This is a genomic window from Streptomyces sp. NPDC058001, assembly GCF_042886315.1.
Classification (GTDB): domain Bacteria; phylum Actinomycetota; class Actinomycetes; order Streptomycetales; family Streptomycetaceae; genus Streptomyces.
In genome coordinates this window covers 652,586-710,256 of the sequence record NZ_JBHVQT010000001.1, presented here as the reverse complement: position 1 = coordinate 710,256, position 57,671 = coordinate 652,586, and the positions used below count along the sequence as shown (strand labels likewise).

Annotated in this window: 47 protein-coding genes and 3 pseudogenes (2 of these 50 running past the window's edge); 25 read left to right on the top strand and 25 right to left on the bottom strand. The window is 70.6% G+C overall.

The genetic code is table 11. From position 1 onward, the window contains the following. The 7 genes from ACFVT5_RS03330 to ACFVT5_RS03300 form a co-directional block, all read right to left on the bottom strand. Positions 1-2,145 carry the 5' portion of a SpoIIE family protein phosphatase gene (locus ACFVT5_RS03330; RefSeq protein ID WP_389880847.1) on the bottom strand. Its footprint begins 453 nt before the window's first position, so the window shows 2,145 of its 2,598 coding nt (coding positions 1-2,145); its start codon is at positions 2,143-2,145; its stop codon lies off the left edge, out of view. A gap of 155 nt (positions 2,146-2,300) precedes the next feature. Then, the gene (locus tag ACFVT5_RS03325; RefSeq protein WP_389881019.1) at positions 2,301-2,708 is read right to left on the bottom strand and encodes an ATP-binding protein; all 408 of its coding nucleotides are present in this window, start codon (positions 2,706-2,708) and stop codon (positions 2,301-2,303) included. A 132-nt stretch (positions 2,709-2,840) separates the two neighbouring features. Then, the gene (locus tag ACFVT5_RS03320) at positions 2,841-3,236 is read right to left on the bottom strand and encodes a (deoxy)nucleoside triphosphate pyrophosphohydrolase (protein ID WP_389880846.1); all 396 of its coding nucleotides are present in this window, start codon (positions 3,234-3,236) and stop codon (positions 2,841-2,843) included. Between the two features lie 29 nt (positions 3,237-3,265). Beyond that, positions 3,266-3,448 (bottom strand): SPOR domain-containing protein, encoded by a 183-nt coding sequence (locus ACFVT5_RS03315; RefSeq protein ID WP_389880844.1) that lies wholly within the window; start codon positions 3,446-3,448, stop codon positions 3,266-3,268. Between the two features lie 339 nt (positions 3,449-3,787). Continuing rightward, entirely contained in the window at positions 3,788-4,540 is a 753-nt protein-coding gene (locus ACFVT5_RS03310) for a GntR family transcriptional regulator (RefSeq protein ID WP_389880842.1), read from the bottom strand. 181 nt (positions 4,541-4,721) lie between these two features. After that, entirely contained in the window at positions 4,722-5,846 is a 1,125-nt protein-coding gene (locus ACFVT5_RS03305; protein ID WP_389880840.1) for a DUF4190 domain-containing protein, read from the bottom strand. A gap of 453 nt (positions 5,847-6,299) precedes the next feature. Next, on the bottom strand, positions 6,300-7,904 hold the full coding sequence (locus ACFVT5_RS03300) for a S8 family serine peptidase (protein WP_389880837.1): 1,605 nt from the start codon (positions 7,902-7,904) through the stop codon (positions 6,300-6,302). Between the two features lie 282 nt (positions 7,905-8,186). Here ACFVT5_RS03300 and ACFVT5_RS03295 point away from each other — a divergent pair, with 282 nt between their 5' ends. After that, entirely contained in the window at positions 8,187-9,359 is a 1,173-nt protein-coding gene (locus ACFVT5_RS03295; RefSeq protein ID WP_389881017.1) for a threonine synthase, read from the top strand. A 114-nt stretch (positions 9,360-9,473) separates the two neighbouring features. After that, positions 9,474-12,107, top strand: coding sequence for a discoidin domain-containing protein (locus ACFVT5_RS03290; protein WP_389881015.1), 2,634 nt, complete (start codon positions 9,474-9,476; stop codon positions 12,105-12,107). Positions 12,108-12,119: 12 nt separating this feature from the next. Here the strand turns inward: ACFVT5_RS03290 and ACFVT5_RS03285 are convergent. Further along, positions 12,120-14,373, bottom strand: a pseudogene (locus ACFVT5_RS03285) (DEAD/DEAH box helicase). 89 nt (positions 14,374-14,462) lie between these two features. On the opposite strand from ACFVT5_RS03285, the gene ACFVT5_RS03280 reads away from it, so the two are divergent. The 3 genes from ACFVT5_RS03280 to ACFVT5_RS03270 are packed head-to-tail and all read left to right on the top strand — an operon-like array spanning position 14,463 to position 15,969. Then, the gene (locus tag ACFVT5_RS03280) at positions 14,463-14,783 is read left to right on the top strand and encodes a DUF4326 domain-containing protein (RefSeq protein WP_389880835.1); all 321 of its coding nucleotides are present in this window, start codon (positions 14,463-14,465) and stop codon (positions 14,781-14,783) included. 20 nt (positions 14,784-14,803) lie between these two features. After that, positions 14,804-15,403, top strand: coding sequence for a hypothetical protein (locus tag ACFVT5_RS03275; protein WP_389880834.1), 600 nt, complete (start codon positions 14,804-14,806; stop codon positions 15,401-15,403). Then, a complete protein-coding gene (locus ACFVT5_RS03270; RefSeq protein WP_389880832.1) occupies positions 15,400-15,969 on the top strand; it encodes a Uma2 family endonuclease in 570 nt (189 codons plus the stop codon). Before ACFVT5_RS03275 ends, ACFVT5_RS03270 begins: the two co-directional genes overlap by 4 nt. 18 nt (positions 15,970-15,987) lie before the next feature. On the opposite strand, the gene ACFVT5_RS03265 is transcribed toward ACFVT5_RS03270, so the two are convergent. The 4 genes from ACFVT5_RS03265 to ACFVT5_RS03250 all read right to left on the bottom strand — a co-directional run bounded on the left by ACFVT5_RS03265 (position 15,988) and on the right by ACFVT5_RS03250 (position 21,732). Further along, positions 15,988-18,303: a glycoside hydrolase family 3 N-terminal domain-containing protein gene (locus ACFVT5_RS03265; RefSeq protein ID WP_389880830.1), complete on the bottom strand. Its 2,316-nt coding sequence runs from the start codon at positions 18,301-18,303 to the stop codon at positions 15,988-15,990. A 93-nt stretch (positions 18,304-18,396) separates the two neighbouring features. Then, entirely contained in the window at positions 18,397-19,299 is a 903-nt protein-coding gene (locus ACFVT5_RS03260; RefSeq protein ID WP_389880828.1) for a carbohydrate ABC transporter permease, read from the bottom strand. Positions 19,300-19,303: 4 nt separating this feature from the next. Continuing rightward, entirely contained in the window at positions 19,304-20,077 is a 774-nt protein-coding gene (locus ACFVT5_RS03255) for a carbohydrate ABC transporter permease (protein ID WP_389880827.1), read from the bottom strand. 236 nt (positions 20,078-20,313) lie between these two features. Then, on the bottom strand, positions 20,314-21,732 hold the full coding sequence (locus ACFVT5_RS03250) for an ABC transporter substrate-binding protein (RefSeq protein ID WP_389880825.1): 1,419 nt from the start codon (positions 21,730-21,732) through the stop codon (positions 20,314-20,316). Between the two features lie 119 nt (positions 21,733-21,851). On the opposite strand from ACFVT5_RS03250, the gene ACFVT5_RS03245 reads away from it, so the two are divergent. Continuing rightward, positions 21,852-22,907 carry a LacI family DNA-binding transcriptional regulator gene (locus tag ACFVT5_RS03245; RefSeq protein WP_389880823.1) on the top strand — a complete coding sequence of 352 codons (1,056 nt, stop codon included), beginning with the start codon at positions 21,852-21,854 and terminating at the stop codon, positions 22,905-22,907. A gap of 3 nt (positions 22,908-22,910) precedes the next feature. On the opposite strand, the gene ACFVT5_RS03240 is transcribed toward ACFVT5_RS03245, so the two are convergent. Next, a complete protein-coding gene (locus ACFVT5_RS03240; RefSeq protein WP_389880821.1) occupies positions 22,911-23,882 on the bottom strand; it encodes a helix-turn-helix transcriptional regulator in 972 nt (323 codons plus the stop codon). Between the two features lie 176 nt (positions 23,883-24,058). Between ACFVT5_RS03240 and ACFVT5_RS03235 the strand changes: the two genes are divergently transcribed. Continuing rightward, the gene (locus ACFVT5_RS03235; protein WP_389880819.1) at positions 24,059-25,036 is read left to right on the top strand and encodes an aldo/keto reductase; all 978 of its coding nucleotides are present in this window, start codon (positions 24,059-24,061) and stop codon (positions 25,034-25,036) included. Positions 25,037-25,118: 82 nt separating this feature from the next. Continuing rightward, on the top strand, positions 25,119-26,150 hold the full coding sequence (locus ACFVT5_RS03230; RefSeq protein WP_389880817.1) for an alcohol dehydrogenase catalytic domain-containing protein: 1,032 nt from the start codon (positions 25,119-25,121) through the stop codon (positions 26,148-26,150). A gap of 34 nt (positions 26,151-26,184) precedes the next feature. On the opposite strand, the gene ACFVT5_RS03225 is transcribed toward ACFVT5_RS03230, so the two are convergent. The 3 genes from ACFVT5_RS03225 to ACFVT5_RS03215 form a co-directional block, all read right to left on the bottom strand. Beyond that, positions 26,185-26,976: an ABC transporter ATP-binding protein gene (locus tag ACFVT5_RS03225; protein WP_389880815.1), complete on the bottom strand. Its 792-nt coding sequence runs from the start codon at positions 26,974-26,976 to the stop codon at positions 26,185-26,187. An 8-nt stretch (positions 26,977-26,984) separates the two neighbouring features. Further along, the gene (locus ACFVT5_RS03220) at positions 26,985-28,385 is read right to left on the bottom strand and encodes an ABC transporter permease (protein WP_389880813.1); all 1,401 of its coding nucleotides are present in this window, start codon (positions 28,383-28,385) and stop codon (positions 26,985-26,987) included. Positions 28,386-28,468: 83 nt separating this feature from the next. After that, positions 28,469-29,761 carry an ABC transporter permease gene (locus tag ACFVT5_RS03215; protein ID WP_389880811.1) on the bottom strand — a complete coding sequence of 431 codons (1,293 nt, stop codon included), beginning with the start codon at positions 29,759-29,761 and terminating at the stop codon, positions 28,469-28,471. A 206-nt stretch (positions 29,762-29,967) separates the two neighbouring features. On the opposite strand from ACFVT5_RS03215, the gene ACFVT5_RS03210 reads away from it, so the two are divergent. From ACFVT5_RS03210 to ACFVT5_RS03195, 4 genes and pseudogenes are all read left to right on the top strand, one after another. Then, entirely contained in the window at positions 29,968-30,630 is a 663-nt protein-coding gene (locus ACFVT5_RS03210; RefSeq protein WP_389880809.1) for a response regulator transcription factor, read from the top strand. Continuing rightward, complete coding sequence (locus ACFVT5_RS03205; protein ID WP_389880808.1) at positions 30,621-31,832, top strand: sensor histidine kinase; 1,212 nt, start codon at positions 30,621-30,623, stop codon at positions 31,830-31,832. Before ACFVT5_RS03210 ends, ACFVT5_RS03205 begins: the two co-directional genes overlap by 10 nt. Positions 31,833-31,930: 98 nt before the next feature. Further along, a pseudogene (locus ACFVT5_RS03200) lies at positions 31,931-33,058 on the top strand (NAD(P)H-binding protein); the annotation flags it as partial. Positions 33,059-33,125: 67 nt separating this feature from the next. Further along, the gene (locus ACFVT5_RS03195) at positions 33,126-34,268 is read left to right on the top strand and encodes a Fic family protein (RefSeq protein WP_389880806.1); all 1,143 of its coding nucleotides are present in this window, start codon (positions 33,126-33,128) and stop codon (positions 34,266-34,268) included. Positions 34,269-34,494: 226 nt separating this feature from the next. On the opposite strand, the gene ychF is transcribed toward ACFVT5_RS03195, so the two are convergent. Continuing rightward, a complete protein-coding gene (gene ychF, locus ACFVT5_RS03190; RefSeq protein WP_389880804.1) occupies positions 34,495-35,583 on the bottom strand; it encodes a redox-regulated ATPase YchF in 1,089 nt (362 codons plus the stop codon). A 246-nt stretch (positions 35,584-35,829) separates the two neighbouring features. On the opposite strand from ychF, the gene ACFVT5_RS03185 reads away from it, so the two are divergent. Beyond that, entirely contained in the window at positions 35,830-36,441 is a 612-nt protein-coding gene (locus ACFVT5_RS03185) for a DUF6542 domain-containing protein (RefSeq protein ID WP_389880802.1), read from the top strand. 98 nt (positions 36,442-36,539) lie between these two features. Here ACFVT5_RS03185 and ppgK read toward each other — a convergent pair whose 3' ends face one another. Then, positions 36,540-37,289 (bottom strand): polyphosphate--glucose phosphotransferase, encoded by a 750-nt coding sequence (gene ppgK, locus ACFVT5_RS03180; protein ID WP_389880800.1) that lies wholly within the window; start codon positions 37,287-37,289, stop codon positions 36,540-36,542. Between the two features lie 29 nt (positions 37,290-37,318). Then, on the bottom strand, positions 37,319-38,404 hold the full coding sequence (locus ACFVT5_RS03175; protein ID WP_389880798.1) for a 4-hydroxy-3-methylbut-2-enyl diphosphate reductase: 1,086 nt from the start codon (positions 38,402-38,404) through the stop codon (positions 37,319-37,321). Between the two features lie 116 nt (positions 38,405-38,520). Between ACFVT5_RS03175 and ACFVT5_RS03170 the strand changes: the two genes are divergently transcribed. Then, the gene (locus ACFVT5_RS03170) at positions 38,521-39,951 is read left to right on the top strand and encodes an APC family permease (protein WP_389880796.1); all 1,431 of its coding nucleotides are present in this window, start codon (positions 38,521-38,523) and stop codon (positions 39,949-39,951) included. A gap of 352 nt (positions 39,952-40,303) precedes the next feature. Here ACFVT5_RS03170 and ACFVT5_RS03165 read toward each other — a convergent pair whose 3' ends face one another. Further along, positions 40,304-40,441: a hypothetical protein gene (locus tag ACFVT5_RS03165; protein ID WP_389880794.1), complete on the bottom strand. Its 138-nt coding sequence runs from the start codon at positions 40,439-40,441 to the stop codon at positions 40,304-40,306. Positions 40,442-40,532: 91 nt separating this feature from the next. On the opposite strand from ACFVT5_RS03165, the gene ACFVT5_RS03160 reads away from it, so the two are divergent. From ACFVT5_RS03160 to ACFVT5_RS03145, 4 genes and pseudogenes are all read left to right on the top strand, one after another. Next, positions 40,533-41,300, top strand: a complete 768-nt coding sequence (locus ACFVT5_RS03160) for an SDR family NAD(P)-dependent oxidoreductase (RefSeq protein WP_389880792.1) — start codon at positions 40,533-40,535, stop codon at positions 41,298-41,300. Between the two features lie 60 nt (positions 41,301-41,360). Further along, positions 41,361-42,284, top strand: a pseudogene (locus tag ACFVT5_RS03155) (RNA polymerase sigma-70 factor). A gap of 35 nt (positions 42,285-42,319) precedes the next feature. Next, on the top strand, positions 42,320-43,552 hold the full coding sequence (gene xseA / locus ACFVT5_RS03150; protein WP_389880790.1) for an exodeoxyribonuclease VII large subunit: 1,233 nt from the start codon (positions 42,320-42,322) through the stop codon (positions 43,550-43,552). Next, positions 43,549-43,788 (top strand): exodeoxyribonuclease VII small subunit, encoded by a 240-nt coding sequence (locus tag ACFVT5_RS03145; protein WP_389880789.1) that lies wholly within the window; start codon positions 43,549-43,551, stop codon positions 43,786-43,788. Before xseA ends, ACFVT5_RS03145 begins: the two co-directional genes overlap by 4 nt. Before the next feature lie 59 nt (positions 43,789-43,847). Here ACFVT5_RS03145 and ACFVT5_RS03140 read toward each other — a convergent pair whose 3' ends face one another. Both ACFVT5_RS03140 and ACFVT5_RS03135 read right to left on the bottom strand, forming a co-directional pair. Then, positions 43,848-44,438 carry a malonic semialdehyde reductase gene (locus tag ACFVT5_RS03140; RefSeq protein WP_389880787.1) on the bottom strand — a complete coding sequence of 197 codons (591 nt, stop codon included), beginning with the start codon at positions 44,436-44,438 and terminating at the stop codon, positions 43,848-43,850. 160 nt (positions 44,439-44,598) lie between these two features. Then, a complete protein-coding gene (locus tag ACFVT5_RS03135) occupies positions 44,599-45,120 on the bottom strand; it encodes a DUF4245 domain-containing protein (RefSeq protein WP_389880785.1) in 522 nt (173 codons plus the stop codon). A gap of 232 nt (positions 45,121-45,352) precedes the next feature. Here ACFVT5_RS03135 and glpX point away from each other — a divergent pair, with 232 nt between their 5' ends. Then, a complete protein-coding gene (gene glpX / locus ACFVT5_RS03130; protein ID WP_389880783.1) occupies positions 45,353-46,387 on the top strand; it encodes a class II fructose-bisphosphatase in 1,035 nt (344 codons plus the stop codon). Between the two features lie 192 nt (positions 46,388-46,579). On the opposite strand, the gene ACFVT5_RS03125 is transcribed toward glpX, so the two are convergent. Together ACFVT5_RS03125 and ACFVT5_RS03120 are read right to left on the bottom strand one after the other, a co-directional pair. Continuing rightward, the gene (locus ACFVT5_RS03125; RefSeq protein ID WP_389880781.1) at positions 46,580-46,954 is read right to left on the bottom strand and encodes a WhiB family transcriptional regulator; all 375 of its coding nucleotides are present in this window, start codon (positions 46,952-46,954) and stop codon (positions 46,580-46,582) included. 186 nt (positions 46,955-47,140) lie between these two features. Next, entirely contained in the window at positions 47,141-47,839 is a 699-nt protein-coding gene (locus ACFVT5_RS03120; RefSeq protein WP_389880780.1) for a DUF1707 domain-containing protein, read from the bottom strand. 209 nt (positions 47,840-48,048) lie between these two features. Between ACFVT5_RS03120 and ACFVT5_RS03115 the strand changes: the two genes are divergently transcribed. From ACFVT5_RS03115 to ACFVT5_RS03090, 6 genes are all read left to right on the top strand, one after another. Further along, on the top strand, positions 48,049-49,791 hold the full coding sequence (locus tag ACFVT5_RS03115; RefSeq protein ID WP_389880779.1) for a fumarate hydratase: 1,743 nt from the start codon (positions 48,049-48,051) through the stop codon (positions 49,789-49,791). A gap of 127 nt (positions 49,792-49,918) precedes the next feature. Next, positions 49,919-51,313 (top strand): class II fumarate hydratase, encoded by a 1,395-nt coding sequence (locus ACFVT5_RS03110; RefSeq protein ID WP_389880777.1) that lies wholly within the window; start codon positions 49,919-49,921, stop codon positions 51,311-51,313. A 72-nt stretch (positions 51,314-51,385) separates the two neighbouring features. Next, positions 51,386-52,045: a DUF402 domain-containing protein gene (locus ACFVT5_RS03105; protein ID WP_389880775.1), complete on the top strand. Its 660-nt coding sequence runs from the start codon at positions 51,386-51,388 to the stop codon at positions 52,043-52,045. Positions 52,046-52,200: 155 nt separating this feature from the next. Then, positions 52,201-52,881 carry a class I SAM-dependent DNA methyltransferase gene (locus tag ACFVT5_RS03100; protein WP_389881013.1) on the top strand — a complete coding sequence of 227 codons (681 nt, stop codon included), beginning with the start codon at positions 52,201-52,203 and terminating at the stop codon, positions 52,879-52,881. A 75-nt stretch (positions 52,882-52,956) separates the two neighbouring features. Further along, positions 52,957-55,065 (top strand): SpoIIE family protein phosphatase, encoded by a 2,109-nt coding sequence (locus ACFVT5_RS03095; protein ID WP_389880773.1) that lies wholly within the window; start codon positions 52,957-52,959, stop codon positions 55,063-55,065. Positions 55,066-55,196: 131 nt separating this feature from the next. Continuing rightward, complete coding sequence (locus tag ACFVT5_RS03090; RefSeq protein ID WP_389880772.1) at positions 55,197-56,660, top strand: catalase; 1,464 nt, start codon at positions 55,197-55,199, stop codon at positions 56,658-56,660. A gap of 14 nt (positions 56,661-56,674) precedes the next feature. Here ACFVT5_RS03090 and ACFVT5_RS03085 read toward each other — a convergent pair whose 3' ends face one another. Beyond that, positions 56,675-57,671, bottom strand: partial view of a transglycosylase domain-containing protein gene (locus ACFVT5_RS03085; protein ID WP_389880770.1) — the 3' portion only. It continues 1,280 nt past the right edge of the window; the window shows 997 of its 2,277 coding nt (coding positions 1,281-2,277); its start codon lies off the right edge, out of view; its stop codon occupies positions 56,675-56,677.

Below are 57,671 nucleotides of genomic sequence, written 5' to 3'. Positions count from 1 at the left end.
GGCGATGTCGTCCTCGCCGTGGTGGGTGTCGAGGGTGCCCAGGACATGGTCGCAGACGTCTTCGAGGGGCCGTTCCGGGTCGGTGAGGGCTCCGACGAGTGCGTGCAGGCCCTCGTCCAGGGGTTGGTCGCGGGATTCGACAAGGCCGTCGGTGTAGAGGGCGAGGAGGGCGCCTTCCGGGAGGTCGACCGCGACCTCTTCGAAGGGTTCGCCGCCGACGCCGAGCGGCATACCGGGGGGCACGTCGAGCATGAGGGCGGATTCGCCGGGTTCGAGGATGACGGGAAGGAGGTGGCCGGCGTTGGCGAAGGTGCAGCGGCGGGTGACGGCGTCGTAGACCGCGTAGACGCAGGTGGCGAGGTAGACCTCGGAGAGGTCGGCGTCCTGGGCGGGGCGGGCGGCGACGCGGGTGGCCTGCTGGACGCCGCCGGGGGTGCCGAGGCCGCGGGCGATCTCGTCGAGCGCGGAGAGGACTTCGGCGGGTTCGAGGTCGAGGAGTGCCAGGGTCCGGACCGCGGTGCGCAGTTCGCCCATGGCGACGGCGGCGCGCAGACCGCGGCCCATGACGTCGCCGACGACGAGCGCGGTGCGGTGGCCCGGGAGTTCGATGACGTCGAACCAGTCGCCGCCGACCTCCGTGGCGGCGTTCCCGGGGAGGTAGCGGCAGGCGATGTCGAGGCCGGCGGCGACCGGGGCGCCGGGGGGCAGCAGGGAGCGCTGGAGGATCAGGGCGCGTTGGTGTTCGCGGCGGTAGAGGCGGGCGTTGTCCATGGAGACGGCGGCGCGTGAGGCGAGTTCGACGGCGAGGGCGCGGTCCCGATCGCCGAAGGGTTCGCTGCCCTTGGTCCGGGAGAACTGCGCGAGGCCGACGACGGTGTCGTGGGCCACCATCGGCACGGCGAGCGTGGACTGGATGAGCTGGCCGCCCTCGCCGGGCACGTACTTGAGGCGGCCGGTCCGCAGGGCCTCGGCGCACGGCGAGCTGAAGGCGTACTGGTGCATCGCGCCGACGGCGACGGGTGCGGGTCCGCCGGTGAACGGCGCGTCGGCGACGGCGCTGGCGAAGGCGACGCGGCGCAGGGCGGCGCTTCCGGAGCCGGAGTCGGCGCGGGTGGCGCCTCCGATGCCGGTGGGGGTGTCGTCGTCTTCGAGGAGCCCTTGGTAGAGGTCGACGGAGGCGAGGTCGCAGAAGCCGGGGACGGTGACGTCGAGGAGTTCGCGGGCGGTGGTCTCCAGATCGAGGGAGTTGCCGATCCGGGATCCGGCCTCGTTGAGGAGGGCGAGGTTGCGGCGGGCGAGGGCGGCCTCGCGGGCGGCGGCGTTGCGGCGGGTGACGTCGGTGCCGATTCCGGCGACGCCGATGGGCCGGCCCGAACCGCTGTGCACGCGGTAGAGGTTGACGGACCAGTGGCGGCGTTCGGAGGAGTGCGGGGACGGTCCGACGATCTGCATCTCGTTGACGGCCTCGCCGGTGTCGAGGACGCGGCGCAGCGCGGCGGTCAGCCGGTCGGCCTCATGGCGCGGGAGGTAGTCGTGGACGGTCCGGCCGCGGTGGTCGTCGGCATGGCCGCCGAAGACGGACGCGAACCGCTTGTTGGCGCGCTGGACCTTGAGGTCGGTACCGAACAGCAGGAAGCCGAACGGGGATTGACCGAAAATCGCCTGTGAGGCGGCGAGGTCGGTCTCGATACGGCGCAGGGCGCGGACGTCCACGACGATGCAGAGGGCGGCGCGTTCGCCGGTCTCGTTCTCGGTGGGCATGACGTAGACCTCGGCGATCCCGATGGCCCCGGCGCCACCTCCGTCGTCGCCCCCTTCCCCGGCGGGCAGCCGGAAGGGCACCGACCCGGTCCATTCGCGCCCGTCGAGAATCTCGGCCATCTTGCGCTGGCCGCGTTCGCGCAGATGGGGCGGGACGAATGCCTCGATGGGGTCCTTACCGACGGCGTCCTCGGCGGATATGCCGAACAACTGCTCGGCACGGGTGCTCCACTGGTCGATGAGCCCGTCGGGGCCGAGCGAGAACGAGGCCACCTTGATGTAGTCATAGATCGAACCCGGTGGGCTGTTCTGCCACATCGCGTCATCCATCGCGCCCTCCGACGGTCTTCCCGACGCCATGGCCTTCGCTGGTATCTCGCTCACGCGAACCGTCCCCTCCAGCTCACCGCGCCCGGTACCGGTCACCAGTGGCGGCTGCCCGCAGTATCCAGCACTACGGCCCCGCACGACACGGTGTTCACGATCACAGCTCGGTCCCGACAGTTTTTGGACCGGTCAGGACCGGCACCTCCCGTCTTCTAACCCGGTAGAGCCAGCTCGAACCACACGGTTTTGCCGGATCCGCCGGGACGGGTCCCCCAGCGGCGCGACGAGAAGGCGACCAGTTGAAGACCGCGGCCTCCTTCGTCGTCGAGATCGGCGCTGCGCTCGTGCGGCGGATCGGCGAGTTCGTCCGAAACCTCCACCAGCAGGGCGCCCGGGGTGCCCGTGGGACGTACGAGGCATACGCCGATCGGGCCCGCGGCATAGAGCAGGGAATTGGTCACCAGCTCACTGACAAGCAGGACCGTGATGTCGCCGAGTACGTCCAGCTCCCAGTCGCCGAGTTGCCTGCGCACCGCTACGCGCGCGGTCCGTACGGCACCGGGGTCGGCCGGGAAGATCCACTCGGCGCGGGCACCTTCGGTGTCGATCACACGGATCACTTCCCGGGCCGACCACACGACCATGTCTGATTTTCATGGGGTTAATGGCCCCATACCCGGAATTGAGTGGGTATTACCCCATCGAGGGGGCGTACCGAGGTAAGAAAGAGCGCCCGCCCTCTTACCGTGCCCTCATTTTTCCGAGGTCTTCACCCAGGACTTCACCGCGGGGATGTCCTGATCCAGCCAGTCGACGTCCCAGATCTCGTCCGGGCCGAGCCAGCGGAGGTCGTCGTGGTCCTCAAGGGGCGCGGGGGTCCCGGAGATCAACCGCGCGGTCCACACCTGAAGGACAAGACCGGGCCGGACGGGCCATTCGCCGGGAACACGGGCGATGACCTCCGCCTCGACCCCCAGCTCTTCCCGCAGTTCGCGTACGAGGGCGTCGGCCGGCAGTTCGCCGGACTCGACTTTGCCACCGGGGAGTTCCCAGCGGCCGGCGACTTCGGGGGGCGCACTTCGGCGCGCCGCGAGGAGGCGTCCGGCGTCGTACAGGGCAGCCGCGACGACCACGATCGGTTCGGTCATGCGGGGAGCCTACGGGGACCGGGCGCCGGTCAGCGTGTGCCGTTCTGCCCGATCCGCTCGACCCAGTAGAGCTGTTTGTGCCCCCGGTCATCGAGGCTGTCGGCTATTTTCTGGGCTTCCGCCCTGGTCGCGTACCGCCCCACGCGATACGTGTTGCCGTTGTCGTCCTGCCGTATGACGAGCCAGGGAAGCGTGGACGTGCCGTCGGTCATCGCACCTCTTCCCATGCCACCCACACCCCGCCCAGCGCCCCGCTCACTAAGGAAACCGCACTCCGCATATGCCCGAGCCTACGCCCGACCTTCACTCAGCGGATGCGGGTTTGCACAAAGAGGTACGCAACCAGCCAGACCACGGGGGCGCAAACATCGCGTGCGCCCCCGGGACGCCACGCGAAGCACCCCGCTCCCCGGGTAGGCGGGGCGAGTGAAGGGAGTCGGACCGGTCGGGGAACACCCTCAAGAAACGGCCAGATTCATTCGACCACGCACAACGATTCGACTACGCACAACGGCAGTTGAGCCCCGGGAGAGTGCGTTGAGGGAGTCGGCCTACTTCACCGGCAAGTGATACGCGATCCGGTACCGATCCGCCGGTACCACGATGTCCGCCGTCTCGACCGCTCGGTCCGACGCGTAGAACGTCCGGCTGATCACGATCACCACATGCCCCGGCACCCCCCCTAGCGCCATCAACTCCTCGGCCAGACCGGGCCTCGCGCCGACCTCCTCCGTGACGTTGTCCACGACCACGTCGATCGCGGCCATCCGCTCCGCCACCCCCATCCCACCGAGCGGACCCTCCTCGGGGAGCATCACCGGGGTGCGTCCCGTGACGGCGAGCGGCTCCCATGAGGTGGAGAGCATCATCACCTCACCGGCGTCGCGGTACACATACCGCGTACACATCACCCGCTCCCCCGCCTTGATCCCGAGCCGGTCGGCGACGGCCCGGTCCGCCTCGGCCTGCTCGCTCCGGGACTCCCAGGTCCCGCGCGCACCGGCCTCCGCCTGCTCCTGCTTGAAGGGCGTCGCCCCGATCGACGGCCGATACCCGGACCGCGAGATCGGCCGCGGCTCGGGCTGCTCCCGTACATAGGTGCCGGATCCCGACCTGCCCTCGACCAGCCCCTCGGCCATCAGCACCTTGCGGGCCTCCAGCGCGACGGTGTCCGATACGCCGTACTCCTCGCGGATGCGGGCCTGCGACGGGAGCCGGGTAAGGGGCGGCAGCGAACCGTCGACGATCTTCTTGCGCAGATCCCCCGCGACGCGCAGATACGCCGGCTGTTCACCGAATGTCACTGGCCACTCCCATCAGATTGACAGACAGCAACAGCCTGGCAACCGTGGGTTGTTGACCGCAAGCGGAGGCCAAAGAATCACTCGAAGTGATGACGGGCCTTTACCCAGCGGGTTTCCGCAGGTATACCCGCGTCACACACCGAGCCGCGTCACACGCCGACCCGCATCACACGGGTCCGCGTCACACATCGGCCCCCGCGCCCGGGTCCACCGCGTCACCGGAACCGCCACCGGAGCCACCGGAGCCACTCCCGCCCCCGGAGCCACCCCCCGTATCCCCGTTCGCGCCATCGCTCGGCGGTGTCGTCTCCAGCGACAGGGCCTCGCGCACCGGCACCGTCTTCTTGTTGTCGATCAGCGCGGCGCCCTTGTCGTAGTGGACATAGAACGTGTCCGCGTCGGACGCCTTCGCCGCCCGCTCCCACTCCTTGCGGGCCGCGTCCAGGTCACGGATCAGCGCGGCGACCGGCCCGGCGCTGTCCGAGGGCCAGTCGTGGTCCCGGAGCATCCCGGCCTGCTTGTCGAGCGCGTCCGCGACCCGCGTCGCCCACTTCTTGTGGCCGGGCAGATCCTTCTCGACGTACACCTCCTCGGGCGCGGAGTCGAGCGCCGTGTTCAGCACTCGCGCGGCCTTCAGATAGGCGGCCTGGTCGGGGTCGAGCGTCGTCTCGTCGTTGCGCAGCGACCCGGTGAGCTGGGCACCCGCGTCGGTGTTGCCGAACAGGCAGGTGATCTCACGGTCGCCGAAGGACCAGCTGTCACGGGTGGGCGTGAAGTAGTAGACCTCCGCGTACTCCGGAACGGCCCAGGCGTCCATCGCGTACGTGGGCATCAGCGCATAGCACTTCTCGTCGGCGGTGTCCGTGATCCGCTCGTCGCCGGGGTAACTCCCCTTGGGCATGGAGAAGTTCGCGAACACCTCACCGTCGTGCTTCCCCTCGCAGGACACCGTCTCGACGTCGTAGGTGACGCCTTCCAGGCTGCCGTCCGGGGTGTTGAAGCACTCGCCCTTGGCGACGGAGAACGTGACGCTGTCCCGCGCGGCGTCCTCGAAACCTTCACGGAACCCGTCCACGAAGGCGCCCACCCCGCCCGTGGCCAGCATGAGCACCATGAGCAGCGAGCCGGCGCCGGAGAGCACCATGCCGGTGATGGCCATGGGCTTCCCCCGCTCCCCCGTCTTCTTGATCCGGGCGAGCGCGACGATCCCGAGGATCAGCCCGACCAGCGGGAGGCAGCACAGGATGCCGAAGACCAGCGAGGTGATGGCGAAGCCGTTGAGCGGGGGCGGCGGCTGCTGCGGCACATACCCGTAACCCCACGGCGGATACGGACCCGGCGGCTGCCCGGGATACCCGTACCCGGGCGGACCCTGCGGACCAGGACCAGGACCCTGCGGACCGGCACCGTAAGGACCCGCGCCGTACGGACCAGGACCCTGCGGAGCGGCACCCCCCGGACCAGGACCGTACGGACCAGGCCCCTGCGGACCGCCATCCGTCGGCGGCGGCGCGTACGGATTCGGCTGCCCCTCGGGCTGCTGCGGCGCGCCCGAGCCGGGCGGCGGGGGTATGTCCACGGGTACCGTGCTCCTGGTGGTGGTTCCTACGACCGGCGACCTCCGCTCCTGCGGACGGCTGCGCGCATCGTATGCGGGGCACGGGCGGCGACGGAACGCGGGCTGACCTCGCACTCCCGGTCCCGCCGCCGCGATAGGAGAACAGAACCGGTCAGAACAGAACCGGTCAGAATGCGGCGGTCAGAACTGAAGCGCCCAGGAGTCGATCCGCCCGGTGTCCTGCGCCGCGTTGTCGCTGACCCTCAGCTTCCACGTCCCGTTGGCCACCTCGGACGAGGCGTTCACGGTGTACGTGGTGTTGATGTTGTCCGTGCTGCCGCCGGTCCCGTACGCCTTGAGCGTGTACGCCGAGCCGTCCGGGGCGATCAACTGGACCTGGAGGTCACCGATGTACGTGTGCACGATGTTCACCGGGACGCTCAGCGCGGCCGGGGCGTTGCCCGGGACGCCGGTCACGGTGATCGGGGACTCGACCGTGGCGTTGTCGGCGATCGCGTAGTCCGTGGTGTTCTCGAACCGCGGTCCCGGCGGGTTCGTGGTGCCACCGCCCACGTTCAGGAGGCGGTTGGGCGAGCCGGTGCCGGCGTTGGTGACGACGCCTGTACTGGACGCGGCGACCAGACCGGCGCTGACCTGGGCGGGCGTCGACGCCGGATTGGCGCCGAGGTAGATCGCCGCCGCGCCGGCCACATGCGGCGACGCCATCGACGTACCGGAGATCGTATTGCTCGCCGTGTCACTGGTGTTCCACGCCGAGGTGATCGACGAACCCGGCGCGAAGAGGTCCAGCGAGGTGCCGGTGTTGGAGAAGCTGGAGCGGGCGTCGGTGCTGGTGGTCGAGCCGACCGTGATGGCCTCGGCCACGCGCGCGGGCGAGTAGTTGGACGCGTTGAGGCCGTCGTTGCCCGCCGCGACCGCGTAGGTGACACCGGAGGCGATGGAGTTGCGGACGGCCGTGTCGAGGGCCGTGTCCGCGCCGCCGCCGAGGCTCATGTTGGCGACCGCGGGCTTGACCGCGTTACGGGTCACCCAGTCGATACCGGCGACGACCTGCGCGGTGGTGCCGGAGCCCGCGTTGTTCAGGACGCGGACCGCGACGATCTTGGCCTTCTTGGCGACGCCGTAGGAGTTTCCGGCGACCGTGCCCGCGACATGTGTGCCGTGGCCGTTGCCGTCCTGGGCGACGTTGTCGTTGTCGATCGCGTCGTACCCGTTGGAGGCGCGGCCCCCGAAGTCGCTGTGGCTGATCCGGACACCGGTGTCGATGACATAGGCGGTGACGCCCTCGCCCGCCGCGTCCGGGTACGTGTACTTGCTGTCCAGCGGCAGCGACTTCTGGTCGATACGGTCCAGGCCCCACGACGGCGGGTTGGTCTGGGTCGCGTCGATGTGGAAGGTCCGGTTCTGGACGACCGACGCGACCGCCGGGTCGGCCGCGAACTTCTTGGCCTGCCCCTCCGAGAGGCGTACGGCATAGCCGTTGAGGGCCTTGGTGTACGTGCGCTCGATCGTCGCGCCGTACTCCTTCGCGAGCGCCTTGCCCTCGCTCGAACCCGAACGGGCCGCGCTGTCGCGGAGGGTGACGATATAGCTGTCGGCTATCGCGCCGGGCGCGCCCGCGTACTGGATGCGCCCTTCCTGCTGCTGGGGGGCCGCGCTCGCGGGGAGTGCGGAGACGGCGCCGAGTACGAGGGCGGCGGCCGTGGCGCCGAGTACGCCGACGGTGGGGAGTCTTCGTCGTGAACGGGCGCCCGACTGGGCGCGGGCATGACGCATCACTGCCATCTGAGGGGTCCTCCTCGTCGATGGTGCGCTGGTGGGGGGAGGTGCGTGTGCTGTGCGCGGAACATGCGGGTGCGCTGGGCGCGGAACATGGGTGTGCCGAGCGCGGAACAGCGGAGCGATCGACGTCAGGGTCATGCCAACACCGGCCGCTTTGCGAAAGATTGACGGTCACACAGGAAATCCACAAGAGGCCCTGGGAGACGTAACACACGTGCCACATACACGCCATGACACACAGTCACCACGCACCTCCCCCGCCTCTACGCTGCGCTCATGACACCGATGTCCGACCCACCGTCCACCCCCGGCACCCCCTCCCCACCCGACGGCACCGGCAGCAGACCCCCGCACACCGCCCTCCCCGACCGCTTCTGCCCCGCCGACGGCACCCGCGTCCCCGGCGCCTCGCCCGCCTGGTGCTGCCCGGTCTGCCGAGGCCCCCTCGACCTGGACTTCTCGCCGAACCCGGCACCGCTCAGCTCCCTCGCCGGACGCGTCAACTCCCTGTGGCGCTACACCGAGGTACTGCCCCTGGCATCGCCCTCGGTCTCCCTGGGCGAGGGCCGCACCCCGCTCGTAACGCTGACGGACCGGATCTCGGCGAAGCTCGACTACCTGATGCCGACACTGTCGTTCAAGGACCGTGGCGCGGTTCTCCTCGCCGAGCTGGCGACCCGGCTGCGGCCCGACCGGGTGATCACGGACAGCAGCGGCAACGCGGGCACATCGGTCGCCGCGTACTGCGCCCGCGCCGCGCTGCCCTGCACGGTGTACGTCCCGGAGGGCACGTCGCCGAAGAAGCTGGAGCAGATCGGCGCGCACGGCGCCCGCCTGGAGATCGTCCCCGGTGACCGCGAGGCGGCGGCCACCGCGGCCCGTACGGCGGCCGACGAGCCCGGCACCTTCTACGCCTCGCACATCTACAACCCGTACTTCCTGCACGGCACGAAGACCTACGTCCACGAGCTGTGGGAAGACCTCGGCGGACGGCTGCCCGAGGTGCTGGTCGTCCCGGTCGGCAACGGCACGCTGCTCCTCGGCGCGGCCCTCGCCGTCGCCGAACTGCACGGCGCCGGACTGATCGACCGGCGGCCCGCGCTGTACGCGGTCCAGGCCGGGGCGGTCGCGCCGCTGGCCGAGGCGTTCCACGCGGGCGCGGACGACCTGGTGGGCGTCACCCCGGCGGCGCCGACCTTCGCGGAGGGCATCGCGATCACCCGTCCCCCGCGCGCCCGGCAGATCCTGCGCGCGGTCCGCGCGTCGGGCGGCACCTTCCTCACCGTCACCGAGGACCAGCTCCGGCACGCCCAACTCGACCTGGCCTCAAGGGGGTTGTACGTGGAGTCGACGGGCGTCGCGTGCTGGGCGGCGGTACGCGACGGGGTACTCGGCACCCGTACCGCCGTGGTTCCGCTGTGCGGGGCGGGAGTGAAGACCGGCCTCGCCCAGGGGTGACCCGGGACGGACTCCGGAACGTTCGCGAGGGTGAAGGCGGCGCCCGTCCGTGGGACAGCCCCGGCGCGCGTGCGGCGACGCGCGCCGCCCCCGGCCCAGGGTCGGACGGTGACCCTGCCGCGTATCCACCGTCCACTCGCCCCGGCCGTCGCCGCCGCCCTCGCCCTGTTCCTGCCGGCGCCCGCCGCGTCCGCCGGCACACCGGAACCCGACGCGGGCGCCTGCGCCCCGGGCTCCCCCGGCTGGTCCCCTTCGACCACCCGCGTCGACGCGGCGGACACCTACCACGCGTACGTCGGCAACGGCTATCTCGGCGTGAGGGTGCCGCCCGCGGGGACGGGCTACGCCGCGTCGGGCGGGAAGACGGGCTGGCCGCTGTACACACCGCGCTACGACGGCGCGTTCGTGTCGGGCCTGTACGGGCGCGGCCCCAAGAACACCGCCGGGCGGGACGCGATCGCCGCGCTGCCGAACTGGACCGGGCTCGACGTCACCGCGGGCGACGACACGTACGGGCCGAGGAGCCGCGTGTCGCACTACCGGCAGACGCTGTTCCTGCGCTGCGGATTCGTCCGTACGTCGATGACCTGGACGGCGGCGGACGGCCGCAGGACGGACCTGGAGTACGACGTCCTCACCGACCGCACCTCGCCGCACACCGGCGCCGTACGGCTGCGGATGACACCGCACTGGGACGGCGAGGCCACCGTCACGGACCGTATCGACGGGCGCGGCGCGCGGCGGATCACCCAGACCGGGGGCGGCGCGGCCGGCAAGCGGTCGATGGCGGTCACGTTCCGTACCGAAGGCGTGGGGGAGACGGACGGCGCCGTCGTCTCCACGCTGCGGGCCCCCGGGCGCACCCGAGCAGCCCGCCCCGCAGAGCAATTGAGTGTCAGTCAGTCCGCCGTCTTCCCGGTACGCGCGGGCAAGACGTACGAGGTGACGAAGTACGTCGGCGTCGACACGGCGCTCACCTCGCGGTCACCGGGCGACGACGCACGGGCAGCGTCGCAGCGGGCCGCGGCCCGGGGCTGGGGCGAGTTGTTCGCCGCGCACACCGCCGCCTGGCGCGACCTGTGGTCATCGGACATCGAAGTGCCGGCCCGCCCCGACCTCCAACTCTGGCTGCGCGCCGCCCAGTACGGCCTTCTGGCGTCGCTGCGCGAGGGCAACCGGAACAGTGTCGCGCCCGCCGGACTGACCAGTGACAACTACGCGGGGCAGATCTTCTGGGACGCCGAGACCTGGATGTTCCCCGCCCTCCTCGCGACCCACCCCCCACTCGCCCGGCCCATCCTGGACTACCGGGACCGCACCCGCCCGGCCGCCGCCGACAACGCGGCGAAGACCTGGGTCAAGGGCCTGTTCTACCCGTGGACCAGCGCCCGCGACGGCGACCTGTGGAAGGAGTGCCAGAGCTGGTACCCGCCGCACTGCGTGACACAGAACCACCTCCAGGGCGATATCGCGCTCGCCGCCTGGCAGTACTACCTCGCCACCGGCGACCGCACCTGGCTGCGCGAGCACGGCGAGCCGCTGCTGCGCGGGATCGCCGAGTACTGGGCGTCCAGGGTGACCGCGAACACCGACGGCAGCTACTCGATCAAGGACATCGCCGGACCCGACGAGTACAGCAACGGCGTCAACGACGGCGTCTACACGAACGCGGTCGCCGCCACCGCGCTGCGCGCCGCCGTCCGCGCGGCCCGCACCACCGGCACCACGGCCCCCGCCGCCTGGACGACGATCGCGGACCGGCTGCGCATCCCGTACGACCCGGCACGCAAGGTGTTCCTCCAGTACGACGGCTACAAGGGCACGCAGATCAAGCAGGCGGACACCGTGCTGCTGATCTACCCGCTGGAGTGGCCGATGCCGGAAGGCGCGGCGGCGGCGACCCTCGACTACTACACCGCCCGCACCGACCCGGACGGTCCCGCGATGACGGACTCGGTGCACGCGATCGACGCCGCCGCGATCGGCGAACCGGGCTGCGTCACCTGGACGTTCCTCCAGCGCGCTTCGCGGCCGTTCTACCGGGGCCCGTTCGCGCTGTTCTCGGAGGCGCGCGGCACGAAGGCGGGCGCGAATGACCCGCTCGCCGGCACACCGGCGCAGGACTTCCTCACCGGCAAGGGCGGCTTCCTCCAGGTCTTCACCCACGGTCTGACGGGCCTACGGCTGCGCGAGGACGCCGTTCTGCGTCTCGACCCGACGCTGCCGCCCCAACTCGCCCATGGGGAAGAGGGGGTGACGCTGCGTGGGATGCGGTGGCGGGGTCGGACGTACGAGATCGAGATCGGGCCGCACGAGACGACGGTCCGGCTGGTGTCCGGCGCGCCCTTCGAGGTCGACAGCCCACAGGGCCGCTTCACCGTCGCGCCGGGCGAGCCCGCCGTACTGAAGACCCGCCGGCCCGACCTCACACCGACGCCCGACCTGGCGCGCTGCCGCCCGGCGACGGCGACATCGGAGGAGCCGGGCCTGTACGCGGCGGCAGCCGTGGACGGCAATCCGACGACGGCCTGGCGCCCGGGGACCGCACACGCGTCCCTGACCGTGGACCTCGGCCGCACGGCCCCGGTCACGACGATCGGAGTGACGGGCACACACGCGTACCGGCTGGAGACATCGACGGACGGCAAACACTGGACGGCGTACGCGCCGGGGAACACGGCACGGTGGGTACGGGTGACGGAGACGGGCGTAAAGCCGGAGGAGGTAACGGAGTTGACGGTTCGTTAGTTATCAGCTCACTCAGTCCCGCACGCCCGCCAGCCGAAGCTGCTCCTCCTCCACAATGCGGCGAGCCAAGGCCCCGTCCGAGATATCCACCGCTTCCGGCGCCGCATCCGCGACGTCACTGCGGCGCGCATACGTGTCGAAGAGACGGGACTTGTTCTCCAGGATGTCGAGCATGCGCTGGTCCACGGAGTCCGCCGCCAGCAACCGGTGCACCTGGACCGGCCGGACCTGCCCCATCCGGTGCGCGCGGGCCACCGCCTGATGCTCCAGGGTCGGTTTGACCTGCGGCTCGCACAGGATGACGACGGACGCGGCCTGGAGATTGAGCCCGACGCCCCCCGCCTCGACCTGGCAGAGCAGCACCGCGTGCCCGTCGGCGGCGGTGAAGTCGTCCACGATCCGCTGCCGCCGCGCGGCGGCCACGTCACCGGAGATCGGCCCGAACACCGGCCCGAACTTCTCGTCCACCAGGGCCTGTTCGACGGTACGGAGGACATCGCGGAAGTAGGAGAAGACGACGACCTTCAGACCGTTCGCGGCGGCCTCGTCCACGAGTTCGCGCAGCCGCGCCAGCTTCGCGGAGGTCTCCGCGCGGGCGTACCCGGCCCGGCGCATCGCCATGAAGTTCCCCTCGGCCACCGCCGTCCGGTACGCGTCCTGGTCGGCCGCGCTGAACTCCTCCCACTCGTCGACCCGTAGCAGCGCGGGCAGTTCGGTGAGGACGTCCTGCTGGTTGCGGCGCAGATAGGCGGGCGCGACCGCCTTGCGGAACGCCTGCGAACCGGCGGCGGCGTCACTGCCCTGCACCGACTTCAGCAGCTCGGGTCTGAGTTGACGGACCAGGCTGCGGAACTCCTCGACGCGGTTCTCCATCGGCGTACCCGTGAGGAACAGCACGCGGTCGCAGCGGCCTGCCCAGGCGGCGACGGCTCGGGAGCGGCGGGCGTCCGGGTTCTTGACGTAGTGTGCCTCGTCCACGACGAGCAGCGCGGGCACCGGCCACCGGGACGCGGCACCGTCCGACCGGACCGTGTCACCGTCACCGTCACCGTCACCGGTCGGCAGCCCGTGCAGTACGTCGAAGGTCGTGATCGCGACCCCGCCCCGTGCGCCACTCCGCGTACGCGTCAAGGCGGTCCGGGCCGTGCACCGGCACCGCCTTCAGCGCGCTGCGGGCCCGTACCTCACGCGTCCAGTTGATGAGGACGCTCGCCGGGCAGACGACGAGGAAGTGCCGGTGTCCCTCGGTCACGAGATGGGCGAGCGCGGCGATGGCCTGCACGGTCTTGCCGAGACCCATCTCGTCGCCGAGTACGACACGGCGCTGCGCGAGCGCGAAGCGCGCACCGAAGGACTGGTACCCGCGCAGGGAGACCCGGCGGTGGGTGTCGTCCAGTGGCTGTGCCCGTACCCGCTCGGCGACCTCGGCGGGCAGGAATCCCTCGGCGGCCTCCGGGTCGGGCCCGCCGCCGGAGACCTCGGCGAGCAGGCTGTAGTACTCGGCCGACCGCAGCTCGAAGTCGACCCACGCCGCTACGTCGGACGCGGGCTCGCGCAGCAGGTCGACGGTCGACTGCCCGATCAGCAGGGGCAGTTCGCGGGCGGCGGACTCGGCGGCGAGCTGCCGCAGTTCGGCGACGGCGGCGAGCGCGCGCTCGCGGGTGGCGCGGCGCGCGAACAGCATCCGCAGCCGCCGGGTCGCGGGCCGGGCCTGCGGTACGAGCGCGGCGAGACGCGTGTCGAGCCGCTCGGCCGCGTCCACGGCGCGCCGCAGCCCCGGGCCCGCCTCGACAAGTCGGTGCAGGGCGGTGACCAGGGCGGTCGTCCGCTCGTCGGGGGCGTCGACGTCGACCCGTACGGATACGGTCTCCTCGACCGCGCGGGCGATCCGCCGGGCGGCGGCGAGCGCCTGGTCGGCGGTCTGCGGGCCGACGCCGGGGATCTGCCGCAGCTCGTGCCGGCTCGTCTCGTACACCGCGCGGACCGTGGCGAAGCCGGCGGCCTCGACGGCGGTCAGCCGCAGCCGGCCCTCGGTGACGTCCTTGAGCCGGCCGACCGGTATGCCGCCCAGCTCCTCGGCGACGAGTCCGTCCCGGATCGGGGTGAGCGCCGCGCGGACACGGGCGCGGGCGTGCTCGTGGTCGGCGAGGAGGGTCCGGGCGGAGCCGTGCAGCCGCTCCGCCCCGGCGATGAGGGCCTTGCTCTGCCGCCGCGTGAGCGGCACACCACCACCGGTCACCGTCGTCTCCACCCCCCTGCCCGTCACGTCGCCCCATGCTTCCACGCCGCACCGACAACGTGCCGCCGGCCGTCGGCAGGAGGACGATGGCGAGGAGGAGGGAGGCCACGAGAACCATGAGCACCCGGCGCACGACGGTCGTGAATCTGAAGGGGCACCGCGACGACCCCGCGTACGAGGATGTCGTCTACGTCGGCCGCCCCATGCACCGGGGCGGCTGGCACCTGGCGGGCTCCCCGCTGTACTGCCCGTACCGGCCGGGCCGCGACGGCACCCGCGAGGAGATCGTCACCCGCTACCGCGCCTACCTGCTGGCCCACCCGGAACTCCTCGCCCTGCTCCCCGATCTGCGCGGCCACCGCCTGGGCTGCTGGTGCGTGCCGCTGCGCTGCCACGCGGAGGTGATCGCGGAACTGGCGGACAAGGGGATGTCGTAGCCGCCTGTTACGTTCGCCCCATGACCGCACCCCAGGGGCCAGACTCAGCACCGGACACGGCACTTGACGCTTCCGGCGCCCTCCTGGCCCGTATCGCGAGCGACCGGGCCCTGGCGGACTTCCTGGCCTGGCCGGGCGACTTCGACATCGAACGCCGCGACCCCGTCGAGGACTTGCGGCTGCCGACGGGCAGACCGCTGTACCCGATCGCGGGCTGCGGCGCGGGCGGCACCTACTTCCTCTGCGGCCCGCCGCACACCGCGCACCGCCCGGTCCTGTACGCGGACTCGGAGGGCCAGGCGACGCTGATCGGCGAGGACCTGACGGAAGCGGTACGCCTGATCGCGAGCTTCCCGTACTGGCGTGACCTGGGCCGGGGCTTCCCGCCGGCGGAACTGGAGGCGGAACTCCAGGAGGACCACCCGGATCTCGACGCCCGGCGCACCGCCGTCCTCACCACCCTGAACCTCACCCCCCTCACCGTCCCCGAGACCCTGACCCACCTCCACACCTGCGCGACCCACACGGCCCCGGACCACATCCCGACGTCAACAGAACACAACGAGCCGTACGACCTACTTCTAACCCCACCCCGAACACCCGCTACGGATGCGCCATGACCGAACTGCCCGACTGGATGCATCCGCCGCGCGCGGAAGGCTGGTTGGCGGAGGACCTGGACCACCTCCCGGACGCACCCCGTCACACCGAGCTGATCCACGGAGCGCTCGTCTTCTTGGTGGCGCCCCTGCCCTGCCGGCACGGAGAGGTCGTCACCCTGCTCGCCGCCGCCCTCAGGGAACAGGTGCCCTCCCATGTCAGGGTCGGCCGTGAGATGACCGTAAAGCTCGACGAACGAAACCGACTCGCACCGGATCTGCTGGTGACGACCGCCGACCACGACGGAGACCGGACCTGGTTCACACCGGACGAGGTGCGACTCGTCATCGAGGTCGTGTCACCCGAGTCCGCCCACCGCGACCGCACCGTCAAGCTCCGCAAGTACGCCGAGGCAGGCATCCGGCATTACTGGTGCGTCGAGGACGAGAGCGGCGCCCCCGTCGTCCACGTCTACGAGTTGGACGAAGCGACCAGCGCCTATGCGCCCGCCGGCATCTTCCGGGGCGTCCTGAAGCGCCCCGTGCCCTTCGAGATCAGCCTCGATCTGGACAAGCTGGGACCGTGACGCTGTTCGGGCCCCGGCTCAGAGGACCGGCGTCACCTCTGTCTCGCAGATGAGGTGTCGGTGCGGGCCCGGTTCGCGGGGTGGGCCTGTCAGGGTCAGTCGGGCCGTGTGGCGGATGTCGGTGCTGGAGGCCGCCAGGCGTAGTTCCAGGGTGCCGGGCTCGACCGTCCGGTGGCCGGTTCTGTCGGTGAAGGCGGACAGGTCGGTGTGGAAGCGGAAGGTGACGCGGGCCGCCGCGCCGGGGGCCAGCCGCACCCGCCGGTAGCCGATGAGGCGCATGTCGGGGCGGGTGACGGACGCCACCGGGTCGTGCAGGTAGAGCTGGACGACCTCCGCGGCCTCGCGGTCGCCGGTGTTGGTCACGGTGACTCCGACATCGAAGGAGCCATCCGTGGGGATCTCCGTCGTGCGGTCCGGGTCGCCGGTGCCGTCCGTCCACGCGAACGTCGTGTACGAGCGGCCGTGTCCGAAGGGGTACAGCGGGGTCGGGTCCAGGCTGCTGACCTCGCCCGCGAGGCCGAGCGGGGGCTGAAGGTAGGTCCAGGGCTGGCCGCCGGGGTCGCGTGGCACGCTGACCGGGAGGCGGCCGGAGGGGCAGACGCGGCCCGACAGCACCCCCGCCACCGCCGGACCGCCCTCCTCCCCCGGAAAAAACCCCTGCACGGCGGCGGCGAGCCGGCCGTCCCAGCGGCCGAGTGCGTAGGGGCGCCCGGTCAGCAGCACGAGGACCACCGGCACACCGGTCGCGACCAGCGCGTCGAGCAGGTCGCCCTGGACGCCGGGCAGCCGCAGGTCCGCCGCGTCGCAGCCCTCGCCGGAGGTGCCCTGGCCGAAGAGGCCCGCCCGGTCGCCGAGCACCGCCACGCACACATCGGCATCGGCCGCCCGCGCCACCGCCTCCTCGATGCCGGAGGTGTCCGTACCGGAGACGTCGCAGCCCTCGGCGAACGTCACCTTGGCGTCCGGCAGTTCGGCCCGCAGCGCCTGGAACACCGTCTCGATGTCGATGCCCATCGGCTTGTCGGGGTGGTGGGTGCCGACGTGGGACGGGAAGGAGTAGCAGCCGAGCATCGCCAGCGGGTCCGCCGCGCGCGGCCCGACGACCGCGATCCGGGCGTCCGGCGGCAGCGGCAGCAGCCCGTCGGGGTTGTCGAGGAGCACCAGCGACTCCTCGGCGATGCGGCGGGCCAGGTCGCGGTTGGCCGCCGAGTCCAGGTCGACGCGACCGTCCGGTTCAGGCCGCCAGTCCGGGTCGAGGAGGCCCAGCTCGCACTTCTGCGTCAGGACGCGCCGCGCCGCCCGGTCGACCAGTCGCTCCGGGACCGTGCCCGCGCGGACGGCCTCGGTCAGCGGGTCGCCGTAGCACGTCGGGTTCGGCAGCTCCACGTCGATGCCCGCCGCGAGGGCAGCGTGCGCCGCGTCGGCCGGGGTGCTCGCCACGCGGTGCAGGGTTTCGAGGAACCCGACGCCGAAGTAGTCCGAGACGACCGTGCCGTTGAAGCCCCACTCCTCGCGCAGGAGTCCGGTGAGCAGCCGCGCGTCGGCCGACGCCGGTACGCCGTCCGTCTCGTTGTACGCCGCCATCACCGAGCGGGCGCCGCCCTCACGCAGGGCCAGTTCGAACGGCGGCAGGGTGACGTCCGCGAACTCCCGCACCCCGGCCCGCACCGGCGCCAGATTGCGGGCGCCGGCGGAGGACGCGTACCCGGCGAAGTGCTTCAGCGTCGCCACGATCCCCGCCGACTCCAGCCCCCGCACATAGGCGGCGCCGACCGTGCCGACCAGGTACGGGTCCTCGCCGATGGTCTCCTCCACGCGGCCCCAGCGCAGATCCCGTACGACGTCCAGGACCGGGGCGAGGCCCTGGTGGACGCCGACCGAGCGCAGGTCGCGGCCGATACGCCGGGCCATTTCCGTGACGAGGTCCGGGTCGAAGGTGGCGCCCCAGGCGAGCGGCACCGGGTAGGCCGTGGCCTGCCAGGCGGTGAAGCCGGCCAGGCACTCCTCGTGCGCGAGCGCCGGGATGCCGAAGCGGCCGGCGCCGGTGATCCGCCGCTGGGCCAGGGCCAGGGCGCGAGCCCCGGTTTCCGGGTCCACGGGGGCGGTACCGAAGGGACGGGTGAGCTGGCCGATGCCCCGGGTGATCAGGTCGTCCCAGCCGATGTCGGTGCTCATGTCGTGCTGGTGCGGGGCGACCCCGTCGCCGTCCGTGGCGGCGCCCACCCATACCCCGTACAGCTGGGCGGTCTTCTCCTCCAGGGTCATCCGGCCGATGAGGTCGTCGACGCGGGTGGCGGCGGGCAGGGCGGGGTCGCGCCATGGGGCGGTGGTCATGGAACTCCAGTCGGTCGGGGTGCGGTGTGGGGGTACGGGGGCTACTTGCCTTCTGGCCTTCTGGCCTTCTGGCCGACCTACTTGCCTGCTGGCCTACTTGCCGCCCACGCCCATCAGGCCGCTCACCAGCGCTCGGCGTGCCACCAGGTAGACGGCGAAGATCGGGATGCCGGACAGGACGACCGAGGCGAGCAGCGCGGGGATGTCCACGCCGAACTGGCTGACGTAGTTGAAGACGCCGAGGGTGAGCACGCGCGGACCGTCGGACTGGGTGAAGATCAGCGGGAAGAGGAAGCCGTTCCACGCCTGGAGCGCCGCGTAGATGACGACGGTGCTGATGCCGCCCTTGGCCAGCGGGATCGTGAGCTGGAACAGCGTCCGCAGCGGTGACGCGCCGTCCAGTGCCATCGCCTCGTACAGCTCCTCCGACACGTCCCGCAGGGTGCCGACGAGGATCAGTACCGACACCGGCATGGCGAAGGCCGCGGTCGGCAGGATGACGGCGGGCAGGGTGTCGTAGAGGTTGAGCTTCGCGATCAGCAGGTACAGCGGTACGACGACGGCCTGCGCCGGGATGGCGACGCCCAGCAGGAACAGCCGGAAGGCGGTGCCGGACCAGCGGGTACGGGTGCGGACCGTGACGTAGGCCAGTGGCACGGACAGGACGAGGACGATGGCCACGACGGCGACCGCGACGAGGGCGGTGTTGGCGAGGAGGTGGCCGAATCCGCTGTCGAGAACGGTCCGGTAGTTGTCGAGGGTCGGGTCGCCGGGCGGCCTGAGGGGGTTGCCGGTGAGTGCCTGGTCGCGGCGGGTCAGGGAGGCCGACAGCATGGCGTAGACCGGGACCAGGACGACGACCAGCCAGACCAGCGAGCCCATACCGGCCAGCGGGTTGGCGCGCCGGGTCCAGTGCCGCCGGCGGACCGCGGGACGCTTCCGCCCCGGGGCGGGGTCGCCGGTCCTGGCGGGACGCGGCAGTGTGTCGTGTGACATCCCGTCACATCCCTTCGCGCGTACTGCGCATGGCGCCGAAACCGGTCAACCGCACCAGCAGCAGGGACAGTCCGGTGGCGACCAGGACCAGGAAGGACGCGATGGCGCTGGCGTAGCCGAAGTCGTAACTCCTGAAGCCCGCCTCGTACATGAGGTACGGCAGGATCGCGGTGTCCGTGCCGGGGCCGCCCTTGGTGAGGATCAGCACCGTCTCGAAGTAGGTCAGCGAGCCGACGACGATCAGTACGGAGGACGTGGTGACGGTGTGCTTGAGCTGCGGCAGGGTGATCGAGAGGAACTGGCGCAGCCGACCGGCGCCGTCGATGGCCGCCGCCTGGTAGAGGACGGCCGGTATCTGGCGGGCGCCGCCCTGGTAGATCAGCGTGTGCAGGGGCATGAACTGCCAGCCGCCGACGAACACGATCGCGAGGAAGGCGCCGCTGGACGAGCCGAGGGTGTCCTTCTGGAGGATGCCGAAGTTCGGGTCGAGCAGGGCGTAGAACAGGATGGCGATGGCGGTCGAGGACAGCAGCAGGGGCAGGAAGTAGATCGCCGTCAGGACCGCCCGGTTGCGCTGTGGGCCCGCCGCCCAGACGCCGAGCAGCAGGGACACGACGGTCTGGAAGAGCCAGCTCGCGACGGTCAGCAGCACGGTCAGGGTCAGGGACTGGGTGATGCGCGGGTCGTCAAGCAGCCGCCGCCAGTTGTCGAGGCCGACGGGTCGCGGGGCGCCGAGGCCGTCCCAGCGGGTGAAGGAGAGGTAGAACGCGAGGGCCATCGGGACGACGGCGAAGAAGGCGAAGAAGAGGACGGCGGGGAGGGCCCAGGCGACGTGCGGACGCCCTGACCGGGCTCTGGCGGTTTTACGGGACCCTCCGGTCTTACGGGTCCTGTCGGTTGGGCGGGTTCTGTCGGACCTGCCTTTCGTGGCTGTCCTGCCTGGGGCGCCGGCTCCGTCGGCCCCGCCTGTCGCGCCGGGAGCACTCGAACTGCCGGTCCGGTGGACCGTCGCGCTCACTTCAGCCCCTTGCAGGCGTCCACGAACTCCCGCGGCGAGGACTTTCCCGCGAACAGCTTGCCGATCTCGGTCAGCATCCTCGTGCCCAACTCGTCGCCGACCGCCTGGTCCCAGGAGAGAGTGAAGGCGCCGGCCCGCTCGACCATCTCGTACTGGAACCGGGCGAACTCGGGGTTGGGCGCCCCGCCGAGGAGCTGCGCCGCGTTGGACGTGGTCGGCACGTCACCGTTGGCGACAAGAGCCTTGGCGTACTGCTGCGACGCGCATTCCTTGAGGAAGGCGATGGCCGCGTCCTTGTTGCGGGTACGGCTGTTGACCGACCAGTAGTTGGTGGGGTTGCCGACGACATTGCTGAGGTCACCGGTGCCGCCGTCGACACTGGGGAAGGCGGTCCAGCCCAGGTTCTTCTCGGCGAAGTCGGGGAACTTGCCGAGTTGCGTGGAGTACTCCCAGGATCCCATCAGGTGCATCGCCGCCCGGCCCTTGGCGAAGACCGCGGGGGCGCCGCCGTTGACGTAGGACACCGAGGTGAACTTGGCACCGAAGGCGCCGTCGTCGACGAGTTGCTTCACCAGTTCGGCCGCCTTGAGCATCGCGGGGTCGCCCCAGCCAGCCGCGTCGCCGTTCTGGACGCGCCGGAAGACCTCGGCGCCGCCGATGCGGTCGACCAGGTACTCCAGCCACATCAGTTCCGGCCAGACGTCGGAGCCGCCGAGCGCGAACGGGGTGATCTTCGCCTTCTTCAACTTGGCGTTGTTGTCGAGGAGTTGATCCCAGGTGGTGGGCGGCTCGATCCCCTGCTCGGCGAAGACGGTCTTGTTGTAGAAGAGGATCACCGGCTGCATGCCGCGCATCGGGATGCCGTAGTGGCGTCCGCCCAGGTCGCCGGCGGCGAGCACGGAGGGCAGGAAGCCGTCCTTGAGGACCGGGTCGTCCTGGATGATGCCGGTCAGGTCGATGATCTTGTCGGCCTCCTGGTACGACTTGATGGAGCCGCCGCCCCAGTTGAAGAAGACGTCAGGGGCACTGGGCGAGCCCATGGCGGTGCGCAGCTTCGGGGCGTAGTCGGAGCCGGGGATCCGCTCCAGCTTGACCTTGCCGCCCGCCTTCTTCGCGGCTGCCGACTCGTTGAACCGGTTCACGGCCGCCTGCTGGACCTTGGCCGCGTCGTCTCCGTACACGAAGGCGGTGAGGGTGGAGCCGTCACCGCCGCCCGAGCCGCTGCCGGAGCCGCAGGCGGTCAGGCCGGTGGTGAGCAACGTGGTGGCGCCGGCCCCCAGGACCCAGCGCCGGCTGAATGTCCGGCCGCCCGTGCTCCCGCTCCCGACTCCGGGCCACCCACCGTCGGACTGCCCACCGTCGTGCTGCCCGCCGTTGGACTGCCTGCCGCTGGACTGTCCTGTCTTGGACTCCATGACCGCACCTCTCGCGAATGTGTGTTACGAATCTTTCGAACGGCGCTCCGAATGTTTTGGGGAACCTATGGCCGCACCTAGGACCCGTCAAGAGGGTGCGCGGAGATACGATCGCCCGTATGACAGTCCCGGAACGCGCTCAAGCCCAGACGGCAGGACGGTCCGCGCAGACCGCCACACTCGCGGAGATCGCCCGCGAGGCCGGAGTCTCCGCCCCGACTGTTTCGAAGGTGCTCAACGGCCGTGCCGATGTCGCCCCCACCACCCGGACCCGGGTCGAGGAACTGCTGCGCACCCACGGCTACCGGCGGCGCCGGGCCGAGGCGACCCGCTCACCCCTGCTCGACCTGGTCTTCCACGAGATGGAGAGCGCCTGGGCGCTGGAGGTCATCCGGGGCGTGGAGAACGTCGCCCGTGACGCGGGGCTGAGCGTCGTCCTGTCCGAGAGCGCGGGACGGCTCACCCCCGGCCGCACCTGGGCCGACCAGGTCGCGGCCCGCCGCCCGCACGGCGTGATCCTGGTCCTGTCCGAACTGGACGACGCCCAGCGGGCGCTGCTGACCAGCCGGTCCATCCCGTTCGCGGTGCTGGACCCGGCGGGCGACCCCGGCACCGACGTGCCCTCGATCGGCGCCACCAACTGGCAGGGCGGCCTCGCCGCCGCCCGGCACCTGGTCGAGCTGGGACACACCCGGATCGGCGCGATCACCGGGCCGTCGCGGATGATGTGCAGCCGCGCACGGATCGACGGCTACCGGGCGGCGCTGGAGACCGCCGGGCTCCCGGTCGACCCCGACCTGATCGAGCCGGGCGACTTCCACCACGAGTCCGGCTACCGGCTGGGGCTGCGCCTGCTGCGCCGCGAGAACCGGCCGACCGCGATCTTCGCCGGGAACGACCTCCAGGCACTCGGCCTGTACGAGGCGGCGCGCGAGCTGGGGCTGCGCATCCCGGAGGACCTGAGCGTGGTCGGGTTCGACGACCTGCCGGTGGCCCGCTGGGTCGGACCACCGCTGACGACCGTACGACAGCCACTCACGGAGATGGCCGAGGCGGCGGCACGGCTGGTCCTGGACCTGGGCCGCACCGAGGGCCCGGAACCGACCACCACCCGCGTGGAGTTGGCGACGAGTCTGGTGGTCCGCAGCAGTACGGCGGCTCCGCCTGTCGCGTGACGCCTATCGCGTGACGCCTCGCGTGACGGAGTGTGCCGTCATGTCGAGCAGCAGCAGGGCGTCGTGGTCGGGGGTGCCGGGTTCGGCGGTGTAGACGGCGATCCGCTGCCCCGGAGTGCCTTCGAGCTGCATGGACTGGGAGGTGAGGGTGACGGTGCCGACGTGCGGGTGGTGGAAGGTTTTCCGCGCGCTCTTGCGGCCGGCCACCTCGTACCGCTCCCAGAGAGAGGCGAAGTCGGGGCTTTTGAGGAGGAGTTCAACGACCAGATTGGTCAGGTCCGGGGCGTCGGGGATGGTGCCGGCGGTGGCGCGCAGACGGGCGACGCAGCCGCGGACCACGCTGTCCCAGCTCGGGAAGAGGTCCCGGGCGGCGGGGTGGAGAAAGAGGTAGCGCGCGAGATTGCGCTGCCCCGCGGGCCAGTCCTCCAGACCTGCGTACAGGGCGAGACCGCCGGAGTTCCAGGCGAGCAGGTCCATGCTGCGGCTGATGACGTAGGCCGGGTTGGGCCGCATCGACTCCAGCAGCAGCTTGAGGTGCGGGCGCACGGTACGGCTGGGGGCAGGTGGCGGCTCGGGAGCGTAGCGGGCGGCACGGGCGGCCAGCTCGCGCAGGTGCTGGTGTTCCTGGTCGTCCAGGTGCAGGGCGCGGGCGAGCGATTCGAGCACGGAGGGGCTGGGCCGGGTCTCCTTGCCGCGTTCCAGGCGTACGTAGTAGTCGATGCTGATGCCGGCGAGGGTGGCCAGCTCCTCGCGGCGCAGCCCAGGGGTGCGGCGCACTCCGGGACCGACGGTGAGGCCGACCGACTCGGGACCGGTCTGGGTGCGGCGTGCGCGCAGGAAACGGCCCAGCTCCGCGCCATCGCCGCCGCTCGTACCGTTGCTCACGCCGCCGCTCGTACCGCTGGTGACGCCGCCACTCACGCCGCCGCCGCCGCGTACGCCGCCGCCGTGGGAAACCGTGCCGTCGGATGCCATGCCCTCACTCTCACACCACTCCGACCTGCGGCGTGGGTGCGAAGGGGGCCCTGTCGTTACCCCCGAAGAGCCCGCCCTGCCACATCGGCCGAAACCGGGCGAAGGTGGGGACGACGAGACAACGGCCGTACCTCTCCGCGGGCAGGGCCGGTACGCGACGAACCGGAGACATCGAAATGCGTTACATCAGACTGCGTGACCTGGAGGTTTCCCGGATCGGTCTCGGCGCGATGGGCATGTCCCACGGCTACACCGACTCCGGAACCGACGAGGCCGAGTCGATCAGGACCCTGCACCGGGCCCTGGAACTGGGCGTCACCTTCATCGACACCGCCGAGATCTACGGTCCCTACACCAACGAGGAGTTGCTGGGCCGGGCGCTGAAGGGGCGCCGCGACCAGGTGATCCTTGCGACGAAGTTCGGCCTCGTCTCGCACGCCGGGCAGGGTCCCTGGAACCTGGACTCCGGCCCGGCCAACATCCGTACCGCCGTCGAGGGCTCACTCAAGCGCCTGGGCACCGACCACATCGACCTGTACTACCAGCACCGCGTCGACCCGAACACACCGATCGAGGAGACCGCCGACGCCGTCGCCGAGCTGGTCGCCGAGGGCAAGGTCCGTGCCTTCGGCCTGTCGGAAGCCGGTCCGGACACCATCCGCCGCGCCCACGCCGTGCACCCGGTCACCGCCGTGCAGTCGGAGTACTCGCTGTGGACCCGTGGCCTGGAGGAGCGGGTGCTGCCGGTGCTGCGCGAGCTGACCATCGGCCTGGTGCCCTTCTCCCCGCTCGGCCACGGCTTCCTCACCGGCACGATCCGCTCCACGGACGGCTTCGACGAAGGCGACTTCCGCCATGGAAACCCCCGCTTCACCGGCGAGAACTTCCAGCGCAACCTGCGTATCGCCGACGAGGTCCAGGCCGTCGCCGAGCAGGCCGGTGCCACGCCCGCGCAGGTCGCGCTCGCGTGGCTGCTCGCCCAGGGCGACGACATCGCCCCGATCCCCGGCACCAAGCGGGTGCGCCGCGTCGAGGAGAACACCGCAGCCGACGGCATCGAGCTGACCGCCGAGCAGCTCGCCCGGCTGAGCGACCTGCCTCCGGCGGCGGGCGAGACCCACACGCGGGCCGGACGGCAGATGCTCGAACGCTGACCGCGTGCGGTCCGTGACCCGACCGTCGCGCCGGGCGCCCCACCCCCCTTTTCACAAGCACCCCTTCAGGAGCACCCCTCTCATGCGAGCAGCAGTGATGTACCGAGCCGGAGACGTCCGCGTCGAGGACCGTCCCGATCCGAAGATCGTCCAGCCCGGTGACGCCGTCGTACGCACCGTCGCGTCCTGTGTGTGCGGCAGCGACCTGTGGCCGTACGCGTCGATGCCCGCCACCGAAACCGGCCGGCCGATGGGCCACGAGTTCCTCGGCGTCGTCGAGGAGACCGGCGCCGACGTGACCGGACTGAAGGCGGGTGACCTGGTCGTCGCCCCCTTCAAGTACTGCGACAACACCTGCGACTACTGCGCCAAGGGCCTGCACAACTCCTGCCGCCACGGAGGCCGCTACGGCTTCGACGGAGTCGACGGCGGCCAGGGCGAGGCGGTACGCGTCCCGTACGCCGATGGCACCCTGGTCAAACTCCCCGTCGCCGCGGACTCGGCCCTGCTGCCCTCGCTGCTGACCCTGTCGGACGTGATGACGACCGGCCACCACGGCGCTGTCACCGCCGGCGTCGGCCCCGGAGACACGGTGCTGGTCATCGGGGACGGCGCGGTCGGACTGTGCGCGGTGATCGCCGCCGTACGACGGGGAGCGGAACGCGTCCTTCTCATGGGCCACCACCCCACCCGCACCGATCTGGGCCGGGACTTCGGTGCCACCGATGTGATCGCCGAGCGCGGCGAGGAGGGCGTCGCCCGTGTCCGCGAGGCGACCGGCGACGGTGTGGAGAAGGTCATCGAGGCGGTCGGCACCCGCGAGAGCCTGGACACCGCGTTCGGCGCGGTCCTCGACGGCGGCACGATCAGCCGGCTCGGTGTCCCGCAGTACGAGGAAGGGCCCATCGGCCCGTCCACCTTCCTGCGGAACATCACCCTCACCGGCGGCGCGAGCCCTGCCCGCGCCTACATCGAGCAGCTTCTGCCCGACATCCTCGACGGCACCATCACCCCGGGCCGTGTCCTCGACCGCGGCTTCACGCTCGACCAGACCCCTGACGCGTACCGGGCCATGGCCGACCGCCAGGTACTCAAGGCCCACATCTCCCTCTGAGCCCGCACCCGACAGCACAGCAGGGTAGTTGCCTTCACCGTGTGTTCACCTGCTCCGTGAGCTTGCCCTTGCGGAGGGTGAGGACTCGGTCGGACTGGGCGGCGAGTTGGGCGGAGTGCGTGACGACGACCACGCAGGTGCCCTGGTCGTGGGCGAGTGCGCGGAAGGTTTCGATGATGCCCTGGGCGGTGTCCTCGTCGAGGTTTCCGGTGGGTTCGTCGGCGAAGAGTATGTCGACGTCGCAGGCCAGGGCACGGGCGATGGCGACGCGCTGCTGCTGACCGCCGGAGAGCCGCAGGACGTTGCGCCGGGCCATGTCCTTGTCCAGGCCGATGCTTTCGAGGAGGTGCAGGGCACGGGACTTGCGGCTTCCCGTTTCGGGTTTCACGCCGGTGATCTCCATGGCGGTGGTGACGTTCTGGAGGGCGCTCATATAGGTGAGGAGGTTGTACTGCTGGAAGATCGTGGCGGCGTGCCGGTTGCGGTAGCGGCCGAGCCCGAGCTTCGTGAGGTCCTGGCCGTCGAAGCTGATGGTGCCCTTGGTGGGTGCGTCGAGGCCGCTGGCCAGGCTGAGCAGGGTGGTCTTGCCGCTGCCCGAGGGGCCGAGGACGGTGGTGAAGGTGCCGCGCTCGAAGACGCAGTCGATGTTCTTGAGGATGGTGGTCCTGCGTCGCTGGTCGGCGTAGGTGTGGCTGACGCCGTCTAGGCGCAGGACGGGCGGGGCCGCTGCGGCTGAGCTGGCGTTGGCTGAAGTGGCGTTGCCTGTACGGGTGTTGGCCGTGGTGGCATGCGATGAGGTGGCGTTGGCGGCGGTGGCGTCGGTCATGGCGGGTGTCACTTGCCCTTCGTGAGGATGGAGCGGGGGCTCAGGCGCAGGACGGATGCGGCCGGGACGGCGGTGGCGAGCAGAGCGATGCCGAGGCCGACGCCGCCCACCATGGCGAGATCCGACGGGTCGAGCCGTACGGTGATCCGGTCGATGGGGTCGGCGTTCTCCACGGGCTTGTCGTTCGGGTCGCTGCCCTGGTCGATTCCGGTGCTGCCGGGGGGCGGGGCCTGCCAGGAGTCGAGCTTCTTCCGGGCCGAGGCGGCCTCCTGACCGAGCAGCGACTGACCGGCGCTCTGCGTCAGACTCTCGGTGAACAGGGAACTCAGGCCGATGGCGAGGGCCGCGACCACGACGATCTCCAGGGCCTGTTGGACGACGAGCTTGCCCTTCCCCTCACCCATGGCCAGGAGTACGCCGTATTCCCTGCGGCGCTGCTTGACGGCGAGGTTGACGAGCAGGGCGAGGACGGCGGCGCCCGCGAGGCCGATCAGCCACATCGCTACGGTGGCGGTGGTACGGATGCTGTGCAGCGGGCCTGTCATCTGCTGGACGGCTTTGTCGTTGACGCCCAGCTCGAACCCGTCGAGCGCGGAGCCCGCCACCTGCTCGGCCTGCTTCTTGAACGCGCCCAGGTCATCGGGGTCGTCGAGGAGGAACGTCGCCTTGCCGACCCGCAAAGGCCCGTCAGCGGCGGAGCCGAGAGCGGCGAAGGCGCCCACGGACGCGTACAGCATGTTGGCCGGGTTGACGCCGTACTCGGGCTCGGGTTCGGAGCTGGGGCGGGGGTCCCGGTAGACGCCGGCCACGGTGAAGTCCGCCGTGGCCTTGCCGTCGTTGCCGCTCAGCGTGATCTTGTCGCCGACCTTGAGGCCGTTCTTCTCGGCCAGCCGCTCCTCGATCAGCAGCCGCTTCTTGCCCTTGTCGGTGTCCGTGTCGGTGTCCGTGGCGGTGAGGTGCTTGCCGGACAGCAGCGTGAACTTGCCGCTGCGGAAGTCGGGCAGCAGTGCGGAATCGAGGACGCCGACGGTCGCGGTGCCGCCGGGCCCCATGGTGCCCGGCACACCCTCGGTGACCAGCTCGGTACCGCCCTTGAGGATGCCTCGGTCCCACATCGAGTACGTGTACTTCTGGACCTGCGGCAGTTCGCCCAGCTTGTCCACGGTCGCGGCGTCGATCTGCGGGGCCTGCAAGCCGCCGCCCGCGCCGCCCAGTTGGTCCAGGTCCATCTCCAAGGTGACCTCGGCGCCCACGGAGCGCTTGGCCTCCCGCTCGGCCCGCGCTGTCGCGCCGTTGATCAGGGCGCCGGCGAGGACCATCACGGAGATGACGAGGAAGGTGCACAGGGTGATCAGGGTCTTGCCCTTGCGGGCCCACAGACTGAGCCCCGCGCGTTTGACGAAATTCATGAAGGTCGACTCTTTCGGTCCGGTCCGGTTCGAGGGGGTTCGGTTCCGTGCGGTGCGGTGGCTGTTCGCTGTCGCCGCGGCGGCTATTCGCTGTCGGTGAGGATGGAACGGGGGTGGAGGCGGAGGATTCCGATCCCGGGGACGACGGTGGCGACCAGGGAGATGCCGAGGCCGATCCCGGCGACCTTGCCGAGGTCGGAGGGCTGTACGTGGATCTCGGGCGGGCGGGTCGACGTCGACGCGCGCGGTGCACCGGCTGCCGCGCCGCGCCCGTTCGCCTCGCGGCCAAGGAGCGCGTCCCCCGTCGGCCGGGCCGCGACCTGACCGATCAGGGCGGCGACGGCCACGGCGGGCAGCGCCACGGCCGCCACCTCCACGGTGTGCTGGCCGATGAGCTTCCACCTCTTCTCGCCCATCGCCAGCAGCACCCCCAACTCGGCCCGGCGCTCACGGATCTGGAGCATCACGACGAGGGAGAGGATCAGCGCACCGGCCAGAGCGATGAGCCGCACGATCACCCCGGCGAACGTACCGACACGCTGAATCGGACGAACCTGGTCCCTGTACGCCTTGTCATTGACACGGAAGTCGAACGACCCCGCACCCAGCAGCCGTTCGGCCTCGGCGTGCAGCCGCTCGGCCTGCTCCGGCGAACCGATCCGGAACACCGCGTCGGTGAGGTCCGCCGCGCCAGGGCTCAACTGCCGCACGGTGTCGACGGGTACGTAGACCGCGTTGCCTGGCAGTTCGTGCGGCGGCGTCCACCGCGCCGGGTCCGGCACCGGGTCCGGCGTAGGGTCCCGGAACACGCCGACGATCGTCAGCGGCAGGGTGCGCTCACCGTCGGCGGACCGTACGCGGATCGTGTCGCCGACCTTCAGGCCGTTCTTCTCGGCCAGGCGCCTTTCGACCACGGCGACATGGCGGTCCGCGTCCTCCGGGGTGATCCCGCGCCCCGATGTGATCTTGGTCGAGCCGTACGAGAACGGCAGCAGCAGGGCGGAATCGCGCACGCCGTTCAGCGCCAGGGGACCCTGTTCCCCGTTCCCGTCACGGGTGCCGCTTGGCTTCGGCGGATCGGATACGAGCGGCTTGAACCCCCGCGCCCCGGCCGTCAGCGGAAGCAGCGGGTTGTACCGGTGCACCAGCGGCGAGGCACCGAGCCGATCCGCCAGCGCCGCGCTGAAACCGTCGCCCCGTACCGTCACATCGACGCCGATGTCGCGCTGCGCGTCCGCCTCCTGCCGGGCGGTGGCCGCCTGGAGCAGAAACCCGCCCAACAACAGGGTGCAGATGACGACGAAGATCCCCAGCAGGACGGCGGTCCTGGATTTCCTGGCACGCAGGCTCTTCCCGGCGCGCTTGACGAAGTTCATGCCGAAGAGAAGAACAGGCGGTGGTGTGCAGCGGGATAAGTGCGTTACGGCGACATAAGGAGAGGGTCCGGCCGACGCGGGGAGCCGGCGGCTGCGCCTTTATCCGGCCGCAATCGTGAACTTGGTTTCATGGGCCGTAGGAAGAACGTGGCCGCATGAAAGATCCGATCGCATGAAAGATCTGGTCGTATGAGAGTTCCGATCGCATGAGAGTTCTGGTTGCCGAGGACCACCGGGTCCTCGCCCGTACGATCGCCACCGGCCTGCGCAGGCAGGCGATGGCCGTCGATCTCGCCGCCGCGGGGGACGAGGCCGAGCGGATGTGTCTGCTCACCGCATACGACGTGCTGATCCTCGACCGCGATCTGCCGGTGCTGACCGGCGACGAGGTGTGCAGGCGGCTGCGCGAACTCGACGACCCGCCGCGGATCCTGATGCTGACCGCGGCCGGGGAGATCACGGACAGGGTCTACGGACTGACCGCGCTCGGCGCCGACGACTATCTGACCAAACCGTTCGACTTCGCGGAACTGGTCGCCCGGGTAAGGGCGTTGAGCCGCCGCGTACAAAAGCCGCCGCCGGTCCTCCTGCGCCATCACGGAATCACCCTGAACCGGGCACGGCGCGAGGTTTACGTGGACGGCCGGCCGCTGGAACTGACCCCCAAGGAGTTCGCGGTCCTGCAACTGCTGATGGAAGCGCGGGGAACGGCGGTGCCGCACGACGAACTCGTCCGCACCCTGTGGGACGAGAACCTCGACCCGCGTACCAGCGCGGTACGGGCCACCGTCAGCAGGCTGCGCGGCAAACTCGGCGATCCGGGCCTGATCGCGGCCGACAAGGGACAGGGTTACCGGCTGTGCGACTGAACCCGCGCAAGCTCCTGCGGAGGCTGCCGTTCCGCGTCCGTCTCGCCGCGACCATCTCCGCCCTCTTCCTGCTCGCGGGCGTGGCTCTGCTGGCCTTCGTCGTACTGCTCGCACGCTACGGAACTGCCCAGCAGGTGAAGGGAATCGAGGTCACGTACGGCACCACGTCGACGAGCCCCGAGTCCTACGCGCCCGCCCACCCCACTCGACCGGACGCATCACCTCGGCCCCCGGCCAGGGGCGACGTGGACGTCGCCATGATCCGGAAGATCGACCGGACCGTCCAGGCCGTCCAGGACACCGCGCTGCGTCAGATGGTGCTCTGGTCGGCCGTGGGACTGCTCGTCCTGGCCGTCCTCGCCGGGCTGCTCGGCCGGTGGCTGGCCGGCCGGGCGCTGCGACCGGTCGCCTCGATGACGGAGGCCGCCCGCCGCATCAGCGAACAGAACCTGCACCAGCGCCTCGCGCTCAGCGGCCCCGATGACGAACTGCACCGCCTGGCCGACACCTTCGACTCGATGCTGGACCGGCTGGAGAAGTCGTTCGACAGCCAGCGGCGCTTCGTCGCCAACGCGTCCCACGAACTCAGGACGCCCCTCGCCGTTCAGCGCGCCAGCCTTGAGGTCGGCCTCGTCGACCCGCTCCCGGCGGGCCTCGCCGAGGTCCGCGAGGACCTCCTCACCGCCAACCGCGAGGCCGAGGCGCTGATCAACGCGCTCCTGCTGCTCGCCCGAGGCGACCGCGGCCCGGAAGAGACCACGAGCGTGGACCTGGAGGCGACGGCCCGCTTGGTGATCACGGATCTGCCCCGGCGGTCGGCACGGAAACGGGTGGACATCGAGATCACGGCGGACGACCCCCTGACCGGCCCTCTGACCGTCCTCGGCGATCCCGTCCTCCTACGCCACCTGCTGGCGAACCTGATCGGCAACGCCGTCCAGTACAACCATCCCGGCGGCCGGGTCGGCGTACGCCTCGAAGCCCGCACCCTGACCGTGACCAACACCGGCCCGAAGATCCCCGCCGAACGGATACCGGACCTGTTCGAACCCTTCCGCCGCCTCACCCAGGACCGCACCGCCACCACGGGCCACGGCCTGGGCCTCTCGATCGTCAGCGCCATCGCCAAGTCCCACGAAGCCGAACTCAGGGCCGAACCGGGCAAGGAGGGCGGCCTCACGGTCACCCTGCGTTTCCCCTGACCGGTCGATCTCGCGCCGTCGGCGGGCGCGCTCACGTTGTCGCGGCGATGATCTGGTACCAGGGGCCGCACCGGAACGGGCGCTGAGAGGAACCGATCATGGTCACGGACGGAGAACCGGCCCCGGAGCGGCTGCACTGCCTGGTGACCGGGGCGTCCGGGTACATCGGCGGGCGTCTGGTGCCGGACCTGCTGGCGGCCGGTCACCAGGTCCGGTGTCTGGCCCGCTCCCCCGGCAAACTCCGCGACCACCCCTGGGCGGCGGACGTGGAGGCGGTCCGGGGGGATGTCACGGACGCCGACTCGGTCGGCGCCGCCCTGCGCGGCATCGAGGTCGCGTACTACCTGGTCCACGCCCTGGGCGCCGGCTCCGGTTTCGAGGACACCGACAGCCGGGCGGCGCGCGTCTTCGCCGAACAGGCGCACGCGGCCGGAGTGCGGCGGATCATCTACCTGGGCGGACTCACCCCGCGGGATGTTCCCGAAGCCTCACTCTCGCCGCATCTGCGGTCCCGTGCCGAGGTGGGGCGCATCTTCCTCGACTGGCCCGTGCCCGCCACGGTGCTGCGGGCGGCCGTCGTGATCGGCTCGGGCTCGGCGTCCTTCGAGATGCTGCGCTATCTCACCGAGCGGCTGCCGGTCATGGTCACACCCCGTTGGGTGCACACGCGGACGCAGCCCATCGCGGTACGTGACGTGCTGCGGTATCTGGTCGGCTCGGCCACCATGCCGGCGGACATCGACCGGGCGTTCGACATCGGTGGGCCGGACGTCCTGACCTATCGCGAGATGATGTGCCGCTACGCCGCGATCGCCGGCCTGCGGCACCGGATCATCGTGCCGGTGCCGGTGCTCACCCCGCGGTTGTCCAGCCACTGGGTCGGCCTCGTGACCCCGGTGCCCGCCGCCCTGGCCCGGCCCCTGACCGAGTCGCTCCGTCATGAGGTGGTGTGCCACGAGCACGACATCGCCCGGTACGTGCCCGATCCGCCGGGCCACCCGCTGCCGTTCGACGAGGCGCTTGCGCTGGCCCTGCGCCGGGTGCGGGACGCGGAGGTCGCGACGCGCTGGTCGTCCGCCGCCGTTCCGGGGGCCCCGAGCGATCCGCTGCCCACGGACCCGGACTGGGCCGGCGGCAGTCTCTACGAGGACGAACGGCGGCTGACGGTCGACGCGTCACGGCAGTCGCTGTGGAAGGTGATCGAGGGCATCGGCGGCGACAACGGCTGTCCACGGTGATCTGATTCAGGCATGCACGCTTGACTTAATGACACAATTATCATGTCATGGAGCCATGCTGTACGCGACTCCCTCCCTGGACGCCGACGACCAGCGGGCCCTCGACGAGATCGAGAGCATGCGCCGATCGCTGCGCCACATGCTCCGGGCCACCCCGCGCTGGACCCGCCAGCTGCGCCGCAACCTCACCGCCCGCGCGATCGCCGGATCGAACACCATCGAGGGATACGCCGCAACGGTCGATGACGTGGAAGCCCTCATGTCCGGCGAGGAACCGCTGGAGACCGGGGAGAAGACGCGTGCCGAGCTGGAGGGCTATCAGCGCGGTATGACCTACATCCAGGCCCTCGCCGACGCCGGTGACGACTTCCGCTACGACGCCGGCCTGCTCAACGGCCTGCACTTCATGCTGCAAGGCCACCACCTCGACAAGCGCCCCGGCCGCTGGCGCGACGGGCCCGTCTACGTCACCAGCCCCGACGACCCTATGGTCCCGGCCTACACCGCCCCGGACCAGGCGGACGTTCCCACGCTGATGTCTGAGTTCATCAACTGGCTCAACGAGGGCGACCTCGACGCCCCCGTCCACGTCCGCGCTTCCATGGCCCACCTCAACCTCGTCAAGATCCACCCGTGGAAGGACGGCAACGGGCGCATGTCCCGTGCCCTGTCCACCCTGGTGTTCTCCCGCGAGGCCCTGATGCCGCCCGAGTTCTCGTCCATCGAGGAGTGGCTCGGCCGGGGGCAGAACACGTACGCCTACTACCAGATCCTGGAGGACGTGGGCGGCCCGCGCTGGAGCCCGGAGCGGGACACCCGGCCCTGGATCCGGTTCTGCCTGACCGCCCACCACCGCCAAGCCCAGCAGGCCCAGCGCCGCTTCGACGTGATGTCGCGGGCCTGGACCCGCCTGGTCGAAGGCGTCGAGGCAGCCGGCCTGGACGAGCGGGTCGTCTATGCCCTACTGCCAGCGTTCTCGGACGCGAAGGTCCGCCGCACCGTGTACCAGCAGGACGCCGACCTCAGCGACCAGCAAGCGATCCGCGACATCCGGGAACTCGTCGCCCGCGGCTGGCTCGTCCCCCACGGCAAGGCCCGAGCCCGCTACTACGCCCCAGGCCCCCTCATGGACCCGGTCCGGGAAGAGGTCCGCCAGTCCATGGAGCCGTACGTGGATCCCTACCGGCGGGAGCGCTGACCCGCCCGCACTTCCTACCGCCGCCCGGCTCTGGACAGTGCACGCCCCAGCATGTGCGCTCTCATCCAGCACGGTACGGATAAGAGGGGTGATGACAGGTGACGGGAGGTCAGAATATCCAGCACCTATCCAGCACCGCAAAAAATCAAGGGGCCTGACCCCGAAGCGTCAGACCCCATCTCACCTGCATGTTCGCCAGATCAGCGACGTGGCGGTAAGTCACCCGCTACACATTGAAGCGGAACTCCACCACATCCCCGTCCTGCATCACATAGTCCTTGCCCTCCATGCGGGCCTTGCCCTTGGCTCGGGCCTCGGGGACCGAACCCGTTTCGACCAGGTCCGCGAAGGAGATGACCTCGGCCTTGATGAAGCCCTTCTGGAAGTCCGTGTGGATGACTCCGGCCGCCTCGGGGGCCGTCGCGCCGCGCTTGATGGTCCAGGCGCGGGACTCCTTGGGGCCTGCCGTGAGGTAGGTCTGGAGGCCGAGGGTGGCGAAGCCGACGTGGGCCAGGGTGGCGAGGCCCGGTTCGTCCTGGCCGACGGACTGGAGGAGTTCGAGGGCCTCGTCGTCGTCCAGTTCGGCGAGATCGCACTCCAGCTTGGCGTTCAAGAAAATCGCCTCGGCCGGGGCGACCAAGGCGCGCTGCTCGTCCTTGAACGTGTCGTCCGTCAGCTCCTCCTCGTCCACGTTGAACACGTAGAGGAAGGGCTTCGTCGTCAAGAGGTGCAGGTCGTGCAAGGGGGTCGCCGCCTCCGTGCCCTGGCGGATCCCGGCCGCGAACAGGGTCTCGCCGGACTCCAGGATCTCCTTCGCCGCCTCGACGGCCGCCACCTTCGGCTGAATGTCCTTCTTGATCCGCGATTCCTTCTGGAGGCGCGGCAGGACCTTCTCGATGGTCTGCAGGTCGGCGAGGATCAGCTCGGTGTTGATGGTCTCGATGTCGTCCTTCGGCGAGACCTTGCCGTCGACATGGACGACGTTCTCGTCCTTGAAGGCCCGGATGACCTGGCAGATCGCGTCGGACTCGCGGATGTTCGCGAGGAACTTGTTGCCCAGGCCCTCACCCTCGCTCGCGCCGCGCACGATGCCGGCGATGTCGACGAAGTCGACGGTCGCGGGGAGGACGCGCTGCGAGGAGAAGATCTCCGCCAGTTTCGTCAGCCGGGGGTCGGGGACGCCGACCACACCGACATTCGGCTCGATCGTGGCGAACGGGTAGTTGGCCGCCAGCACGTCGTTCTTGGTCAGGGCGTTGAACAGGGTCGACTTGCCGACATTGGGCAGACCGACGATTCCGATCGTGAGCGACACGTTGCGACTTCCCGTACGTGAGGGCTGGGCGGCGGAGGCCCGGCCCGTGGAGGCTGGGCGGGGGCCCGGCGGTGTACGCGCGCGGGCCGATCCCCCAGTCTACGTACCGCGCGACCCGCGGGCGGCACCCGGATGTACCACCGGGGCTCCGCGACGTACCGCCGTCGGCTCGAACGCACGGCCAAGCTCGGCCAAAGCGCGTGTCTAGCGACCCGTTCGACACATAAACCGACCTAAGTTGGTCCGGTGGAGCAACCCAGGACGCGTCCTCCTCAGTACCGACCGCGACGAACCGCGCCGCTGCCGCCGCAGGCGGGGCCGAGTGGCGCCGACGCGTTCAACCGGGACGCCTCGACCGCGCGGCGTCCCGCGTCGCCCCTCGCGCGCAGACTGCGCCGCCTGCCCAACCCCCGACTCACCGGACTCGGCAGCGCGCTGTTCTGTATCGGGACGATGTTCCTGCTCGCCTGTCTGGACCAGCTGCTGTTCGACGGCTCAATCGGGGTGTACGGGGTGCTGTTCGTGCTGGTCAGCGCGTTGACGGCGCTGTGGGTGCGGCGCGCTGACCTGGTGACGGCGCCGGTCTGCGTCCCCATCGCGTTCGCCGTCGGGATCCTGCCGATCGCGGACGGCGCGGCCGGGCTCGCCGGGAAGCTCATGGGACTGTTCACGGCGCTGGCCATGCACGCGGGCTGGCTGTACGGCGGGACGCTGGTCGCCGGGGTCATCGTGATCGTACGGAAGGTCCGGCTGATGAGCCGCAGGCGTGCCGCCCAGCGCCGCTCCCCCCGCACCTCCTCGCGGACCTCCCCCCGCACCACCCCTCGCGCACCCCAGCCCCGCCGCCGCCCGGTGTGACCCGCACACCCACGACACTCAAGCTGTGACCCGCACACGCACGACGCCCATACCGTGACCCGCACACCCACGGCGTGACCCGCACCTCTCACGCGTTCCTACGCCGCCGACTTCGCCGCCTCCATCGCCGCCCCCACGATCCCCGCGTTGTTCCGCAGCTCCGCCGGGACGATGTCCGCCTTGATGCCCTCGATCAGGTGCAGGAACTTGTCCGCCTTGCGGCTCACGCCGCCGCCGATGATGAACAGCTCCGGCGAGAACAGCATCTCCACATGTGCCAGATACTTCTGGACGCGGTGCGCCCAGTGCTCCCAGCTCAGGTCGTGGTCATCCTTGGCCTTGGTCGACGCCCGCGACTCGGCGTCGTGGCCGTGCAGTTCCAGGTGACCCAGCTCGGTGTTCGGGACCAGTGCGCCGTCGATGAACAGGGCGCTGCCGATGCCGGTGCCGAAGGTGAGGGTGATGACGGTGCCCCGGCGCTCGCGGCCCGCGCCGAAGTTCATCTCGGCGACGCCCGCCGCGTCCGCGTCGTTGAGCACCAGCACCGGGAGGCCGCCCAGGCGCTCGCCGAGCAGGGCGCGCGCGTCGGTGTCGACCCATGCCTTGTCGACGTTCGCCGCCGTACGGATCGTCGCGCCGCCGGTGACCACGCCCGGGAACGTGATGCCGACGGGGCCCGACCAGCCGAAGTGCTCGACGACCTCCTTCACCCCGTCGGCCACCGCGCCGGGTGTGCTCGGCTGCGGAGTCAGCACCTTGAACCGCTCTGCCGCCAGGTCCCCGCGGTCCAGGTCCACGGGCGCGCCCTTGATCCCTGAACCGCCGATGTCCACACCGAAGATCTGCATGGCCCTACGTTACGACGCGGGACCGACAGTCACTTCCCGGAAGGGTCCTTCTCCTGGTCGGCCACCTCGCCGGTCGCCTCGCCGGCAACCTCGCCGGACGCCCGGTCCGCGGCCTGCCCAGCCGTCCGGTCCGAGACCAGCGCCGCCGCCTCCGCGCGCAGGTCACGCCGGAGTTCCTTCGGCAGCGAGAACGTGATCGTCTCCTCGGCCGCCTTCACGATCTCGACGTCCTCGAAGCCATGGCCCGTGAGCCGCTCCAGGACCTGTTCGACCAGGATGTCCGGTACGGAGGCACCGGAGGTGACGCCGACCGTGCTCACGCCCTCCAGCCACGCGTCGTCGATCTCGTCGGCGAAGTCCACCAGGTACGCCGCGTGGGCGCCGGCGAGCTTGGCGACCTCGACAAGCCGCACGGAGTTGGACGAGTTGCGGGAGCCGACGACGATGACGAGGTCGGCCTGGGCGCCCATCTGCTTGACGGCGAGTTGACGGTTCTGCGTCGCGTAGCAGATGTCGTCGCTCGGGGGCGCGATGAGCTGCGGGAACTTCTCCTTCAGCGCGTCCACCGTCTCCATGGTCTCGTCCACGGAGAGGGTGGTCTGGGAGAGCCAGACGACCTTCGACGGGTCGCGGACCTCGACACGGGCGACGTCGTCCGGGCCGTCGACCAGGGTGATGTGGTCCGGCGCCTCACCGGAGGTGCCGATGACCTCTTCGTGGCCCTCGTGCCCGATCAGCAGAATGTCGAAGTCCTCCTCGGCGAACCGGACGGCCTCCTTGTGGACCTTGGTGACCAGCGGGCACGTCGCGTCGATGGTGGCGAGCCGGCCCTGCTTGGCCTCGTCGTGGACGACGGGCGCGACACCGTGCGCCGAGAACATGACGATCGACCCCTCGGGGACCTCCGCCGTCTGCTCGACGAAGACAGCGCCCTTCCTCTCCAGGGTCTGTACGACGTACTTGTTGTGCACGATTTCGTGGCGGACATAGATCGGGGCCCCGTACTGCTCAAGGGCCTTCTCGACGGCGATCACGGCACGGTCCACACCCGCGCAGTAGCCACGGGGGGCGGCGAGCAGGACGCGTCGGGCTGGCGAAGCAGTCATGGCACCCATCGTAAGGCCCTGCCCGACAGGTGAAAGATCGCCTCCTTGGGGAAACTGGGTGGTCCGGCCCCGCCACGGCGACGGAACCGGCCCGACCACCGGGCCAGACCCCCACGGAGGCGCAGATGTCCGCAGACGGCAGCGGAGAGGCGGCGCCTCCTGGCGGTACGGGCGGTACGGGTGCCCCCGGCGGCCCCGGAACACGGGGCATAGCCGAACCGCCCGGCGACGAACGGCTCACCCGGAGCCTCGGCTTCCGCGACCTCGTCGTCTACGGTCTCCTCTTCATCGCCCCCATGGCCCCGGTCGGTGTGTACGGCACCCTCGACGCCAAGTCGCACGGCGCGGTGGCCCTCGTCTATGTGGTCGCGACGATCGCGATGGCGTTCACGGCGTACAGCTACGCGCAGATGGTGCGGGTCGTCCCGCAGGCGGGCTCGGTGTTCGCCTACGCGCGCGCGGGGCTCGGCAAAGGCGCCGGGTTCATCGCCGGCTGGATGGCGATGCTCGACTACCTGCTGATCCCGGCCGTCGCCTACCTGTTCTCCGGGATCGCCATGAACGCGCTGGTGCCGGACGTGTCCCGGTGGGTGTGGACGGCGCTCGCGGTCGTCGTCACGACGCTGCTGAACCTGTGGGGCGTACGGGCCGCCGCGCGCGTGGGGTTCCTGGTCCTGGCCATGGAGATCGTGGTCCTGCTCGTCTTCATGGTGTCGGCGATCGTCGTCCTCGCGCGCGATGGCGCTCAACGGGATCTGTGGTCGCCGTTCACGGGTGACACGACGTTCGCGCTGTCGGCGGTGGTCGGGGCGGTGTCGGTGGCGGTCCTGTCGTACCTCGGCTTCGACGCCATCGCGTCGTTCGCGGAGGAGGTCACCGGCGGCTCGGCGAAGGTCGCGCGCGCGGTGCTGTTCTGCCTGGTCCTCGCGGGTGTGCTGTTCGTGGCGCAGACGTATCTGGTGGCGCTGCTCGAACCGATGACGTCGGCTCAGCTGGCGGCGAATCCGGCGGAGCAGGGGTCGGCGTTCTACGACGCCGTGGATGTGTCCGTCGGGTCGTGGCTGCACGATCTGGTGGCGGTGAGCAAGGCGATCGGTGCGGCGTTCGCGGCGCTGGCCGGGCAGGCCGCCGCCGGACGGCTGCTGTTCGCGATGGCGCGTGACCGGCGGCTGCCGCGTGCCCTGGCGAAGACCAGTACCGGTACGCCACGTGTGGCGCTGCTCGTCGCGGCGGTCGTGACGCTGGTCGCGGCGGTGTGGGCGGCGCGGCGGGCCGACGGTCTGGACAAGCTGGTGTCGGTGGTCGACGTCGGGGCGCTGACGGCGTTCACGCTGCTGCACGCGAGCGTGGTGGGGTGGTTCGCGGTGCGCCGTCTCGGGGGGCCGGTGAGCTGGTGGCGGCATGTGCTGATCCCGGTGCTCGGCGCGGCGATCACCGTGGCGGTGATCGTGGAGGCGTCCCGCACGGCCCAAGTCGTGGGCGCCGTCTGGTTGGTGGCGGGTCTGGTGGTCCTCGCGGCCCAGTGGCGCGGCCGACAGGCAACGGGCCGCGACTGACCACTGCGAGCACCTGATCTCCCACCCGCCCACCCTTTCCGCTGCGCGGCGCCCCCGCCCCCGCCGGCTTCGCTCCCCGGCCGACCGTGCCGCCTGTGGCGTCCGGGCCCCACGGGCAGGCTCGGCACCGCCGGCCCGCAGCACGGAACGACTCGCCGTCGCGGCGGACAGACAAGCGCCCGCTGCATGGCATGCCCGCTGCGACAGGTTCGCCGCCCGCCCGCCGCGACTTTTCGAGGTAGCCGACCGTGCGGCTGGACGCGCTCGTCGCCGACTCGGTCCCACGCCGGAACAGAAAGCAGCCGTGCCGGTGAAGGGCCTCCCCGATCAACACCCGGGCGATCCACGACCCTCACCCCTCGGCGGCGGTCTCCCGGATCAGGGGCTCGGACTCCCGCCGCGCATAGGCGTCGAACGGCTCCGTCAGCGCGCCGTCGATCACGCGCCGTACCCGGTGCTCCGCCGCGAACTCCTTGATCGCTGTCCGCATGTCAGAGATGGCCGGGCTGTCTCGTCCCAGGTGGTGAAGACGGGTTCCGCGGAGGCTGCGGAGAGCCCACCTCGACGACAAGGAGCTGGTCATGAACGAGGAGACCGCAGGTCAGAAGGTCGCGCTGGTCACCGGGGCGAACAAGGGCATCGGCCGTGGGGTTGCCGAGCGGCTCGCCGCGCTGGGCATGACGGTCCTTATCGGCGCCAGGGACCCGCGGCGAGGCGAGGAGGCCGCCGCGGCGGTGCGCGCGGCCGGCGGCGACGCGTACGCCCTCGCCTTGGACGTCACCGACCAGGCCACCGTCCAGGAGGCAGCGCAGCAGATCGGGGAGCGCTTCGGCCACCTCGACGTGCTGGTCAACAACGCCGGCATCACCGGCTCCGGGCAGGTCTCGCCGGAAGACGCCCACGATCAAGTCCCCAGTACCGTCGATCTGGACATGGTCCGGGCGGTGTTCGAGACCAACGTCTTCGGGGTGATCGCGGTGACCAATGCCATGCTGCCGCTGCTGCGGCGGTCACCGGCGCCACGCGTCGTCAACGTCAGCAGTCACGCGGCGTCGCTGACTCTCGCCAGCGATCCGGACGGTCCCTTCGCGGCGCTGCTGCCGTCGGCCGCGTATACGCCGTCCAAGTCCGCGTTGACCGCGCTGACCGTGCAGTACGCCAATGAGCTGCGTAAGGACGGTGTCCTCGTCAACGCGGTCGCCCCCGGCTTCGTCGCCACGGACAGCAACAACCACGCCGGGTTCCTCACGGTCGAGCAGGGCGCAGCGGTCGTGGTGCGCCTGGCCACGCTCGGCGCGGACGGACAGACCGCGGGGTTCTTCAGCGAGGAGGGCTCGGTGCCCTGGTGACGGTGCCCCGATCCGCAGGTGCCGGCCCTCGTGGCGGTACAGATCCAAGGAGGAGCCGACGTGACGAAGACCGAAGAGTTCCAGGAACTGCGACCGCTGCTGTTCTCGATCGCCTACCGGATCCTGGGCAGTGTGAGCGAGGCCGAGGACGCGGTCCAGGAGACCTGGCTGCGCTACGAGGCCACCGCCACCCGGCCGGGGTCGGCCAAGGCGTACCTGTCGACCGTCGTCACCCGGATCTCGATCGACGTGCTCCGCTCGGCCCGCGTCCGGCGGGAGGAATATGTCGGGCCGTGGCTCCCCGAACCGCTGTTGACCGACCCGTACGAGGATCCGGCGCGGTCGGCGGAGCTGGCGGACTCGCTGTCGATGGCGGCCCTGCTCCTGCTGGAGCGGCTCACCCCGCTGGAGCGCGCGGTCTTCGTGCTGAGGGAGGTGTTCGCCTTCGGTTTCCCGGAGATCGCGTCGGCCGTGGGACGGTCGGAGGCGGCGTGTCACCAGCTCGCGGTGCGGGCACGCCGTCACATGGACGCGGGCCGGGCCCGGTTCGAGGCCGACCGGAAGTAACGCGAGAAACTCGCAGAACGGTTCTTCGACGCCTTCCGGGAAGGGGACGTCGACGGGCTGGCCGAACTGCTCGCCGCCGACGTTCACATGATCGGCGACAGCGGCGGCAAGGCCCCGCAGTTCCAACCCGTCCTCCTTGGTGCCGAGGCTGTGGTCCGGGCGCTCGCGGCGTTCGCCCCCCTGGTCATCAGGGCGGCCGGCGTGGTGGAGCCGCGGCAGGTGAACGGCCAGCCGGGCGCGATCTTCCGCGACCGGAACGGCCAGGTCCTCAGCACCTGGGCGCTCGACGTACTTGACGGGCGGATCCAGACGATCCGTACGGTGAACAACCCCGACAAGCTCGGGCACGTCGGTCCCGTGGCGGACGCCTGGGAGGCCCTCCGCGAGGCGAACCGGCCAGGCCGGCCCACGGACTGACCCGGCCTGTCAGTGGCGGCCGTTACGCTCGGCGCATGGCTGTGAACACGTCTCCGGAGAATCCGCTCCCCGTCGGTGACGTCTCGCGTCTCATCGGTGGGTGGATCGACCGGCTCGGTGCCGTGTGGGTCGAGGGGCAGATCACGCAGTTGTCCCGCCGTCCCGGTGCCGGCGTCGTCTTCCTGACGTTGCGCGATCCGTCGTACGACATCTCGGTGAGCGTCACCTGCTACCGGCAGGTGTTCGACGCGGTCGCCGATGTCGTGAGCGAGGGCGCGCGCGTCGTCGTGCACGCGAAGCCCGAGTGGTACGCGCCCCGGGGCCAGCTCTCGCTGCGGGCCGCCGAGATCAAACCGGTCGGCGTCGGGGAACTGCTCGCCCGGCTTGAGCAGTTGAAGAAGTCCCTGGCGGCGGAGGGACTGTTCGCGGCGGACCGCAAGAAGCCGCTGCCTTTCCTGCCGCAGCTCATCGGCCTGGTGTGCGGCCGGGCGTCGGCGGCCGAGCGCGACGTCCTGGAGAACGCCCGGCACCGCTGGCCCGCCGTCCGCTTCGAGGTCCGCAATGTCGCCGTGCAGGGTGTGCACGCGGTGCCGCAGGTCGTCCAGGCGGTCAAGGAACTCGACGAGCTGCCCGAGGTCGACGTGATCGTCGTCGCGCGCGGTGGCGGCAGCGTGGAGGACCTGCTGCCGTTCTCGGACGAGACACTCGTACGGGCCGTGTCCGCGTGCCGTACGCCGGTCGTCTCGGCGATCGGGCACGAGCCGGACAATCCCCTCCTGGACCATGTCGCCGACCTGCGCGCGTCCACGCCGACCGACGCGGCGAAGAAGGTCGTACCGGACGTCGGCGAGGAGTACGAGCGGGTGCGCTGGCTGCGGGACCGGGCCCGGCGCACGGTGGGGGCGTTCGTCGACCGTGAGGAGCGCGGGCTCGCGCAGACGCTGGCGCGTCCGGTGATAGAGGATCCGCACCGCATGATCGACGAGCGCGCCGACCATGTCGGCGGCCTGGTCGACCGGAGCCGCCGCACCCTGGATCACCTGCTGGACCGCGCCGGTTCGGAGCTGACGCACACCCACGCGCGCGTGGTGGCGCTCTCCCCCGCCGCGACCCTGCGCCGGGGGTACGCCGTGCTCCAGCGCGCGGACGGCCATGTGGTGCGTACGCCGGATGACGTGACGGCGGACGAGGAGCTGCGCGCGCGGGTCGCGGACGGCGAGTTCACGGTACGGGTGGAGTCGGAGCCGACACATAGGGTGGACGCATGACCAGCAAGGCGGACGAGGCGAGCCTCGGGTACGAGCAGGCGCGGGACGAGTTGATCGAGGTCGTCCGGCGCCTGGAGACCGGGGGGACGACCCTGGAGGAGTCACTCGCCCTGTGGGAGCGCGGCGAGGAACTGGCGAAGGTCTGCCGCCGCTGGCTGGACGGCGCACGCGCCCGCCTCGACGCGGCACTCGCGGAGGAGGACGAGGACCCGAAGGCGGAAGGTTCCGGGGACTAGCCGGCCCCCGGTTCCGCCCGACCGCCGGGGGCTCTCGCCTCAGGCCACCTCAGACCACCTCAGACGGTCGTCACGACCTGCTCGATCGCGAGCCGCGGGGAGCGCGGGAACCAGGCGTTCTCGCCCGGCCGGCCGATGTTGACGATCATCAGCGGGATGTGGTCGTCGTCCAGGAACTCCTTCTGGATGCCCGCGAGGTCGCCGCCGGTCATCGGGCCCGCGGCCAGTCCGGCGGCACGGACGCCGATGATGAAGTACGCGGCCTGGAGCGCGGCGTTCATGGCGGCGGCGCGCTCACGGACCGGGCGCTCGGCGAAGAAGGCGTCCTTGGCCTGCGGGAAGTGCGGGAGCAACTGCGGCAGTTCCTCGTGGAACTCGTTGTCCGCGGAGAGGATCGCGACGAGCGGCGCGGCGGCGGTCTTGGGCTGGTTGCCCTCGGACATGTGCCGCACCAGACGCTCGCGGGCCTCGGGGCTGCGGACGAGGGTGATGCGCAGCGGCGACTGGTTGAAGGCGGTCGGGCCGAACTTGACCAGGTCGTAGATCGCCTGGACCTGCTCCTCGGTGACCGGCTCGTCCGTGAAGGTGTTGGCCGTATGGGCCTCACGGAACAGCAGGTCCTGGGCGGCGGGGTCAAGCACGAGAGACATGGAAGCAACCTTCTCGATGCGAAATGGGGGGATCGGGCGGTCGGCATCGACGCTACGACTTTTAGGTTGAAGATTCAATCAAAACCGGACCATCGTGATCCACTTCACACCGCAAGAGGGTTGTTTTCCGGGGCCGGAACACCGGCGCCGGGCTACCGGCTCAGGAAGCCGTCGCCAGAGCCCGCGCCATCTTCGTCAGACCGTCGAACGACGCCGTCCCCGTGACGACCGTCGTCGCGTCCTTCTCGGTGAGCACGAGGGCGTCGAACTGCTCGCCCGTGTACCGCTGCCAGGTCCGGCCGTCGATCTCCGTGGTCCGCTCCGTCTCACGGGCGCCCCGGCTGACCCGGTCGACGAAGGTGGACGGCTTCTCGGTGGACTGCTCCACGGTGACGTACTGGCCGTCCGGGTCGTGGAAGCCCAGGTGCCAGGCGTTGAAGTTGTCGCCCCGGTAGCGCACCGAGGTCGCCTTCCAGTCCTGGGACAGACCCTCGGGGGCCGCCACCGGATAGGGCGCCGCGCGGCGCGCCGTCAGCAGCTCGACGCGGTAGTCCACCCGCTTGACGGGCGCCTGGGTCTCGTCGTGCGGGATGAAGAGCCAGATGAATCCCGCGACGAGTACCGTCACGCCCAGCGAGAGGATCATGTTCCGCACGTTCTTCGTGCCCTGCTTACCAGCCACGCCACCATGGTCTCAGGTGCCGTTCCGCGAGCCGTCACCACCCTCGCCACCCGGCCGGGGACGCCGTCCCCGCGGCTCGCCCGCCGTCCGACCGGCTCCCCGTCCGGAGGCTCGCCGTGGTTCCGGCGGCGGTCCGCTCATGCGTGGGGCCCTCTGCTCATTCTGGCGATCGGCGGATAGAGTCGGGACATACCCTCATCCGGCCGTCGTCGTATCAGAAAGGTGCGTCTCGATGACCGAGCATCATCAACTTCCGTCCGAACTTGAGGTCCCCTCCGAGGCTCCGGACCGCAACCTGGCCCTGGAACTGGTCCGGGTCACCGAGGCCGCCGCGATGGCCGCGGGGCGCTGGGTCGGCCGCGGCGACAAGAACGGCGCCGACGGCGCGGCCGTACGGGCCATGCGGACCCTCGTCTCCACCGTCTCGATGAACGGCGTCGTCGTCATCGGAGAGGGCGAGAAGGACGAGGCGCCGATGCTCTTCAACGGCGAGCGCGTCGGTGACGGCACGGGCGCCGAGTGCGACATCGCCGTCGACCCGATCGACGGGACCTCGCTCACCGCCAAGGGCATGTCGAACGCGATCGCGGTCCTCGCGGCGGCCGACCGGGGCACCATGTTCGACCCGTCCGCCGTCTTCTACATGGACAAACTGGTCACCGGTCCGGACGCCGCGGACTTCGTGGACATCGACGCCCCGGTGTCCGTCAACATCCGCCGGATCGCGAAGGCCAAGCGGTCCTCGCCGGAGGACGTCACCGTCGTCATCCTCGACCGGCCGCGGCACGACGGGATCATCAAGGAGGTCCGTGACACGGGCGCGCGGATCAAGCTGATCTCGGACGGCGATGTCGCCGGTTCCGTACTCGCCGTACGCGAGGGGACCGGGGTCGATCTGCTGCTCGGCATCGGCGGTACGCCCGAGGGCATCATCTCGGCCTGTGCGATCAAGTGTCTGGGCGGCACGATCCAGGGCAAGTTGTGGCCCAAGGACGACGAGGAGCGGCAGCGGGCGCTCGACGCGGGCCACGACCTCGACCGCGTACTCGCCACGGACGACCTGGTCTCCGGCGACAACGTCTTCTTCGTCGCCACCGGCATCACTGACGGCGAACTGCTGCGCGGGGTGCGCTACCGCGCCGAGACCGCCACCACCTCGTCGCTCGTGATGCGCTCCAAGTCCGGCACCATCCGGCAGATCGACTCGGAGCACCGGCTGTCGAAGCTGCGCGCGTACAGCGCCGTCGACTTCGACCGCGCGAAGTAGGCCGAGCCAGCACAGTCGGCCGACCGAGCGCGGTGGCCCGCCGGGCGCGACACGACGCGTGTACGGCGACGGGGGCGCCCTCCTTGTGCGGGGAGGGCGCCCCCGTCGCCGTACGGCGGACGTTCATGCGGGCCTTCGTACGGACCCTTCGTACGGACCCTTCGTACGGACCCTTCGTACGGCAGAGGTCCGTCAGCCGGCTGCCGCGATGGGGTCGACCGTGCGGGCCTTGTTGAGTTCGAGGTCGCGCCGGCGGCGCCGGGCGAGCACCACCCGGCGCTCGGCGGCGGTGAGGCCGCCCCACACGCCGTACGGCTCGGGCTGGAGCAGGGCGTGCTCTCGGCACTCGACCATGACGGGACAGCGGGCGCAGACCCGCTTCGCGGCCTCCTCACGGGAGAGTCTCGCGGCCGTGGGTTCCTTGGACGGGGCGAAGAAGAGCCCGGCTTCGTCACGGCGGCAAACCGCTTCCGTGTGCCATGGGGCGTCCTGGTCCCGATCCTGAACGGGCACCCGCTGTGTGGGGACGGCGGCGACCTGAAGGGACTGATGCGGCGGATGCAGCACGGTCTACTCCTGACGACGGCTTCGCGAGGGAGCGGCGATGCAGCAAGCCCTACCCGCTGTGCGCGCGCCTATGCACTCAGTTCCGGTGCACGGGCGTTCTCGGTCAGGTGCGCGGCGCCCGGCGCGACGGTCCTGAGGTGCGGAGATGTCCGTTCACCACTGTCCGCCGCCGGGAAATGCCGGAGATCAGTGCCCGAGGTGCTTGTGCATGCGGTGCCGGAGATCGCCGATGAGGCGCCCCCGCTTGGGCCGTGCCTCGATGTTGCCGAGCACGGCGATGCCGTCGACGAAGACGACCGGCGCGTCGGCGTCCCGCGAGTCCAGGGTGTCGACCTCGAAGTTGCCGAGGACGCCGCCGCCGCTGCCGCGCAGCGAGATGTTCTCGGGGACCTGGATCTCGACATTGCCGAAGACGGAGATCGCCTTGATCACGACCTGCTGGTGCTCGAACAGGGCCTCGCTGAGGTCGATCTCGACATTGCCGAAGATCGCGTACACATGGGTCCTGCGGCCGACGCGCCAGCGGCCCTTGCGGACCGAGCTGCTGAACACCGCGACCAGGTTCTCGTCGGCGACCGCCGGCACAGCGCCGTCGGCCGGCCGGCTCGGCACCGACCGGGAGGTGCCCTGCGGGCCGAACTCACCGGTGGCGGGCAGGTCCTGGACGAACGGCTGCAATTCGGCGACGGTTTTGGCGCGATACACCCCGTCGATACGCTCGGCGTGCTCGTCGGCGGTGAGGCGGCCCTCGGCGAGGGCCTCGCGCAGGATGTCGGCCACGCGGTCCCGCTCGGCGTCGGAAGCGCGGAGCCCCGTGGGCTGCGGCTGCGGTGTCGGCTCCGGCTGGGCCGTTTCCGGCTGGGTCGGTCGCTTTTCGAGGTCCACGGCCACCACCCTACCGAAACGCGATAGATCGCGACTACCCCATGCGCCCGCCAGGTGGTGTCCGTTCTGGTGGTGTCCGGTCCGGGGTGTCGGTCCGGTGGCAAACTGAGCCTTACCTCACAAGAACGCGTCCCGGAGCCCGTTCTACGCTGGACCTGGCGCCGCCAACGGAGGTCGCGCCGCTGTCCGCCGAGTGAGGAATGGCCGCAATGCCCCCTGTCGCCCGCACGCCCAAATCCGCCGCTTCGGGCTCCGCCGCCCCCGGCTCCTCCGGCTCCTCCGGTCCCGCGTTCGCGTACACGGACCTCCTCCCGCAGGGCGAGGACACCACGCCGTACCGGCTGGTGACGTCCGAGGGCGTGTCGACCTTCGAGGCCGACGGACGGACCTTCCTCAAGGTCGAGCCGGAGGCGCTGCGCAAGCTCGCCGAAGAGGCGATCCACGACATCCAGCACTATCTGCGGCCCGCGCACCTGGCGCAGTTGCGGCGCATCATCGACGACGCGGAGGCGTCGGGCAACGACAAGTTCGTCGCCCTTGACCTGCTGAAGAACGCGAACATCGCGGCGGCGGGCGTCCTGCCGATGTGCCAGGACACCGGTACGGCGATCGTGATGGGCAAGCGCGGGCAGCACGTCCTCACCTCGGGCGGCGACGAGGAGGCCCTGTCGCGCGGCATCTTCGACGCGTACACGCGGCTGAATCTGCGCTATTCGCAGATGGCGCCGGTGACGATGTGGGACGAGAAGAACACCGGCTCCAACCTGCCCGCGCAGATCGAGCTGTACGCGACGGACGGCGGCGCGTACAAGTTCCTGTTCATGGCGAAGGGCGGCGGCTCCGCGAACAAGTCCTTCCTGTACCAGGAGACGAAGGCCGTTCTGAACGAGTCCTCCATGATGAAGTTCCTGGAGGAGAAGATCCGTTCGCTGGGGACGGCCGCGTGTCCGCCGTACCACCTGGCGATCGTCGTCGGCGGCACCTCCGCCGAGTACGCGCTGAAGACCGCGAAGTACGCGTCCGCGCACTACCTCGACGAGATCCCGGCCGAGGGGTCCGCGCTCGGCCACGGCTTCCGGGACAAGGACCTGGAGCAGAAGGTCTTCGAGCTGACGCAACGGATCGGGATCGGGGCGCAGTTCGGCGGCAAGTACTTCTGCCACGACGTACGCGTGGTGCGGCTGCCGAGGCACGGCGCGTCCTGCCCGGTCGCCATCGCCGTGTCCTGCTCCGCCGACCGGCAGGCCCTCGCGAAGATCACCGCCGAGGGTGTGTTCCTGGAGCAGTTGGAGACCGACCCGGCGCGGTTCCTGCCCGAGACGACCGACGAGCACCTGGACGACGCGTCGGCCGATGTCGTACGGATCGACCTCAACCAGCCGATGGACGCCATCCTCGCCGAGCTGACCAAGTACCCCGTGAAGACCCGCCTTTCGCTGTCCGGGCCGCTGGTCGTGGCCCGTGACATCGCGCACGCCAAGATCAAGGAGCGCCTGGACGCGGGCGAGGAGATGCCGCGGTACCTCAAGGACCACCCGGTGTACTACGCGGGTCCCGCGAAGACGCCCGAGGGGTACGCGTCCGGCTCGTTCGGGCCGACCACGGCCGGGCGCATGGACTCCTACGTCGAGCAGTTCCAGGCGGCCGGCGGCTCCAAGGTGATGCTGGCCAAGGGCAACCGCTCCCAGCAGGTCACCTCGGCGTGCGAGACGCACGGCGGCTTCTACCTGGGCTCCATCGGCGGACCCGCCGCCCGGCTCGCCCAGGACTGCATCAAGAAGGTCGAGGTCGTCGAGTACGAGGAACTCGGCATGGAGGCGGTCTGGAAGATCGAGGTCGAGGACTTCCCGGCGTTCGTCGTGGTGGACGACAAGGGCAACGACTTCTTCCAGGACCCGGCACCCCAGCCGACCTTCACGAGCATTCCGGTACGGGGGCCTGGGGTCGGGTAGGTCCGGGGCTGCCCCCGGCCCCCTTCTGTCGGCCTGGACGGCCTTGTCCTCAAACGCCGGACGGGCTGATCGGTGTGCCGGAGATCGGGCTGGAGAGGCTCGACGGGCCCGGTGCGATGCTTGAGGTATGGACGAGGCTGAGCAGTATCGGGTCGAGCACGACTCCATGGGTGAGGTGCGGGTGCCCGCGCATGCCAAGTGGCGGGCGCAGACGCAGCGGGCCGTGGAGAATTTCCCGGTGTCCGGGCAGCGCCTGGAGCGGGCGCACATCGAGGCGCTGGCCCGGATCAAGGCGGCGGCGGCCCGGGTGAACGCCGAGCTGGGAGTGGTCGACCAGGACATCGCGGACGCCGTCGCGGACGCGGCCGGTGAGGTCGCCGATGGCCGCTGGGACGACCAGTTCCCGGTGGACGTCTTCCAGACCGGGTCCGGTACCTCGTCCAACATGAACATGAACGAGGTCCTCGCCACGCTGGCGTCCGAGCGGCTGGGCCGTCCGGTGCACCCCAACGACCACGTGAACGCGTCGCAGTCCTCCAACGACGTCTTCCCGTCCTCGCTGCACATCGCGGCCACGGCCGCCGTGACACGCGACCTGATCCCCGCCCTGGAGCATCTGGCGGCAGCCCTGGAGCGCAAGGCCACCGAGTTCGCGGACGTCGTCAAGTCGGGCCGTACGCACCTGATGGACGCCACGCCCGTGACGCTCGGGCAGGAGTTCGGCGGATACGCGGCGCAGGTGCGGTACGGCGTCGAGCGGCTGCGGTCCTCGCTGCCCCGGCTCGCGGAGCTGCCGCTCGGCGGTACGGCCGTGGGTACCGGGATCAACACGCCGCCCGGGTTCTCGGCGGCCGTGATCGCGGAGGTCGCGGCGGCGACCGGGCTGCCGCTGACGGAGGCGCGGAACCACTTCGAGGCGCAGGGCGCGCGGGACGGGGTCGTGGAGACCAGCGGGCAGCTACGGACGATCGCGGTCGGGCTGACGAAGATCGCCAATGATCTGCGGTGGATGGCGAGCGGGCCGCGTACCGGGCTCGCCGAGATCGCGCTGCCCGATCTCCAGCCCGGGTCCTCGATCATGCCGGGCAAGGTGAATCCGGTGATTCCGGAGGCCGTGCTGATGGTGGCGGCGCAGGTGATCGGCAACGACACGACGGTGACGGTGGCGGGGGCGTCCGGCAACTTCGAGTTGAACGTGATGATGCCGGTGATCGCGAAGAATGTGCTGGAGTCCGTGCGGTTGCTGGCCAACGGGGCACGGTTGCTGGCCGATCGGGTGGTGGACGGGGTGACGGTGGATCGGGAGCGGGCCCTTGAGTACGCGGAGTCCTCGCCGTCCGTGGTGACGCCGTTGAACAAGTACATCGGGTATGAGGCGGCGGCGACTGTCGCCAAGCGGGCCCTCGCTGAGCGGAAGACCATTCGTGAGGTGGTGCTGGAGGGTGGGTACGTGGATCGGGGCGAGCTTTCCTTGGAGCAGTTGGATGCCGCGCTGGACGTCCTGGGGATGACGCGACCTTAGGCGCAGCCCTTGGTGGCCTGAATCGTTATGTGTGGTGGCGTGTCTTATGACTGTGGCACCTACTATCTGGCCATGACAGAGAGTGGGAGGTGGGCTCCGGGGAGCCCGATTCTTTGGCGTTATCGGGAGAACGGGAGCGGCGGCGGCTATCACATCTGTCGCCCCGTCACCGTCGTGGAGGACACCGGCGAGTTGCTCGCGGTGTGGATGGCGCCGGGTACCGAGTGTGTACGCCCGGTGCTCGCCGACGGCACCCCCGTGCACGCCGAACCGCTCGGCACCCGCTACACCAAGCCACGTACCGTACAGACCGCCCGCTGGTCGGGGACGGGTGTCCTGAAGCTGGCGCGGCCCGGGGAGCCGTGGTCGGTGTGGCTGTTCTGGGAGCGGGACTGGCGGTTCAAGAACTGGTACGTGAACCTGGAGGAGCCGCGCGCGCGATGGGTCGGCGGTGTCGACTCGGAGGACCATTTCCTGGACATCTCGGTACGTCCCGACCGCAGTTGGCGGTGGCACGACGAGGACGAGTTCACCGAGGCCCAGCGCGCCGGTTTGATGGATGCGGCGCAGGCCCGCAAGGTGCGCGATGCGGGAGAGGCGGTGATCGAGGTGATCCATGCCTGGGGGCGCCCGTTCTCGGACGGCTGGCAGAGTTGGAGACCGGATCCGGTGTGGCCGGTTCCGGTCTTGCCGGATGACTGGGACCGTACGCCCGCGCATGTGTCCTCATGAGACCCTTGATGCGCCCCCATGGTTCAAACGTAGGATCGTCCTCCGCAACGGCGCACAGCAGCAACTCCTAATGCTTGCGCGGGGTCTGACAGGATGTCATCGAGGGGTGGCAGGACGTGAGCGAGAAGAGCGAGGCGGACGGCGGGGCGCGGGCGGTGTACGCGGGCTCCGAGGCGTATACCGCGTATGGCACCACGGCCCCGGACCGCACGGGTCAGGCCCAGGCGTTCGACGTCATCGGTGGGCGCTACGACGAGGCGTTCCCGCACAAGGAGGGCCAGATCGGAGCGGGTGCCCGGCTGGTGGCCGGGCTGCCGCCGGGTGCGCGGGTGCTCGATGTGGGCTGCGGCACCGGGCTGCCCACGGCACGCGGGCTGGTCGAGGCGGGGCTCACGGTGACCGGTGTGGACCTGTCCGAGGGCATGCTGGAGCTGGCGCGCAAGAATGTGCCCGGCGCCACGTTCCTGCGGCATGATCTGGCGGCGCTGCGGGCCGAGGGTCCCGACGGGCTCGGCCACTTCGACGGGATCACCTGTTTTTTCACGCTGTTGATGCTGCCCCGTGCTGAAATACCGTACGCACTACGGCAGTTCCGTACGCTGCTCAGGCCGGGGGGCCTGCTGGCGCTCTCGATGGTGGAGGCAGATCTGGATGACGCGGAGATTCCGTTCCTGGGACAGTCGATCCGGGTATCGGGATTCCTGCGGGACGAACTGCGCCAGATCGTGCGGGACGCGGGTTTCGAGATCACGGACGAGGACACCCTCTCGTACGCCCCGGCGAGGGCAGACGCACCACCCGAGCATCAGCTCTTCCTCAACTGCCGACGCACCTGATCATCGCGTGACGCACTTGGTGACGCCTTGACCGCGCGCGCCGCGCGCAGCCCCGGACGGACGGATTCGACACGCGTGACGGAGCACCCCACCTCCCAGGAGGGCCGCCCGAGCGGCGCTGCCAGCCCTCCCGCACCCGCGGACCCTCGCGGGGCGCTGCTGCGTACCCCGAAGCCGCCGAAGCAGCCGAGATCCCCGGAGACGGGGACAGGGCCGCTGGCCGGCCCGACCGCCGCCGCGCTGCCCGCGCAGGGCCGCTCCGGCGACTCCCCGCACGGCGCGGCGGCATCCTGCCCGGGACCGGCGGCCGACCCTGGTACGGAGCCGGCCCCCGGGGCCGAGCACGCCCAGTCGTCCCCCGCCGAGCCCGACCCGCACCGCACCCGACCCGTCGTCCCGGACCCCACTCCGGCACCGGGTGGGGGTCCCGTCGCGCACACCGGTACGGCCGCCGTGGCGCCGCTGTCGGCGGGTGCCGCCGCGATGCGCAGGGACGGCGACCGGCTGCGGTTCGTGGGCGCCGCGACCCGGCGGATCGCCCGGGGCATGGACCTCGACGAGATCGTGATGGGCCTGTGCCGGGCCACGGTTCCGACGTTCGCCGACGCGATCCTCGTCTATCTGCGCGACCCGCTGCCGGTCGGCGACGAGCGGCCGACCGGACCTGTGGTGCTGCGTCTGCGCCGCACCGACCGCATCCCGGAGGACCGGGACACCGAGGGCGGTCCGCTGCCCATGCCGCAGCTCGACCCCGAGGTCATCGGCACCACGGAGCTGTGCACGGTCCGGCCGGGCGGCGCGCTCGCCGAGGTGCTGCGCGGGGTCCGCCCGGTCTTCGCGGACGCGCCCACCGCGCACGCCGCGCTGCCGGAGCTGCTCGGAGAGTTCCGGACGGTGCCCGAGGGGCGGCGGGCGATCCTGGCGCCGCTGCGCGGGCGCCGCCGGGTGATCGGTGCGGCGATCTTCCTGCGCCGTGCCGACCGTGCCGCGTTCGAGGGCGACGACCTGCTGGTCGCGGCGCAGCTCGCGACGCACAGCGCCCTGGGCATCGACAAGGCGGTCCTGTACGGGCGCGAGGCGTACATCGCCGACGAGTTGCAGCGCACCATGCTGCCCGAGACGCTGCCCCGGCCGACCGGGGTCCGGCTCGCCAGCCGCTATCTCCCGGCCGCCGAGACCGCCAGGGTCGGCGGCGACTGGTACGACGCGATCCCCCTGCCGGGCAGCCGGGTCGCCCTCGTCGTCGGTGATGTGATGGGTCACTCGATGACGTCGGCCGCGATCATGGGCCAGCTGCGCACCACCGCGCAGACCCTGGCGGGCCTCGACCTGCCGCCGCAGGAGGTACTGCACCACCTGGACGAGCAGGCCCAGCGGCTTGGCACCGACCGCATGGCGACCTGCCTGTACGCGGTGTACGACCCGGTATCGCACCGCATCACCATCGCCAACGCGGGCCATCCGCCGCCGGTCCTGCTCCATCTGGGCGGCCGTGCCGAGGTGCTGCGGGTGCCGCCGGGCGCCCCGATCGGTGTCGGCGGTGTCGACTTCGAGGCGGTCGAGCTGGACGCGCCCGCCGGGGCGACCCTGCTGCTGTACACGGACGGGCTGGTGGAGTCCCGGCTGCGGGACGTGTGGGCCGGTATCGAGCAGCTCAGGGAGCGGCTCGCGGCGACCGCGCGGCTGACCGGCGCGGACCATCCGCCGCCCCTTGAGGCCCTGTGCGACGACGTGCTCGACATGCTGGGCCCCGGCGACCGGGACGACGACATCGCGCTGCTCGCCGCCCGGTTCGACGGGATCGCGCCGAGCGACGTGGCGTACTGGTTCCTGGAACCCGAGGACGCGGCCCCCGGCCGCGCCCGGCGTCTCGCGCGCAGCGCGCTGGCCCGCTGGGACCTGGAGGACCTCACGGACTCGGTGGAACTGCTGGTCAGCGAGGTCGTCACCAACGCGGTGCGCTATGCGTCACGCCCGGTGACGCTGCGCTTGCTCCGTACGGACGTGCTGCGCTGCGAGGTGGGCGACGACGTTCCGCAGTTGCCGAGGCTGCGGCAGGCGCGGGCCACGGACGAGGGCGGGCGCGGGCTCTACCTGGTCAACAAGCTGGCGCGGCGCTGGGGCGCGACCCGGCTGTCCACCGGGAAGGTGGTCTGGTTCGAGCTGAACCGGAATCAGACCTGACGTGGACCCGGTCCACATGTTGCCGACCTTCCGTCGGCGGAGTTGACTGACGTCGTGGCCGAAGCGACCACATATCGGGGGACATATCCCCCATGTCCCCCGTCAGCCCCCTGCATGACGGGAGAACGCTCGTGACCGACGCATCCCCGAAGGTTCCCTTCACGACGAACAACGCGGGGATCCCCGTGGAGAGCGACGAACACTCGCTGACCGTCGGCGACACCGGCCCGATCCTGCTCCAGGACCACTACCTCATCGAGAAGATGGCCCAGTTCAACCGTGAACGGGTTCCCGAGCGGGTGGTGCACGCCAAGGGCAGTGGTGCGTACGGAGTCTTCGAAGTCACCAACGACGTGAGTCAGTTCACCAAGGCCGACCTGTTCCAGCCGGGCAAGCGCACCGAGATGCTGGCCCGCTTCTCGACCGTCGCCGGTGAGCAGGGCTCCCCCGACACCTGGCGCGACCCGCGCGGTTTCGCCCTCAAGTTCTATACGGAACAGGGCAATTACGACCTGGTCGGCAACAACACACCGGTCTTCTTCGTCCGTGACCCGATCAAGTTCCAGGACTTCATCCGCTCACAGAAGCGCCGCCCGGACAGCGGGGTGCGCGACCACGACATGCAGTGGGACTTCTGGACCCTGTCCCCGGAGTCCGCGCACATGGTGACCTGGCTGATGGGCGACCGCGGCATCCCGAAGACGTACCGCCACATGAACGGTTACAGCTCCCACACCTATATGTGGATCAACGGCGGCGGCGAGCGGTTCTGGGTCAAGTACCACATGAAGACCGACCAGGGCATCGACCACCTCACCCAGGCCGACGCGGACGCGCTGGCCGGCACGGACGGCGATGTCCACCGGCGCGATCTGTATGACTCGATCGCGTCCGGCAATGCCCCGTCCTGGACGATGAACGTGCAGGTCATGCCGTTCGAGGACGCTCCGGACTACCGCTTCAACCCGTTCGACCTGACCAAGGTGTGGCCGCACGGCGACTACCCGCTGATCGAGGTCGGCCGGATGACGCTGAACAAGAACCCGGAGGATTTCTTCGTCCATATCGAGCAGGCCGCGTTCGAGCCGTCGAACATGGTGCCCGGCATCGGACCGTCCCCCGACAAGATGCTGCTCGGCCGGCTGTTCTCGTACCCGGACACACACCGCTACCGCATCGGCCCGAACTACGCGCAACTGCCGCCCAACCGGCCGCACTCCCGCGTCAGCTCGTACGCCAAGGACGGCCCCATGCGGTACGAGCCGGCGCATGTCGGTGCCGTGTACGCGCCGAACTCGTACGGAGGTCCGGCCGCGGACGTGGAGCGGTACGGCGACCCGGCGGGCTGGGCCACGGCCGGCGAGATGGTCCGGGAGGCGTACAAGCTGCACCGCGAGGACGACGACTTCGGCCAGGCGGGCACGCAGGTGCGCCAGGTGCTCGACGACGCGGCGCGCGACCGGCTGGTGTCGAACATCAGCGGACACCTCGCCGACGGGGTGTCCCGTCCGGTCCTGAACCGTGCCATCCAGTACTGGCGCAACGTCGACAAGACCCTCGGCGACCGGGTGGCCGCCAAGTTCAACGGCGGTTAGTCAAAGGTGGCCGACTAGCCGGGCGGTGGCGCCGCCGGGTTCTGCGGGAGTTGGTCCGACGACGTCGGGTCCGGGCTCGGCGGCTTGATCGTCGCCGGGTCCGACGGCGGCGGCTCGGACGACGGCGGCGGACTCGACGGCGGTTCCGGGGTCGACGGCGGCGGGCTGGACGGCGGCTCGGACGAGGGCGGCGGCGGGCTCGACTCCTGGGACCGCGACGGCGTCGGCTCGGCCGGCGGCGCCACGGCGGCGCCCATGTCCGTGTCGAGGTCGAACTCGCTGGGCGAGCCCATCACGTCGAAGGTGTACGCGGCCCAGATCTCGGCGGGGAAGCCACCGCCGTTGACCCGGCCGCCGCCCGCCGCGCCCTGGAGCGTGGTGTGCGCGCCGCTCGCGAGGGTCTTGCCGTCCGTGTCCTTGCGTTCCTTGGAGACCTCGCCGAACAGGCCGACCGAGGTGACCATGTCCGGTGTGTAACCGGTGAACCAGGCCGACTTGTTCTCGTCGGACGTACCGGTCTTGCCCGCCACGTCCTGCCGGGAGTTGCGTACCGCGCTGCCGGTGCCGTCGTCGACCACACCGGTGAGCACCGAGGTGACCGAGTCGGCGGTGGTGCGCTCGACCACCTGGTCCCCGATCGGTTTCGGCAGGTCGACCGTACGGTCCTTGTGCTCGGCGGACTTCAGCACGGCGGGGGTGACCTTCTTGCCGTGGTTGTCGAGGGTGGCGTACACCCCGGCCATCTCCAGGGGGCTTGCGCCCATCGAGCCGAGGGTCTGCGCCGGCACCGCCTCCAGGCCCTTGACGTCCATGCCGAGGACGCCCGCGGTCTTCATGACCTGGTCCATGCCGACATCGACACCCATCTGGGCGAAGACGGAGTTGATGGACTTGTTCATGGCCTTCTGGACGGTGACCTGGCCGTAGTCGACCTTGTCCTCGTTCGGCGGGGCGAAGGCGATGTCGCTGCCCTTGACCGGACGCCCGCTGGTGCCGTCGTAGACCGTGCTC

Excerpts from the sequence above, each read along its gene's own strand:
- ACFVT5_RS03320 (WP_389880846.1), bottom strand. The coding sequence starts at position 3,236 with ATGACCGAACCGATCGTGGTCGTCGCGGCTGCCCTGTACGACGCCGGA.
- ACFVT5_RS03315 (WP_389880844.1), bottom strand. The coding sequence starts at position 3,448 with ATGACCGACGGCACGTCCACGCTTCCCTGGCTCGTCATACGGCAGGAC.
- ACFVT5_RS03300 (WP_389880837.1), bottom strand. The coding sequence starts at position 7,904 with ATGGCAGTGATGCGTCATGCCCGCGCCCAGTCGGGCGCCCGTTCACGA.
- ACFVT5_RS03295 (WP_389881017.1), top strand. The coding sequence starts at position 8,187 with ATGTCCGACCCACCGTCCACCCCCGGCACCCCCTCCCCACCCGACGGC.
- ACFVT5_RS03280 (WP_389880835.1), top strand. The coding sequence starts at position 14,463 with ATGAGCACCCGGCGCACGACGGTCGTGAATCTGAAGGGGCACCGCGAC.
- ACFVT5_RS03275 (WP_389880834.1), top strand. The coding sequence starts at position 14,804 with ATGACCGCACCCCAGGGGCCAGACTCAGCACCGGACACGGCACTTGAC.
- ACFVT5_RS03270 (WP_389880832.1), top strand. The coding sequence starts at position 15,400 with ATGACCGAACTGCCCGACTGGATGCATCCGCCGCGCGCGGAAGGCTGG.
- ACFVT5_RS03265 (WP_389880830.1), bottom strand. The coding sequence starts at position 18,303 with ATGACCACCGCCCCATGGCGCGACCCCGCCCTGCCCGCCGCCACCCGC.
- ACFVT5_RS03260 (WP_389880828.1), bottom strand. The coding sequence starts at position 19,299 with ATGTCACACGACACACTGCCGCGTCCCGCCAGGACCGGCGACCCCGCC.
- ACFVT5_RS03255 (WP_389880827.1), bottom strand. The coding sequence starts at position 20,077 with ATGGCCCTCGCGTTCTACCTCTCCTTCACCCGCTGGGACGGCCTCGGC.
- ACFVT5_RS03250 (WP_389880825.1), bottom strand. The coding sequence starts at position 21,732 with ATGGAGTCCAAGACAGGACAGTCCAGCGGCAGGCAGTCCAACGGCGGG.
- ACFVT5_RS03245 (WP_389880823.1), top strand. The coding sequence starts at position 21,852 with ATGACAGTCCCGGAACGCGCTCAAGCCCAGACGGCAGGACGGTCCGCG.
- ACFVT5_RS03240 (WP_389880821.1), bottom strand. The coding sequence starts at position 23,882 with ATGGCATCCGACGGCACGGTTTCCCACGGCGGCGGCGTACGCGGCGGC.
- ACFVT5_RS03235 (WP_389880819.1), top strand. The coding sequence starts at position 24,059 with ATGCGTTACATCAGACTGCGTGACCTGGAGGTTTCCCGGATCGGTCTC.
- ACFVT5_RS03230 (WP_389880817.1), top strand. The coding sequence starts at position 25,119 with ATGCGAGCAGCAGTGATGTACCGAGCCGGAGACGTCCGCGTCGAGGAC.
- ACFVT5_RS03225 (WP_389880815.1), bottom strand. The coding sequence starts at position 26,976 with ATGACCGACGCCACCGCCGCCAACGCCACCTCATCGCATGCCACCACG.
- ACFVT5_RS03220 (WP_389880813.1), bottom strand. The coding sequence starts at position 28,385 with ATGAATTTCGTCAAACGCGCGGGGCTCAGTCTGTGGGCCCGCAAGGGC.
- ACFVT5_RS03215 (WP_389880811.1), bottom strand. The coding sequence starts at position 29,761 with ATGAACTTCGTCAAGCGCGCCGGGAAGAGCCTGCGTGCCAGGAAATCC.
- ACFVT5_RS03210 (WP_389880809.1), top strand. The coding sequence starts at position 29,968 with ATGAGAGTTCTGGTTGCCGAGGACCACCGGGTCCTCGCCCGTACGATC.
- ACFVT5_RS03195 (WP_389880806.1), top strand. The coding sequence starts at position 33,126 with ATGCTGTACGCGACTCCCTCCCTGGACGCCGACGACCAGCGGGCCCTC.
- ppgK (WP_389880800.1), bottom strand. The coding sequence starts at position 37,289 with ATGCAGATCTTCGGTGTGGACATCGGCGGTTCAGGGATCAAGGGCGCG.
- ACFVT5_RS03175 (WP_389880798.1), bottom strand. The coding sequence starts at position 38,404 with ATGGGTGCCATGACTGCTTCGCCAGCCCGACGCGTCCTGCTCGCCGCC.
- ACFVT5_RS03170 (WP_389880796.1), top strand. The coding sequence starts at position 38,521 with ATGTCCGCAGACGGCAGCGGAGAGGCGGCGCCTCCTGGCGGTACGGGC.
- ACFVT5_RS03165 (WP_389880794.1), bottom strand. The coding sequence starts at position 40,441 with ATGCGGACAGCGATCAAGGAGTTCGCGGCGGAGCACCGGGTACGGCGC.
- ACFVT5_RS03160 (WP_389880792.1), top strand. The coding sequence starts at position 40,533 with ATGAACGAGGAGACCGCAGGTCAGAAGGTCGCGCTGGTCACCGGGGCG.
- xseA (WP_389880790.1), top strand. The coding sequence starts at position 42,320 with ATGGCTGTGAACACGTCTCCGGAGAATCCGCTCCCCGTCGGTGACGTC.
- ACFVT5_RS03145 (WP_389880789.1), top strand. The coding sequence starts at position 43,549 with ATGACCAGCAAGGCGGACGAGGCGAGCCTCGGGTACGAGCAGGCGCGG.
- ACFVT5_RS03140 (WP_389880787.1), bottom strand. The coding sequence starts at position 44,438 with ATGTCTCTCGTGCTTGACCCCGCCGCCCAGGACCTGCTGTTCCGTGAG.
- glpX (WP_389880783.1), top strand. The coding sequence starts at position 45,353 with ATGACCGAGCATCATCAACTTCCGTCCGAACTTGAGGTCCCCTCCGAG.
- ACFVT5_RS03115 (WP_389880779.1), top strand. The coding sequence starts at position 48,049 with ATGCCCCCTGTCGCCCGCACGCCCAAATCCGCCGCTTCGGGCTCCGCC.
- ACFVT5_RS03110 (WP_389880777.1), top strand. The coding sequence starts at position 49,919 with ATGGACGAGGCTGAGCAGTATCGGGTCGAGCACGACTCCATGGGTGAG.
- ACFVT5_RS03105 (WP_389880775.1), top strand. The coding sequence starts at position 51,386 with ATGACAGAGAGTGGGAGGTGGGCTCCGGGGAGCCCGATTCTTTGGCGT.